This window comes from Pseudomonas sp. Snoq117.2, assembly GCF_900110545.1.
GTDB lineage: Bacteria > Pseudomonadota > Gammaproteobacteria > Pseudomonadales > Pseudomonadaceae > Chryseomonas > Chryseomonas benzopyrenica.
The window spans coordinates 277,219-334,889 of the sequence record NZ_FOED01000003.1 but is presented as its reverse complement, the minus strand read 5'-3'; the positions used below and the strand labels follow the sequence as shown (position 1 = coordinate 334,889).

Annotated in this window: 46 protein-coding genes (2 of these 46 only partly in view); 35 read left to right on the top strand and 11 right to left on the bottom strand. The window is 64.4% G+C overall.

All coding sequences use genetic code 11. From position 1 onward, the window contains the following. The 11 genes in view from BMZ43_RS10915 to BMZ43_RS10865 are tightly spaced (at most 58 nt apart) and all read left to right on the top strand, a layout consistent with a single transcriptional unit that may run on beyond the window. Positions 1-170, top strand: the 3' portion of a protein-coding gene (locus BMZ43_RS10915) for a hypothetical protein (RefSeq protein WP_064307776.1). It extends 1,210 nt beyond the left edge of the window; the window shows 170 of its 1,380 coding nt (coding positions 1,211-1,380); its start codon lies beyond the left edge, outside the window; the stop codon is at positions 168-170. 44 nt (positions 171-214) lie between these two features. Continuing rightward, positions 215-1,387, top strand: a complete 1,173-nt coding sequence (locus BMZ43_RS10910; protein WP_064307775.1) for a DegT/DnrJ/EryC1/StrS family aminotransferase — start codon at positions 215-217, stop codon at positions 1,385-1,387. A 19-nt stretch (positions 1,388-1,406) separates the two neighbouring features. After that, entirely contained in the window at positions 1,407-2,942 is a 1,536-nt protein-coding gene (locus BMZ43_RS10905) for an oligosaccharide flippase family protein (protein WP_026083658.1), read from the top strand. Between the two features lies 1 nt (position 2,943). After that, the gene (locus tag BMZ43_RS10900; protein ID WP_017639377.1) at positions 2,944-3,879 is read left to right on the top strand and encodes a glycosyltransferase family 2 protein; all 936 of its coding nucleotides are present in this window, start codon (positions 2,944-2,946) and stop codon (positions 3,877-3,879) included. 57 nt (positions 3,880-3,936) lie between these two features. Next, on the top strand, positions 3,937-6,150 hold the full coding sequence (locus BMZ43_RS10895; protein ID WP_017639376.1) for a polysaccharide biosynthesis tyrosine autokinase: 2,214 nt from the start codon (positions 3,937-3,939) through the stop codon (positions 6,148-6,150). 39 nt (positions 6,151-6,189) lie between these two features. Beyond that, positions 6,190-6,720 carry a transcription/translation regulatory transformer protein RfaH gene (gene rfaH, locus BMZ43_RS10890; protein ID WP_017639375.1) on the top strand — a complete coding sequence of 177 codons (531 nt, stop codon included), beginning with the start codon at positions 6,190-6,192 and terminating at the stop codon, positions 6,718-6,720. Positions 6,721-6,755: 35 nt separating this feature from the next. Next, on the top strand, positions 6,756-7,754 hold the full coding sequence (locus BMZ43_RS10885; RefSeq protein ID WP_064307774.1) for a glycosyltransferase: 999 nt from the start codon (positions 6,756-6,758) through the stop codon (positions 7,752-7,754). After that, positions 7,751-8,998, top strand: a complete 1,248-nt coding sequence (locus BMZ43_RS10880) for a glycosyltransferase family 4 protein (RefSeq protein ID WP_064307773.1) — start codon at positions 7,751-7,753, stop codon at positions 8,996-8,998. The genes BMZ43_RS10885 and BMZ43_RS10880 overlap by 4 nt, the downstream gene beginning before the upstream one ends. A 30-nt stretch (positions 8,999-9,028) precedes the next feature. Continuing rightward, positions 9,029-10,117 (top strand): glycosyltransferase family 4 protein, encoded by a 1,089-nt coding sequence (locus BMZ43_RS10875; protein WP_064307772.1) that lies wholly within the window; start codon positions 9,029-9,031, stop codon positions 10,115-10,117. A gap of 58 nt (positions 10,118-10,175) precedes the next feature. Beyond that, positions 10,176-10,469 carry a hypothetical protein gene (locus BMZ43_RS10870; RefSeq protein WP_143075257.1) on the top strand — a complete coding sequence of 98 codons (294 nt, stop codon included), beginning with the start codon at positions 10,176-10,178 and terminating at the stop codon, positions 10,467-10,469. Between the two features lie 45 nt (positions 10,470-10,514). After that, positions 10,515-11,714, top strand: a complete 1,200-nt coding sequence (locus BMZ43_RS10865) for a glycosyltransferase family 4 protein (protein WP_017639370.1) — start codon at positions 10,515-10,517, stop codon at positions 11,712-11,714. A gap of 3 nt (positions 11,715-11,717) precedes the next feature. Here BMZ43_RS10865 and BMZ43_RS10860 read toward each other — a convergent pair whose 3' ends face one another. Continuing rightward, positions 11,718-12,581: an isocitrate lyase/PEP mutase family protein gene (locus BMZ43_RS10860; RefSeq protein ID WP_017639369.1), complete on the bottom strand. Its 864-nt coding sequence runs from the start codon at positions 12,579-12,581 to the stop codon at positions 11,718-11,720. Positions 12,582-12,879: 298 nt separating this feature from the next. Here BMZ43_RS10860 and BMZ43_RS10855 point away from each other — a divergent pair, with 298 nt between their 5' ends. The 20 genes from BMZ43_RS10855 to BMZ43_RS10760 all read left to right on the top strand — a co-directional run bounded on the left by BMZ43_RS10855 (position 12,880) and on the right by BMZ43_RS10760 (position 40,859). Continuing rightward, a complete protein-coding gene (locus BMZ43_RS10855; protein ID WP_064307828.1) occupies positions 12,880-14,088 on the top strand; it encodes a methyltransferase in 1,209 nt (402 codons plus the stop codon). A 138-nt stretch (positions 14,089-14,226) separates the two neighbouring features. Then, on the top strand, positions 14,227-14,439 hold the full coding sequence (locus tag BMZ43_RS10850) for a hypothetical protein (protein ID WP_017639367.1): 213 nt from the start codon (positions 14,227-14,229) through the stop codon (positions 14,437-14,439). 470 nt (positions 14,440-14,909) lie between these two features. Next, the gene (locus BMZ43_RS10845) at positions 14,910-16,319 is read left to right on the top strand and encodes an undecaprenyl-phosphate glucose phosphotransferase (protein WP_017639366.1); all 1,410 of its coding nucleotides are present in this window, start codon (positions 14,910-14,912) and stop codon (positions 16,317-16,319) included. Between the two features lie 156 nt (positions 16,320-16,475). Then, positions 16,476-16,913 carry a low molecular weight protein-tyrosine-phosphatase gene (locus tag BMZ43_RS10840; RefSeq protein WP_017639365.1) on the top strand — a complete coding sequence of 146 codons (438 nt, stop codon included), beginning with the start codon at positions 16,476-16,478 and terminating at the stop codon, positions 16,911-16,913. 15 nt (positions 16,914-16,928) lie between these two features. Continuing rightward, positions 16,929-19,145, top strand: a complete 2,217-nt coding sequence (locus tag BMZ43_RS10835; protein ID WP_093253333.1) for a polysaccharide biosynthesis tyrosine autokinase — start codon at positions 16,929-16,931, stop codon at positions 19,143-19,145. Between the two features lie 201 nt (positions 19,146-19,346). Further along, positions 19,347-20,222 (top strand): glycosyltransferase family 2 protein, encoded by an 876-nt coding sequence (locus tag BMZ43_RS10830; RefSeq protein ID WP_017639363.1) that lies wholly within the window; start codon positions 19,347-19,349, stop codon positions 20,220-20,222. Further along, complete coding sequence (locus BMZ43_RS10825; protein ID WP_017639362.1) at positions 20,215-20,955, top strand: WecB/TagA/CpsF family glycosyltransferase; 741 nt, start codon at positions 20,215-20,217, stop codon at positions 20,953-20,955. Before BMZ43_RS10830 ends, BMZ43_RS10825 begins: the two co-directional genes overlap by 8 nt. Positions 20,956-21,040: 85 nt before the next feature. Next, positions 21,041-22,318, top strand: coding sequence for a hypothetical protein (locus BMZ43_RS10820; protein ID WP_064307771.1), 1,278 nt, complete (start codon positions 21,041-21,043; stop codon positions 22,316-22,318). Positions 22,319-22,373: 55 nt separating this feature from the next. Continuing rightward, positions 22,374-23,645, top strand: coding sequence for a flippase (locus BMZ43_RS10815; RefSeq protein WP_256562922.1), 1,272 nt, complete (start codon positions 22,374-22,376; stop codon positions 23,643-23,645). Between the two features lie 57 nt (positions 23,646-23,702). Next, positions 23,703-24,737, top strand: a complete 1,035-nt coding sequence (locus BMZ43_RS10810; protein ID WP_017639359.1) for a glycoside hydrolase family 5 protein — start codon at positions 23,703-23,705, stop codon at positions 24,735-24,737. A 285-nt stretch (positions 24,738-25,022) separates the two neighbouring features. Further along, a complete protein-coding gene (locus BMZ43_RS10805; RefSeq protein WP_093253324.1) occupies positions 25,023-26,135 on the top strand; it encodes a polysaccharide biosynthesis/export family protein in 1,113 nt (370 codons plus the stop codon). A gap of 363 nt (positions 26,136-26,498) precedes the next feature. Further along, positions 26,499-29,222 carry a bifunctional glycoside hydrolase/polysaccharide deacetylase family protein gene (locus BMZ43_RS10800; protein WP_093253760.1) on the top strand — a complete coding sequence of 908 codons (2,724 nt, stop codon included), beginning with the start codon at positions 26,499-26,501 and terminating at the stop codon, positions 29,220-29,222. Next, positions 29,203-32,799, top strand: coding sequence for a tetratricopeptide repeat protein (locus BMZ43_RS10795; RefSeq protein ID WP_093253319.1), 3,597 nt, complete (start codon positions 29,203-29,205; stop codon positions 32,797-32,799). The genes BMZ43_RS10800 and BMZ43_RS10795 overlap by 20 nt, the downstream gene beginning before the upstream one ends. Positions 32,800-32,821: 22 nt before the next feature. Next, complete coding sequence (locus tag BMZ43_RS10790; RefSeq protein WP_017639355.1) at positions 32,822-33,337, top strand: hypothetical protein; 516 nt, start codon at positions 32,822-32,824, stop codon at positions 33,335-33,337. Further along, positions 33,337-34,710 (top strand): PelD GGDEF domain-containing protein, encoded by a 1,374-nt coding sequence (locus BMZ43_RS10785; RefSeq protein WP_093253316.1) that lies wholly within the window; start codon positions 33,337-33,339, stop codon positions 34,708-34,710. The genes BMZ43_RS10790 and BMZ43_RS10785 overlap by 1 nt, the downstream gene beginning before the upstream one ends. Continuing rightward, positions 34,688-35,677, top strand: coding sequence for a tetratricopeptide repeat protein (locus BMZ43_RS10780; protein WP_093253312.1), 990 nt, complete (start codon positions 34,688-34,690; stop codon positions 35,675-35,677). Before BMZ43_RS10785 ends, BMZ43_RS10780 begins: the two co-directional genes overlap by 23 nt. Continuing rightward, positions 35,674-37,197, top strand: a complete 1,524-nt coding sequence (pelF, locus tag BMZ43_RS10775; RefSeq protein WP_093253307.1) for a GT4 family glycosyltransferase PelF — start codon at positions 35,674-35,676, stop codon at positions 37,195-37,197. Before BMZ43_RS10780 ends, pelF begins: the two co-directional genes overlap by 4 nt. A 1-nt stretch (position 37,198) precedes the next feature. Further along, positions 37,199-38,569, top strand: a complete 1,371-nt coding sequence (gene pelG, locus BMZ43_RS10770) for an exopolysaccharide Pel transporter PelG (protein WP_017639351.1) — start codon at positions 37,199-37,201, stop codon at positions 38,567-38,569. 81 nt (positions 38,570-38,650) lie between these two features. Continuing rightward, positions 38,651-39,262, top strand: coding sequence for a hypothetical protein (locus tag BMZ43_RS10765; RefSeq protein ID WP_017639350.1), 612 nt, complete (start codon positions 38,651-38,653; stop codon positions 39,260-39,262). A 103-nt stretch (positions 39,263-39,365) separates the two neighbouring features. Then, the gene (locus BMZ43_RS10760; protein WP_093253301.1) at positions 39,366-40,859 is read left to right on the top strand and encodes an aldehyde dehydrogenase; all 1,494 of its coding nucleotides are present in this window, start codon (positions 39,366-39,368) and stop codon (positions 40,857-40,859) included. Between the two features lie 195 nt (positions 40,860-41,054). On the opposite strand, the gene BMZ43_RS10755 is transcribed toward BMZ43_RS10760, so the two are convergent. The 3 genes from BMZ43_RS10755 to BMZ43_RS10745 form a co-directional block, all read right to left on the bottom strand. Continuing rightward, positions 41,055-42,698 (bottom strand): ATP-binding protein, encoded by a 1,644-nt coding sequence (locus BMZ43_RS10755; protein ID WP_082900406.1) that lies wholly within the window; start codon positions 42,696-42,698, stop codon positions 41,055-41,057. A 61-nt stretch (positions 42,699-42,759) separates the two neighbouring features. Then, the gene (gmk, locus tag BMZ43_RS10750) at positions 42,760-43,380 is read right to left on the bottom strand and encodes a guanylate kinase (protein ID WP_068384621.1); all 621 of its coding nucleotides are present in this window, start codon (positions 43,378-43,380) and stop codon (positions 42,760-42,762) included. A 10-nt stretch (positions 43,381-43,390) separates the two neighbouring features. Further along, entirely contained in the window at positions 43,391-44,251 is an 861-nt protein-coding gene (locus tag BMZ43_RS10745) for a YicC/YloC family endoribonuclease (protein ID WP_017639345.1), read from the bottom strand. Between the two features lie 172 nt (positions 44,252-44,423). Here BMZ43_RS10745 and rph point away from each other — a divergent pair, with 172 nt between their 5' ends. The 4 genes from rph (at position 44,424) to BMZ43_RS10725 (ending at position 49,082) form a co-directional block, all read left to right on the top strand. After that, complete coding sequence (gene rph / locus BMZ43_RS10740; protein WP_017639344.1) at positions 44,424-45,146, top strand: ribonuclease PH; 723 nt, start codon at positions 44,424-44,426, stop codon at positions 45,144-45,146. A 16-nt stretch (positions 45,147-45,162) separates the two neighbouring features. Next, positions 45,163-45,525 carry a DUF4870 domain-containing protein gene (locus BMZ43_RS10735; protein WP_017639343.1) on the top strand — a complete coding sequence of 121 codons (363 nt, stop codon included), beginning with the start codon at positions 45,163-45,165 and terminating at the stop codon, positions 45,523-45,525. 307 nt (positions 45,526-45,832) lie between these two features. Beyond that, complete coding sequence (locus BMZ43_RS10730) at positions 45,833-47,131, top strand: membrane protein (protein WP_017639342.1); 1,299 nt, start codon at positions 45,833-45,835, stop codon at positions 47,129-47,131. Between the two features lie 46 nt (positions 47,132-47,177). After that, a complete protein-coding gene (locus BMZ43_RS10725; protein WP_093253297.1) occupies positions 47,178-49,082 on the top strand; it encodes an acyltransferase family protein in 1,905 nt (634 codons plus the stop codon). Positions 49,083-49,145: 63 nt separating this feature from the next. Here the strand turns inward: BMZ43_RS10725 and garD are convergent, their stop codons facing one another. From garD to BMZ43_RS10695, 7 genes are all read right to left on the bottom strand, one after another. Continuing rightward, a complete protein-coding gene (garD, locus tag BMZ43_RS10720) occupies positions 49,146-50,702 on the bottom strand; it encodes a galactarate dehydratase (RefSeq protein WP_017639340.1) in 1,557 nt (518 codons plus the stop codon). Between the two features lie 21 nt (positions 50,703-50,723). Continuing rightward, positions 50,724-52,082 carry an MFS transporter gene (locus tag BMZ43_RS10715; protein ID WP_017639339.1) on the bottom strand — a complete coding sequence of 453 codons (1,359 nt, stop codon included), beginning with the start codon at positions 52,080-52,082 and terminating at the stop codon, positions 50,724-50,726. 166 nt (positions 52,083-52,248) lie between these two features. Further along, positions 52,249-53,286 (bottom strand): LacI family DNA-binding transcriptional regulator, encoded by a 1,038-nt coding sequence (locus BMZ43_RS10710; RefSeq protein WP_093253291.1) that lies wholly within the window; start codon positions 53,284-53,286, stop codon positions 52,249-52,251. A gap of 256 nt (positions 53,287-53,542) precedes the next feature. Then, on the bottom strand, positions 53,543-54,583 hold the full coding sequence (locus tag BMZ43_RS10705) for a threonine aldolase family protein (protein ID WP_093253286.1): 1,041 nt from the start codon (positions 54,581-54,583) through the stop codon (positions 53,543-53,545). Beyond that, a complete protein-coding gene (locus BMZ43_RS10700) occupies positions 54,580-56,391 on the bottom strand; it encodes an aminopeptidase P family protein (protein WP_068384610.1) in 1,812 nt (603 codons plus the stop codon). Before BMZ43_RS10700 ends, BMZ43_RS10705 begins: the two co-directional genes overlap by 4 nt. A gap of 120 nt (positions 56,392-56,511) precedes the next feature. After that, entirely contained in the window at positions 56,512-56,682 is a 171-nt protein-coding gene (locus BMZ43_RS26515) for a hypothetical protein (protein ID WP_017639335.1), read from the bottom strand. Positions 56,683-56,800: 118 nt separating this feature from the next. Next, on the bottom strand, positions 56,801-57,671 hold the 3' portion of the coding sequence (locus tag BMZ43_RS10695; protein ID WP_026083654.1) for a LysR family transcriptional regulator. 71 nt of this gene lie beyond the right edge of the window; the window shows 871 of its 942 coding nt (coding positions 72-942); the start codon falls outside the window, past its right edge — the gene reads right to left on this strand; the stop codon is at positions 56,801-56,803.

Here is a 57,671-nt window from a genome sequence, read left to right as displayed (position 1 = left end):
CGGTCGACCCCCGACTGGGCAGCGAAGCGTCCTTTTCCGGACGCATCTATGGGGTCTGGCAGTTCCACAACGATGCCAGTCGCGAGGCCCTCGAATCGGTTCTGGAGCGGCTGGACAAGCCCGGCGTCCCCTTCCGGCCGATGGCCAGCCCCGTCGCCGAACACGCTTGACCGAACCGACACGTATCAAGGACTCGATAAGCAGGTACCGGATCATGATCAATGTGACCAAGCCCTACCTGGGCGACAAGGAACGCTTCAAGGCGTATATCGACAAGATCTACGCCAACAACTGGATCACCAATCAAGGCCCTCTGCACGCTCAGCTCGAAGAGCGCCTGCGCGATTATCTGGGTGTCAGAAACATCATCCTGGTCAACAACGGTACCCTGGCCCTGCAGGTCGCCTATCGCGCTCTGGGCCTGTCCGGCAGCGCCATCACCACGCCGTTCAGCTTCGTCGCCACCACCAGCACCCTGCACTGGGAAGGGATCCGCCCGGTCTTCGCCGACATCCACCCGGAAACCTGGAACCTGGATCCGGCCAACGTCGAAGCCGCCATCGAGCCTGACACCTCGGCCATCGTCGCCACTCACGTGTTCGGCAATCCCTGCGATGTCCGTGGCCTGCAGCAGGTCGCCAACCGCCACGGCCTCAAGGTCGTCTACGACGGCGCCCATGCCTTCGGCACCCGCTTCGAAGGCCGCTCGGTGCTGCAGTGGGGCGACATCACCACCGTCAGCTTCCACGCCACCAAGCTGTTCCACACCATCGAAGGCGGCGCGATCATCACCGACGACGACGAGCTCGCCGAGCGCGTCCGCCGCATGATCAATTTCGGCATCGTCGATGCCGAGCGCATCGAAGGCGTGGGCATCAACGCCAAGCTCAACGAGGTATCCGCGGCCATGGGGCTGTGCATCCTCGACGAGCTGGAAGACATCCTGGCCCGCCGCGCCGTCATCGGTCAGCACTATGAGCGACGCCTGCAGGGCGCCTTCGACCTGCAGCGCCCCACCTACGGCAGCCAGCTGAACTACAGCTACTTCCCGGTGGGCCTGCGCGACGAGCCGAGTCTGCTGGACACCAAGAAGGCCCTGAACGCCGTCGGCATCAATCCGCGCCGCTACTTCTATCCGTCGCTGGAAACCCTGGACTACCTGCAGCCCCAGGCGATCAAGCCGGTCTCGCGCAAGCTGAGTCACCGCATCCTCTGCGTGCCGCTCTATCCGGACCTGCCGCAGGCGACCCAGGACCTGCTGATCGACACCCTGCTGTTGGCACAACAGAAAAAGACCAGCATGGAATCTCTGCGGGCACTCATCACCCCGGCACAGCTGCTGCCGAGCTGGGATTTTCCCGGCGACTCCTCTCCTGTTCTAACTTGATCCTGGCCCGCTATCTCCCATGACCAGTCCCGCGAAAGTGTCGGTGTTGCGCAACACCCTGATCAATTATGCCGGCCAAGCCTATGCGCTGCTGATCGGCATCTTGATCCAACCGATGTATCTCGGTCATCTGGGTGCCGAAACCTATGGTCTGATCGGCTTCTTCGCCGTGCTGCAGACCTGGCTGCAACTCCTCGACGTCGGCATTTCCGCCTCGCTGGTACGTGACGTCGCCCATGGCCGTGGCCAGACCGGCGCGGGGCGTACCCGTGGCCAGCTGCTGCGCTCGCTGGAATTCATCTTCATCCCCCTGGCGACCCTGGCCTTCGTCGCCATCGAGCTGAATTCGGAATGGATGGCGGGCCACTGGCTCAACGTCCAGGGCCTGCCCACGGAGACCGTGGCCCACTGCATCGGCCTGATGGGGCTGATGATCGCCTTCCGCCTGCTGTCGACGCTGTACAAGAGCGGCGTCCAGGGCGTCGAGCTGCACGGCTGGCTGAATCTGGTCAACGTACTGATCGCCACGGTGCGCTATTTCGGCGGTCTGATCCTGGTGATGTGGATTTCCCAGGAGCCGCTGGACTTCTTCGTGTTCCAGGCCTTCGTCGCCGTGTTCGAGATGCTGGTCTATGCGCTCAAGGCCTATCGCCTGCTGCCCAACCCCACCTGGTGGAGCGGCTTCGACTGGCAGCGGGTCAAGCCCATCGTGCCCTTCGCCCTGAGCATGTCCTTTACCTCGATCCTGTGGATCGCCCTGACCCAGCTCGACAAGCTGGTGCTGTCCAAGGCGCTGCCCCTGGCCGAGTACGGCTACTTCAGCCTGGTGGCGCTGATCTCCACCGGCATCGTGACCCTGACCAATCCACTGGTGCAGGCGCTGCTGCCGCGCATGACGGTGCTGGTGTCCCAGGACAAACCGCTCGAACTGGAACGCCTCTATCGCAACGCGGCGCGCTTCGCCTTCGCCATCCTACTGCCGCTGGCGGCCATGGTGGCCTTCCATGGCGAGGCACTGATCTTCGCCTGGACCGGCGACAAGGTCTCCGCCCACTGGAGCGAGCCGATCCTGTTCTGGTACGCCCTGGGCTCGGCGCTGCTGGCCCTCAGTCAGTTCCAGTTCTATCTGCAGTACGCCTACGGCAAGTTGCGCCTGCACGTCTGGTACAGCCTGGTGTCCGCAGCCATTTCGGTGCCCATCGTGATCCTGGTGGTCCTGCATTACGGCGCCTACGGCGCGGCGCTGGCCTGGTTCTTCATGCGCCTGATCCCCTTCGTGATCTGGCCGATGATCGTCCACGGCCGCTTCGCGCCGAATCTGCAGCGCTACTGGAACCAGGACCTGCTGGTGGCCGTGGTGGTGACCGCCATCGGCGTGGGCCTGAGCAAGCTGCTGTACCAAGAGATTCAACCGCAGGAGCGGTTTGCCATTCTCGCCACCCTCGCCCTGAGCGGTGGCCTGACCCTGGTGTTGATGGCGCTGAGCTATGTGCTCTGTTCTCCGAAACAGACCCGCTCGCGCCTGTTTTCCCAACTCTACAAAGCAGGTATCTGACATGGACGCTCGGACCGAAGCAGAGATCATGAAGAACTGGCCGACGGATTGCAGTCGGCCGGTCGCCAGCATCGTCTGCCTGACCTTCAACCATCGCGACTACATCGGCCAGGCCATCGATGGCTTTCTGCGCCAGCAGACCGATTTTCCCTTCGAGATCATCATCAACGATGACGCTTCGACCGATGGTACCCGGGAAATCCTCCAGGACTACGAGCGCCGCTATCCCCGGCTGATCCGCCTGATCCTGCAGAAGGAAAACCAGTATAGCCAGGGCAAGCCCTATGGCATGCCGGTGTTCCAGCACGCCCGCGGCGACTACATCGCCTATTGCGAAGGCGACGACTACTGGAACGACCCGCGCAAGTTGCAGCTGCAGGTGGATTTCCTGGAGCGCAATCGGGACTACGCCCTGACCTTCCACGCCTCCTATGCCTTCAACAGCAAGGGGATCGTCAATCCGCAGCGTTTCAGTGGCCAGGATCACTACGACCGCAGCGAAACCGAGCTGAAGAAGGCCCTGCCGCTGTCCACCCTGACCGCCTGCTTCCGCAATGTCCTGCGGGAACTGCCGCCGGAGCTGGAAACCGCTGCGCTCATGGACATCGTCTGGTGGTCGCTGCTGGGTGCCCACGGCAAGGGCAAGTTCATGGACGAGATCCGCCCCGCCGCCTACCGCGTGCACGAGAACGGGATCTTTTCCATGCGCGCCAGCCAGAAGCGCCTGCAGATGGATCTCCACACCCAGTACTGCCTCGCCAACTACTACTACCGGCTGGGCGAGCGTGACCTGCATGTCTTCTTCCTGCGCCAGGTCCTGAGTCTTTCGCTGTCCTCGATTCCGCCGACCCAGAAGGTCAAGGCGCTCTTGCGGGCGGTAAGCAACATCACCCTCAACATCGGCCGACGCTTCGCCCCCAAACGCGTCACCTACTGAACGTACACAGAGCAGTTTTCCGGCTGCGCTGTATCCAGCTAAAAGGAAGGGACCCCAATGACCGTCATGCAGCGCTCTTCGTTCGAACAACACGAAGAACAACACCTGGACCTCAAGACGATGGCCCTCACGCTTCTTGATCACAAGAAGCTGATCGCGGGTATCACCGCGGGCTTTCTCGCCGTGGGCATCACCTATGCCGTGCTGTCCACCCCGCAGTACATCGCCGGGGCGATGATCCAGATCGAACCCAAGAAGAATGCGCTCACGGCGGTCGCCGAGACCGTGGTGCGCCCCAACTCGGCCTCGCCGGCCGTGGCCGAGATCGAGCTGCTGAAATCCCGCGCGGTGCTGGCCAAGACCGTGGAGAACCTGCGCCTGGACATCGAGGCCAAGCCACGCTTCTTCCCGCTGATCGGCCACTACCTGTGGCGCACCTACGAAGCCGACAAGCCGGGTCAGCTGGCGGACAGCTGGCCGCAACTGCGCGGCTTCGCCTGGGGCGGCGAAAAGATCGACGTCTTCCAGTTCGATGTCCCGGACGACATGTACGGCGAGACCCTGACGGTGGTCGCCGGCAGCAACGGTCGCTATCGCCTGCTGGACAAGGACAAGCAGCCGCTGCTGGATGGCCAGGTCGGCCAGATGGCCAGCGGTAACGGCTACCGCATGCAGATCAAGACCCTGACCGCGCGCCCCGGCACCGAATTCAAGGTGACCCGCAACCGCGTCATCACCACCGCACAGCTCTATCAGAACCGCATCAAGACCAGCGAAGCGGGCAAGGAGTCGGGCATCATCTATCTGTCCCTGGCGGACGAGAATCCCGACCTGGCCAAGAGCGTGCTGTCCGAGATCAGCCGCCTGTACGTGCTGCAGAACGTCGAGCGTAGCTCGGCCGAAGCGGCCCAGCGCCTGGACTTCCTGCGTGGTCAGCTGCCGGCGGTGCGCAAGGACCTGGAAAGCGCCGAAGCGGCCCTGAACAGCTATCAGACCAACAGCCGCTCCGTGGACATCAGCCTGGAAACCAAGGCGGTCCTGGACAAGATCGTCACCCTCGACACCAACATCTCCCAGCTCAAGCTCAAGCAGGCCGAATACGATCGCCTCTATACCCGCGATCACCCCAGCTACAAGACCCTGCTGAACCAGCTCGCCCAGCTGGAAGTGGAAAAGCGCAGCCTGCAGCGCAAGGTGGAAGCCCTGCCCAGCACCCAGCAGGAACTGCTGCGCCTGAATCGCGACATGAAGGTCACCAACCAGACCTATCAGCTGCTGCTCAACCAGGCCCAGGAACAGGACATCATCCGCGCCGGCACCATCGGCAACGTGCGCCTGGTCGACAACGCCGACGTCAACCTCGACGAGCCGGCCACCAACCGCAAGATCGCGCTGATCCTGTCGCTGCTGCTGGGTCTGGTGACCTCCGTGGTGGTGGTCTTTGTCCGCCAGGCCTTCCAGAAGGGCATCGAGAATCCCGACACCGTCGAGCAGATCGGCCTGCCGGTCTATTCCACCCTGCCCTTCACCAAGGACCAGGAGCGCCTGAACCGTCGCCTGAAGAAAAAGACCCGTACCGGCGAACCCAATCTGCTGAGCGTGGTGCAGCCGGCCAACCTGGCGGTGGAGTCCCTGCGCAGCCTGAGATCCAGCCTGCACTTCGCCATGCTGGAAGCCAAGAACCGGGTAATCATGATTTCCAGCCCGACCCCGGGCGTCGGCAAATCCTTCGTCTCCAGCAACCTCGCCGCGGTGGTCGCCCAGTCGGGTCAGCGCGTGCTGCTGATCGACGCCGACATGCGCAAGGGCTATCTGCACCGCGTGTTCGGCCTGCAGCCGCAAGCCGGCCTGTCCGAGCTGCTGACCGGTCGCAGCAAGCTGCGTGAAGCCATCGTGCCGAGCGGTATCGCCCAACTGGACATCATCAGCTGTGGTCAGTCCGCGCCGAATCCTTCGGAGCTGCTGATGCACGCCAACTTCTCCCGTCTGCTGGACGAAGTGGGCGGCCTCTATGACCTGGTGATCATCGATACCCCGCCGATCCTGGCAGTGACCGATGCCGCCCTGGTGGGTCGTCTCGCCGGCACCACGCTGCTGGTCACCCGTTTCGGCCAGAGCACCCTCAAGGCGGTGGAGAACTCCCGCCGGCGCTTCGCCCAGAACGGCATCACCATCAAGGGCGCCATCCTCAACGGCGTGCAGCGCAAGGCCTCGACGTCCATGGAAGACGATGGCGTCTACGGCTACTACGAATACGGCCCCCGTACCTGATACGCCGCAACCGATCGCCCCTAGAGAAGGAACTCGCCCATGACGCTCGCCCCTCCCACCGGTCACTGGTATCTGGTGCAGACCAAGCCCAATCAGGAAGCCAGGGCCGAAGAAAACCTGAGCAGACAGGGCTATGTCTGCTTCCGGCCCCAGCGCGAGCGCAAGGCGTCCGGCAGAAGTCGTGCGGTTGGCAGCGAGTCGCTGTTCCCGGGGTATCTGTTCATTCAGCTCAATGACGTGAACGACAACTGGTACCCCATCCGCTCGACGCGCGGCGTCAATCGGATCGTCAGCTTCGGCACCCAGCCGACGGCGGTGAGCGAAGGCATCATCGACGACATCCGCCAGCGACTCGCCGCCCTGGCGGAACCTGCGCCTGCCCACCAGCCCGGCGCGACCGTGCGGGTGCAGTACAGCCAGGAGCTGGAGATGGACGCGGTGTTCCTGAGTGCCGATGGCAACGAGCGGGCCATCATCCTGCTGCGCATCCTGCAACGCGAACAACGGGTCAGCGTCGCTCTTGATCAATTGTCGGCAGCGGCTCCCGTCAACCAACGGCTGCGCGCCTGACCAAGAACTGTAAGACCCTTTGGAGGAGTCTATTCATGCAATGCAAGACCACGGTCGTGACCGTCACCTACGGCAATCGCCTCGGCTATCTGGAGCAGCTGGTCACCCGCGCCCTGGCCGAACGCACCATCCACCAGGTCGTCGTGGTGAGCAATGCGGCGACGGTATCGCTGGATAGCCTCGAAACCCGCTGGCCCGGTCAGGTCAAGGTGATCGCCCTGAGCGAGAACACCGGCTCCGCCAACGGTTACGCCGTGGCCCTGGAAGCCGCTCTGGCCAGCGACACCACCCATATCTGGATGATGGACGACGACAACGCCCCCCTGGGCGATGCTCTCGAGGTGCTGCACCGCCGCCTCGACGAACTCGGCGCCGTCCATGGCCGCGACAAGGTCGCCGTGCTCGGCTATCGGCCGACCCAGCAGGCCGACATCGCCCAGTGCATCCCGACCAAGATGATCACCCAGCCGCGTTCGAGCTACTTCGGCTTCCACGTGGCACGCATTCCCTACAAGATCTGGCGCCGCCTGCCCTGGGGCCGTCCGCGCGGTGGCCAGCCGGAAGCCCTGGTCGAGCTGCCCTTCGCCCCCTATGGCGGCATGCTCGCCCACCGCAGCCTCTATGAGCGCATCGGCCTGCCCCTGCGCGAGCTGGTGCTCTATTCCGACGACACCGAGTACACCTACCGCATCACCCAGGCTGGCGGAAAGCTGTTCATGGTCACCGAGGCGGAACTCGAAGAGCTGGAGCACTCCTGGAACATCAAGGAAGGCACCAGCAACGTCTACCAGAACTACCTGCAGGCCGGCTCGGACTTCCGCGCCTACTACGCCGCGCGCAACCAGGCCTGGTTCGACAAGAACGTCTGGGCCAGCTCGCGGCCGATGTACAACCTCAATCGCTACGTCTTCCACACCCTGCTCAAGTGGTTCGCCCGTGACGACAAGAGTCGCCAGCGCCTGGCGCTGATCCGGCAGGCGGTCCAGGACGGCGAAACCGGCGCGCTGGGGATAAACCGCAGCTATCCACTATGAAACTGCTCTTTCTCAACAGCTTCTATCCGCCCCATGTGGGCGGTGGTGCGGAGCTCATCCTGCAACGCAGCGTGGAAGGCTTCCAGCAGCGCGGCCACGACGTCGCCGTGCTGGTGACCGGTCCCGAGCAGGGTGTGCATGAGGAGACGGTGAACGACGTCCGCGTCTATCGCGCCGGGCTGAAGAACTTCTACTGGCCCCTGACCCAGCAGCGCCCCGGTCCGCTGGCGCGCTTCGGCTGGCACTTTCGCGACCAGTACAACAGCGCGATGCGGACACCCCTGCGCCAGGTCCTGCAACGGGAAAAGCCGGATCTGGTGGTGTGCCACAACCTGTCCGGCTGGTCGGTAGCGGCCTGGGACGAGATCCGCGCCAGCGGCGTCCCCATCGTGCAGGTGCTGCACGATATGTATCTGCTGTGCCCGAAGAACACCCTGTTCAAGAAGGGCCAGAGCTGCCAGAAACTCTGTGGCAGCTGCGCCGCCCTGCGCCGGCCCCACGCCGAGCAGTCCGCCAAGGTGGATGCCGTCGTCGGCGTCAGCCGCTATCTGCTGGACACCATCGTCAACAAGGGCTACTTCGGCGGCGTTCCGCGCCAGGTGATCCACAACGCCAGCCTGATCGCCGGCAGCAATGGTGAAACCTCGACACCCAGTCCCGAGGGCGTCGTCCGCTTCGGCTACATGGGCACCCTGTCGGAAAACAAGGGGGTGGGCTGGCTGATCGAGCAATTCCAACGGCTGTCGCTCAACGCGACCCTGACCATCGCCGGCAAGGGCCAGCTGGACTACGAAACCCAGCTCAAGGCCATGGCCGATCCGCACAAGGTCAGCTTCGTCGGCTATCAGAAGCCCGAGGACTTCTACCGGAACATCGACGTCTTCGTGGCGCCGTCGCTGTGGGCCGAGCCCTTCGGCATGGTCGCCGTCGAGGCCTGCGCCTTCCAGAAGCCGGTCATCGCCACCCGCATGGGCGGCCTGCCGGAGATCGTCCGGGATGGTGTCAACGGCCTGCTCTGCAACGCCGACGACCGCGACTCCCTGGGCCGCGCCCTGCAATGCCTGCATGACGATGCCGAGCTGCGCCAGCGGCTGAGTCTGCTGAGCCGCACCGCGGTGGCCGATCTGCTGAGCATGGACACCATGCTCGACCAGTACCAGGCGCTCTTCGAGGACGTGCTGGGCAAGGCGCAGCACGGCGCCACCAAGCAGCTTCACGTCCCTCACACACAGCTTTCCAACTGATCCACCCAGGTCACGGCAACGGACAGAATCATGATCATCGTCAATTCCCGCTTCATCACCCAGGATCTTCGCGGCGTCCAGCGCTTCGCGGAATGCATCTCGCTGGAGCTGGCGAAGCTGAGATCCGACCTGCGCTTCGTCGCGCCGCCCGGCGCCGTCAGGCCCGAGGTGGCCAAACGGCTGGGCATCGAAGTCATCGGCACCCGCCAGGGCCAGCGCTGGGAGCAATGGGACCTGCCGAACTGGCTGAAGAGCCAGGGCAGCCCGCTACTGCTGTCACTGTGCAGCACGGCGCCGCTGCTCTACAGCAACCAGATCGCCACCCACCACGACATCAACTACGTGCGCTTTCCCGAGAGTTACTCGTGGAAATTCCGCACCTCGTACCGCTGCCTGATTCCCATGCTGCTCAAGCGCTCGAACGCCCTGATCACCGTGAGTGAATTCTCCCGCGACGAGATTTCGCGCTTCTATCGCTACCCGAGCGACTCGATCACTGTCGTGCCCAACGCCGTGGCCGACGCCTTCACCCTGGCGCCGCGGATCGACAGCGTCGACACCCCCTATCTGCTGGCGGTGTCCTCGCCCAGCTACCACAAGAACTTCTCACGGATGCTGGAAGCCTTCGCCGCCCTGCCGCGGGACCTCAAGGTCGAATTGCGCATCGTCGGCGACAGCCACGCCGTGTTCGGCCAGAGCGATCTGGCGACCCTGGCGGCCAGGGATCCGCGGGTCAAGCTGCTCGGCCGCATCGACGATGGCGAACTGGCGCGCCAGTATCGCCAGGCCACCGCCTTCGTCTTTCCGTCGCTCTACGAGGGGTTCGGCATCCCGCCCCTGGAAGCCCAGGCCTGCGGCTGCCCGGTGATCTCGGCCAATACCGCCTCCATGCCGGAAGTGCTGCAGGACAGCGTCCTCTATTTCGACCCCTACGAGACGGCCAGCATCACCCAGGCGATGCGCACCATCCTGCAGGACGCACCGCTCAGGGAGGCGCTCCGCGCCAAGGGCCTGGCCAACATCCAGCGCTTCAACTGGCAGACCTCCGCGAGAAAGGTCTCCGACCTGCTGGACAGCGCCCTGGCGACCACCACGAAGTCCGCGGCCAGGGCCGCCTGAAACGACCCCACAACAACAATTCAGCGATCAAGAACTCATGGAAGAGACAAGCAAAGCCATGGCTGGCCAGCGCCGTTCCTCTGTACCCCTGACGCTCGACGAATCGAACGTGTCCGGGCGCGTCCTTCAGGTCGCTGATTGCCACCTTCTGCGCAGCAGCTCGGACGACACCGCGGCAGAGACCGCGGAGCGCCCAGAGAACGCTGAATGTTTCGAAACGCCTGCAACAGACGCCGTCTTTGCAAAAAGCCCAACCATCAAGTTGCACGAACTCGACAGCGCTTCGGACGACATCGAGATCACCCGGCTGCCCTGGGGATATGCAGTGACCAGAAAGACCCGCACTCCATGATTCAGCACCAGCACTTGATTTCATTTCACGCTTAAGGAAGACGACATGAAAATCGCCATCGTTCACGATTGGTTGGTAACCTTTGCTGGCGCCGAACGCGTGCTTGCTGAACTCCTCGATATCTGGCCGGAGGCGGACCTGTTCAGCGTGATCGACTTCCTTTCGGACGAAGATCGGGCGCAGCTGCAGGGCAAGCAGGCGACGACCACCTTCATCCAGCGCCTGCCGCAGGCCAAGAAGCGCTATCAGACCTATCTGCCGCTGATGCCGCACGCTATCGAGCAACTCGACCTGTCCGGCTACGACCTGATCATCTCCAGCAGCCATGCGGTGGCCAAGGGCGTCCTGACCGGTCCGGACCAGCTGCACATCAGCTATGTCCACTCGCCCATCCGCTACGCCTGGGACCTGCAGCACCAGTACCTCAAGGAAGCCGGGCTCGATCGCGGCCTGAAGGGCAAGCTGGCACGCGTCATCCTGCACTATGTGCGCATCTGGGATCAGCGCACCGCCGCCGGCGTGGATGCCTTCGTCGCCAACTCCCACTTCATCGCCCGGCGCATCAGCAAGGCCTATCGCCGCGAAGCCAAGGTCATCTATCCGCCGGTCGACATCAGTCGCTTCACGCCCAGCGGCGGCAAGGACGACTTCTACCTGACGGCCTCGCGCATGGTGCCCTACAAGCGAATGCCCATGATCGTCGAAGCCTTCAGCTCGATGCCCGACAAGAAACTGGTGGTGATCGGCGCCGGCCCCGAATTCGAGAAGGCCAAGGAGGTCGCCGGTCCCAACGTCACCCTGCTGGGTTACCAGGACTTCGACTGCCTGCTCGACCACATGCGCCGAGCGCGGGCCTTCGTCTTCGCCGCCGAGGAAGACTTCGGCATCACCCCCATCGAAGCCCAGGCCTGCGGGACCCCCGTCATCGCCTATGGCCGGGGTGGCGTGCTGGAAACCGTACGCGGCCTGGATGCGCCCCATCCCACCGGCGTCTTCTATCCGGAGCAGAGCGTCGCCTCGCTGTGCGCCGCCGTGCGCCAGTTCGAAGCCCTGGAAACGCCGATCAGCCAGCAGGCGTGCCGGCAGAATGCCGAGCGCTTCGCCACCAAGCGTTTCCGTCAGGAAATGCGTGCCTTCGTCGAAGCCCGGGTTGCCGCGCTGCATCTGCCCGCCGACCTGGATCTGGAGATCGTCACGCCCTTTCCCAGCAAGGGTCTGCAGCCGAGTTCGCTGAGCACCGCCTGATCGTTACTCCTTCACGTCCATGAATTCCCGCGCCCAGACTCGATACTCCTGCAGTGTCGAGTACTTGGTGGACAGCTCGGACGCGGACAGGTCGGACGCGGTGATGTCGCGCTGCTCTCTCAGGCAATCGTAGGTCGCCTTGATCGCCGCGAAGTAGGCGGCATGACCATTCACCACCACCCGCACCCCGGCCTTGGCCAGACGGGCGTTGTCGCGCAGCTGGGGATTGCCGTAGGTCACCAGCATCACCGGCACGCTCAGGTGCTGGGTGATCTCTTCCAGATGATCGAAGTCACGAATCCCGACCATGCAGATGCCGTCCGCGCCCGCCGCCTCATAGGCCTTGGTACGGGAGATGACCTCTGCGGTGCTCAGTTCGGTGGCGTTGGTGCGGGCAAAGATGCTCAGGGCTTCGTCGATACGGGCTTCCAGCGCCCCCTTGATCTTGCCGATGCCCTCCTCGACGCTCACCAGGTCGGTGGACTTGCGGCCATAGCCGGCCGGCAGCACGGTGTCCTCGATGGTCAGGGCAGCCACCCCGGCGCGCTCGAGCTCGGTGATGGTACGCATGACGTTCAGGGCATTGCCGTAGCCGTGATCGGCGTCGGCGATGATGGGCAGCCGGGCGACCCGGCCGATGCGCGTGGCCTGTTCGACGAATTCGCTCAGGGTGATCAGGGCGAAGTCCGGAGCGGCGAGCACCTGCAGGGAAGCCACCGACCCGCCGAGGATGCCCATTTCGAAACCGAGGTCGTTGGCGATGCGCGCCGACATGGGATCGAAGACGGACGCCGTGTGGTAGCAGCTGTCCGATTTCAGCAGGGCTCTGAACGCTAAGCGCAGCTTGTGCGGGGAGGTTGGCTTCATAGAATTTTCCTTCTGGGATAAACCGAACAGACAATGTTAGCGCGACAAGTAGTGGTCACACGACCAGATGTCCGGCTTTGAGATAAATCGATTCATCCAACTGACCCACGGTCGCCGTTCGGCCTCGCCGCTCAGGCGCCGCAAGCCACAGGTCGAAACTCGCGGAGAACGGATCAGCCCGGGTAACCCGCCGCTGGGCCAGACGCTGGAGATTTCGATACCCAAGCATGCCCGGGCAAAGTGACAATAGTGGCCAGGCTCAGCCTTTCTGCCAATCCCGTCATTGCCCAATGCCATCATGCTTGCTGCCGACTTTCTAGACCGCTTCACCGCCCTGGATCTTTTCCTGACCCGGCATCAGCACCTGTGGCGGCCCAGACCCTTCGTCGAGCGTGAGCTGCCCTGGGAGTCGAGCTGCCCGGAACTGGCCGATTGGTTGCGCGCCCGCAGCCTGGAAGCGGCGGAGGCGGCCCATAATACCCCTCAGCTCCTGGCTGCACCTGAACCCTTCCACTCCCTGGCCAAGACCTCGCTGGCGCTCACTCAGGTCCCCGAATACCAAGACGCTCCTGGCCGCAATCTGTCCGGCAGGCAAGACGTCGACGTACCAGGGCGCAAGTGGCTGCAGATCGAGGCCTTCAGCCGCAAGCTGGACTTCCAGCGACCGGTGCGGCGCTGGGTCGATTGGTGCGCGGGCAAGGGCCACCTGGCCAGGCACCTGACCTATCAGGGTGCACCAGCGATCTGCCTGGAGGTCGATGCGGCCCTCGTCGCGGAAGGCGCAAGGCTCAGCCACCGGGCCCGGGCCTCCGTGCACCATTATCAGGCCGATGTGCTCCAAAGGCTGGCAGGCGACCAGCTTGGCAGCCGCGACACACCCGTCGCCCTGCATGCCTGCGGCGACCTGCACACCCAGCTGCTCAGGGTGACGGCAGCGCGCGGCTGTCAGCAACTGGCCCTGGCGCCCTGTTGCTATGACCGCATCGCCGCCGAGGTGTATGGCCCCTTGTCCGCGCCGGCGAAGGCCTCGGCACTGCGGCTGGACCGGGAAGCCCTGCGTCTGGCCCTCTGTGAAACCATCACCGGCGGGCAACGGGTACGACGGGATAGAGACCTGTCCATGGCGCGACGGCTGGGCTTCGATCTGCTGCAACGCGAGGTCACGGGGCACGATGTCTATCTCAATACGCCGCCACTGCCCAGCCACTGGCTGCGCCAGCCCTTCGCCGCCTTCGGTGAAGAGCTGGCAAGACGCAAGGATCTGCTGCTGCCGAACGGAATCGACTGGCTGCTCTGGGAAAGGCGAGGCTTCCAGCGGCTGGCGGAAGTTCGTAATCTCGAGCTGTTGCGCGGCCTGTTCCGCCGTCCCCTGGAGCTCTGGCTGGTATTGGATCAGGCGCTGTTCCTACAGGAGCAAGGTTACAGAGTGACGCTGGGGACCTTCTGTCCAGCTCACCTGACACCGCGCAACCTGCTGCTGACGGCGGAAAAACCCCACTCGGCCTAGGCTCACAGCCGCTCTATCCTGCACGTTTGTCGGAATCTGCGCGACGGAATGTAAAAAATACCTTTTGGTGATGGACTTCTCACAAAGTCTGCACAATAGTTAGGTTGCAATCTCGCAAAAAAAGCAGGAATAACAAAAATGCGCTACTACCTGCCCGTTTGGACCGGCGTCGCCGGTTGCCTCGTCTTCGCCCAAGCCCAGCTGCCCTGGCTTGCGGTGGCCTCCCTCCTCGTCAGCTGGTCCTTCTTGCTGTTCTCGCACGACAACGCAAGGAATTCAGCCTGGCATTCCAAGATCTCCACCCTCCCCGTCAATTCCCCCTTGAGCTTTCAGTCCCATCATCGCCATTGAGGCGTGCTCCAGGCCAGGGACTGGCCTACACCCGACCTGACGGGTCTGGCTGTCTCATTGTTTGGTGAAGCAGCGCACAAATCCCGTATCCCGCATTAAAGTCCGACGGAACGTTTTCCTCCTTTCTGCTGCCCGGACAAACCGCTCATCGCACCCTGCGACGAGAGAAGTGTGCCGGCCGTCCGCCCGCACTGTGACGCACTCCCTCCTTCTTTACATCCCCTCTCCTGCCGCACCTCGTCTGGCGTGCTATTTGCCCTGATTTGGGCTTGCTCGACAGCGCCTCCCCGCCTTTCTACCGTGTGAACCTCTTAATCAGTGCCGAGTCCTAACGTCGCTACAGCCATCATGGCATTTAGCGATCGGTGGCCAGTCATCGGTCCTAGAGCGCCATAGTGAACATTTCAGACGCTGGTAGCTGCCTCGCCCAGTTGAAAGTTCGTGCACGGTATACGCACAAGGATGGAACCATGAATTTGAAAGAACGCGGCATTTTGCATACGAATTCCTCGGCAATCTCGCTCGCACACCGCCTGCTCGACCTCGCCGTGATCACGCTGAGCGCCTACGTGGCAGGTACCTGGGCGTCGGAAACCGGCATGCGTCCCGAGCATTGGGTCGTCATCTTCCTGTCCTTGCTGATCTTCCATTTCCTCACCGAGCTGAACCACGTCTATGGTTCCTGGCGCGGTGAACGCATCACCGATGAACTGCTCAAGATCGCCACCTACTGGGTGCTGACCTTCGCGACCGTGTTCATGGTCGATTACTTCTTCTTCGACCAGTCCTACCTCTCGCCTGGCGTGATGCAGGGCTGGCTGGGCCTGACGCTGGGTACGCTGTGCGGCTATCGCGTGCTGCTGCGCTCGATCATGCACTCCCTGCGCAAGGCCGGCATCAACACCCGCAATGTCGCCATCGCCGGCAACGGCATGGTCGCCCAGCGCCTGGCGCACACCATCAGCACCGCGCCCTGGATGGGCCTGCGCATCGCCGGGTTCTACAGCGACAACCAGGACACCGGTGAAGAAGGCGTGCCCAGCCCAGTGCTGAATGGCGGTCTCGACCGGCTCATGCAGGACGTCCGCTCCGGCCAGGTCGACAAGGTCTACATCACGCTCGGCATGGCCGATCAGAGCAAGATCAATTGGCTGGTCCAGGAGCTGAGCGACACCACGGCGTCCGTCTACATCATCCCGGACATCTTCATGTTCCACCTGCTGCATGCCCGCAGCGAAAGCCTCGATGGCCTGCCCAGCATCAGCATCTTCGATACCCCGATGGATGGCGCCAGCCACATCGTCAAGCGGATCGAGGACATCGTGCTGTCTTCCATCATCCTGGCCATGATCTCCCTGCCCATGCTGGCCATCGCCATCGGCATCAAGATCACCTCGCCCGGTCCGATCTTCTTCAAGCAGAAGCGCTACGGCATGGATGGCAAGCCGATCGAAGTGTGGAAATTCCGCAGCATGAAGGTCATGGAAAATGGCGCCAAGGTCACCCAGGCGACCAAGAATGACACCCGCATCACCCCGTTTGGTGCATTTTTACGACGTACGTCTCTCGATGAATTGCCTCAATTCATTAATGTACTCCGCGGCGAAATGTCCATCGTCGGTCCCCGCCCCCATGCCGTGGCTCACAACGAGCAATACCGCAAGCTGGTGCAGGGCTACATGCTCCGCCACAAGATGAAGCCCGGCATTACCGGTTGGGCTCAGGTCAATGGCTGGCGCGGCGAGACCGATACCCTGGACAAGATGCAGAAGCGGGTCGAGTTCGATCTGGACTATATCCACCACTGGTCTTTCTGGTGGGACGTCAAGATCATCTTCCTCACGCTGTTCAAAGGCTTCATCAATAAGAACGCATACTGAGACCGGCCGGGGCCATTGGCCCGCCCCTCAGCACGACGATCTGGAGCCTGGACTCCCGACCCTAATTACATCGGCAGCAAGCGATCCCTGGAGACAGGCATCGCTGGCTATCTGCCGTCGATACCTGTTGTCCGGACAACAGGAAGGTTTTGAAGAATGATCAAGTCGATATTGGTTGTATGCGAAGGGAACATCTGCCGCAGCCCGGTCGCAGAAGCACTACTGGCCAAGGCGCTGGAAGGCCGTGACGTCCAGGTCGGTTCCGCTGGCATCAGGGCACTGGTTGGCCATGGCATCGAGAAGAACGCACAAGAGGTACTACGGCAAAACGGCATAGATTTCACCACCCACCAAGCTCGCCAGGCGGATGCAGAGATGCTGCGCAAGGCGGATTTGATTTTGACCATGGAAGAGTTTCACTCACGCTCCGTCGAAAGTATTGCTCCTGAAGTCAGGGGTAAGGTTTTTCTGATCGGGAAATGGTTGAGCAATCAAGAAGTACCAGACCCTTATCGCCTTTCTAAAGAGATGTTTCAAAATGTCCACATACTTTTGACGCGCTGTGTAAACAGTTGGCTTCCATACATCAAATAGGGAAGAAGGAATTTCATGACCACGATGCCTCGCTTTACTCCCGAAGTTAAGAATGAGTCGGATATCAACTTTTCCGCACTCTTCGGTATGTTGATCGATTACAAATGGCAACTCCTGTCGGTAATCGGTATTTTCGCCGCGCTCGGTATTGGCTACGCCATCCTGGCCACGCCCATGTATTCGTCCAACGCCATGATCCAGATCGAAATGGAGAAGAAGGGCGTTACCCGACTGACCGATCAGACCAGCGGCATGCCGCCGCCCATGCCCGAGGCGGTGACCGAGATCGAGCTGCTCAAGTCGCGCTCCGTGATCGGCAAGGCGATCGAGAACCTCAAGCTGGATATCGAGGTCAAGCCGCGCTATTTCCCGCTGATTGGCAACTTCGTCGCGCGTCGTTTCGAGCCGCAGAATGAGACCGACGTGGCCTCGCCCCTGCTGGGTCTGAACAGCTTTGCCTGGGGCGGTGAGAAACTGGTCCTCGACCAGCTGGAAGTGCCTGACAGCAACCTCGACAAGCCGATGAAGCTGAAAGTCGAGGACAACCAGAATTTCACCGTCTTCAATGCCGATGACGAAGTGGTGCTGCACGGTGGCCTCGGCCAGCCGGTGAGCAATGCGGGCTACCAGATCAAGGTCGCCACGCTGCAGGCTCGCCCGGGCACCGAATTCACCATCATGAAGAAGCGTTTCTCCAAGACCATCCAGGAATACCAGGGTCGCATCGTCGCCGGTGAGCGCGGCAAGATGTCGGGCATCATCGGTGTCGGCCTGCAGGATCCGGATCCGCTGAAGGCCCAGGCCATCGTCCAGGAAGTCGCGGACATCTATGTTCAGCAGAACATCGATCGCAACGCCGCCGAGTCCACCCAGAGCCTGGAATTCCTGCGCGCCCAGATCCCGGTCGTGAAATCCGATCTGGAAAAGGCCCAGTCCGCGCTGAACTACTACCAGACCAACAAGAAGTCGGTCGATATCGACAGCGAGACCAAGGGCGTCCTGGAGCAGACCGTTGCGCTGGACAACCAGATCTCCGAGCTGAACCTCAAGCGCACCGAGATGGATCGCAAGTTCACTCGTCAGCACCCGGCCTACCAGGCGCTGATGAGCCAGCTGGGTCAGCTGCAAGCTGAGCGGGCCAAGCTGCAGAAGCGCGTCGAAGTACTGCCGGAAACCCAGCAGGAACTGCTGCGCCTGAACCGCGACATCGAAGTGACCGGCCAGACCTATGCGCTGATGCTGAACAAGGCTCAGGAGCTGGAAGTCATTCGCGCCGGTACCGTGGGTAGCGTGCGCATCATCGACAACGCCAACGCCAACGTCGATGACCCGTCCGCCCCCAACAAGCCGCTGATCATCGCCGTCGCCATCATCCTGGGCGGCATCGTCGGCCTGGCCATCGTCTACACCCGTCACACCCTGCGTCGCGGCGTCGAGACGCCGGAAGCCATCGAGCAGATCGGTCTGCCGGTCTACGCCTCGATCCCCTACAGCAAGAATCAGGCGGACACCACCAAGGTACTGGGCACTAAGCAGCCGGGCGAATCCTCGCTGACCGCTCTCACCCACCCGACCGATCTGAGCACCGAGGCGCTGCGCAGCCTGCGTACCAGCCTGCACTTCGCCATGATCGAGGCCAAGAACAACATTCTGATGATCTCCGGTCCCAGCCCGGGCGTCGGCAAGTCATTCGTGTCCTCGAACCTGGCCGCCGTGATCGCCGAGTCCGGCCAACGCGTGCTGCTGATCGACGGCGACATGCGCAAGGGCTATCTGCACAAGCTGATGAACACCAAGCAGCAGGACGGTCTGTCCGATCTGCTCAGTGGTCGTATCGCCCTGAACGATGCCATCAAGAAGACCGAAGTCGGCAGCCTGGATTTCGTCTCCTGCGGCCAGTTCCCGCCGAATCCGTCGGAACTGTTGATGAGCCTCCGCTTCACCACCGTGCTGAAGAAATTCAGCGAGCTGTACGACATCGTGATCATCGACACCCCGCCGATCCTGGCGGTGACTGAGGCCGGCATCATCGGCAGTCACGCCGGTACCAGCCTGATCGTCGCACGTTTCGGCGTGAACAGTGTCAAGGAGCTTGAGGCGACCAAGCGCCGCTTCGACCTCAACGGCATTCCGCTCAAGGGCGTGATCTTCAACGCCGTGGAGCGCAAGGCCAGTAACTACGGCTCCTATGGCAATTACCACTACTCCTACGAGCAGAACGCCAAGAGCTGATGCACTACCCCGGCTGGACGGTCTGATCGCCGTCCAGCCGATCCCTTCAGGGATCGCGGCAGTATTCGTACAGGCGCATCGAACAAGAAACTACCTCACACAGCGATTTCGAAGGGTTTCCTCCTGAACCCGGCCACGCTTGGCAGCCTTGCATCTCGACGCTGTACCGGATTGATGATTCTGAAGAATAGGAACACGCCAATGAACGTAGTCATGGTGCTCAACTACAAGGCCCCCAACGAAACCATCAGTTGCGTGGAGAGCATCCTCAAGCACTGCCCGTCCATCGATCACGCGGTGGTGGTGGACAACGATTCCCAGGACGGCTCCATCGACGTCCTGCAACGCTGGCAGGCCGACAACGCCCTGAGCCAGGTCACCGTGCTCGCCAGCCCGCGCAACGACGGCTATGCCGGCGGCAACAACTACGGCATGCGTTGGGCGCTAGACAATCTGGCGGTCAAGCATTTCTGGGTCGTCAACAACGACGCCTACGTCAAGGACGATGCCTTCGCCCCGCTGCTGGCCGAGCTGCAGCGCGCGCCCAAGACCATCGTCGGCTCGGTGATCCTGAGCTCCCAGACCGGGCGCCTGGAATGCTATGGCGGCGGCATCCTCTATCCACTGCTGGGCAAGTCCAAGCTGCTGGGCAAGGACATCGACGTCAGCGAGATTTCCCAGCTGGACCGTGAACCCGATTACATCATGGGTTGCAGCATGGCCTTCTGCGCCAGCCTGCTGACCGAGATCGGCTTCATGGACGAAGCCTACTTCATGTATTCCGAGGAAGTGGACTGGCAGCACCAGGCCAAACGCAAGGGCGTCGTGCTCAAGGTCTCACGCGAGAGCCAGCTCTATCACTACGGCTCCATGAGCTCGGGCGGTCGCAGCGCCTTCTATCACTACTTCCGTAATCGTGCGGCGACCCGCTTCAATCGTAAATTCCATGGCACTCCCTATGCACTGGTGTCCGCCGTGCTCCTGTCCGGCATCACCGTGCTCAAGGAATTCAAGAATCCGAAACTGGCCTGGTCCGGCGTCAAGGGTGCCTTCAAGGGAGCGACGATGCATGTCTAACCTAAGCAACCAAGCCTTCGGTATCGACTTCTTCACCGGTACCAAGGACGAGCTGATGAGCTCGATCAGCCAGGACATCCATCGTCCCTACAGCTACATCGTCACACCGAACATCGACCATGTCGTGCAGCTGCAGAGCAATCCGGACATGCGCGAGTCCTATCAGCGCGCCGGCAAACGCATCTGCGACAGCCGGATCCTGATGCCCATCCTCAAGTCGCTGGGCGTCGCCGTGCCCGAGGTCATCACCGGCAGCGATCTCACCCTGAGCATTCTGCGCAAGGCCAACGACGAGCGCCTGTCGGTGGTGCTGATCGGTTCGAGCGAGAATGACGTGGGCAAGCTGCGCCGGATGTATCCGCACATCCAGCTGGCGCACTACAACCCGCCGATGGGTTTCATCAACGATCCGCTGGAGACGCAGAAATGCGTCGACTTCGTGATGCAGAACCCTTCCGAGTTCATCCTCTATGCCGTCGGGGCGCCGCGCCAGGAAAAGCTCGCACGGCAGATCGACAGCAGCAAGCGTACCGGCGTCGGCCTGTGCATTGGCGCCTCCATCCTGTTCGCCGTCGGCACCGTCAAGCGTGCCCCGCGCTGGATGCAGAAGGCCAAGCTGGAATGGCTGCACCGGATGTGTTCGGAGCCCAAGCGGCTGGCCAAGCGTTACGTGCACGATGCCCTGAGCATCCTGCCCATCTATCTCAAGGAACGCAGCAGTCGCCGCACCTGAGGCGCTGCCCCCGCAGCATTCTCAGCCGCAAGGAAGATGACCATCGGACAAGCAGTCCGGTGGTCCCGTCTGGATGGGTAGGTCTATGAGCATTCTCCGTAAAAGTACCGTTTCCTTCGTTCTCCTGATCCCGTTGCTGATCCTGCACCTGGACGTGTTCGGCGAAAGCCCGCACAACCCGGTCGGCATCCTCTATCTAAACGAGTTGTATCTGGCCATCTGCATGGCCTTCACCTTCTTCTACCTGCTGACCAGCATTGGCACCCAGCAGCGCGAATTCAAGATCCTGATGACCTACGCCGTCTATTCGTCGGCGGTGTTCATCGGGTTGCCGGCGATCTTTTCCTTTCTGTTCTACGGTCAGCCGATCTTCTACGGCCTGATCGAAGAGCGGCGGATCCTGTTCAGCTTCGGTTTCGCCACCCTGATGTTCCTCGGGCGCAACATGAGCGCCTCGCAATTCGAGAAAGCCCTGCTGATCACGGCGCTGCTGGCAGCGGCCATGGCCTGGATGTTCAAGTTCGGCGCGCTGCCGGATCTGCGTGACAAGCAGTCCTCCTTCGACCGTCCGGACCGTTCTTCCATCGGCGCGCCGGCCCTGTGCCTGGCCTACTTCTACTGCATCCAAACCTGGAACAAGGGCATCTCGCCGATCGACGGCTCGGCGCGCAGCAAGACCGTGCACATCGTGCTGGCCATGTTCTTCCTGCTGACCCTGGTGTTCGGCACCCAGACCCGGCAGCTCATCGTGCTGGCACTCTGCTTCACCGTGTTCTGCCTGAAGAGCAAGTCGATCGTCTGGATCTGCGTCTCCGCCCTGCTGCTGTCGCCCTTCTTCATCTTCCCGGACCTGATGAAGGTGCTGGGGCTGAATCTGGATTTCTACGCTCAGTCGGTGGAAGACGGCCCCACCGATGGCGTGCGCGAGCAGACCATCGGTTACATCTTCTCCCACCTCAGCCAGAACCACTGGCTGCCCAGCGGCTCGCTGTCGCTGATGTGGAACAACGGCTTCATTCCCTACTTCGGCGAGTATTTCTTCCTGTCCGACGTAGGCGTGTTCGGCACCGTGTTCCGCTTTGGCTTCCTGGCCTTCATCATCATCCCGGTGTCGCTGTTCCTCTACTATCGCTGGGCGAAGATGCTGCACCCCGATACCGGTTTCGTGGTGACCGCCACCCTGGCCCAGCTGGTGATCTGGCCGCTGGCCGGTTTCTTCGAGTATCTCCAGGCCACCATCTGCTACCTGATGGTGATCCAGGCGCTGCGCGCCCTGCATCACTACAGCTCCGCACCCGTCCAGGAGACCTACGTCAGCAGCCCCTACCCGCGTCCGAGCAGCCAGCTGGCTCGTTCGGTCTGATCCCTCGTGCCGCCCGGCGTCCGCCGGGCGGCCCCAAGGAGTTTTCACCCCCACGATGTCGATGATCAAAAACAGCACCTGGAACATCCTGGGTGTCGTCATTCCCAGTGCCATCGCGCTGCCCACCATGGGCGTGCTGTCGCGTCTGCTCGGTGTCGAGCAGTTCGGCCTGTTCACCCTGGCCTTCGCCATCGTCGGCTATGCCACCCTGTTCGATGCCGGCCTGTCGCGTGCGGTGATCCGCGCCGTCGCCATGCACCACGGCGACAAGGGGCTCAATCGACTGGTCATGGGCACGGCCACCGGCGCCGTCATCGGTCTGAGCCTGCTGGCGACGCTGCTGCTGTGGTTCGGTGCGGGCAAGGTGGTGAGTCTGCTGCACGTCTCGCCCGAGCATTTCGACAATGCCGTGGCCGGCTTTCGCTGGCTGAGCCTGTGCGTACCACCCTTCCTGCTGGCGACGGTCTGGTTCGCCTACCTGGAGGGTAACGAGCGCTTTGGGGAATTCAACATCCTGCGGACCTTCTCCAACAGTCTGCTGGCGATCGCGCCGCTGATCGCGGTGCTGATCGAACCGAGCTTTTCCGCCACCGTGATCGGCCTGGTGCTGGCCCGGGTGGTGTCCATGGCGCTGGCCTACTGGCCGCTGCACAAGGACTTCCCGGAAGGCATCCGCACCTTCAAGGTGGAGGTGTTCAAGGAACTGCTGAAATTCGGCAGCTGGATGACGGTGAGCAACATCATCAGTCCGCTGATGGTCTATTTCGACCGCTTCGTGCTGTCGCACATGGTCGGCGCCAGCCGGGTGTCCTTCTACACCGCTCCTGCCGAGGCCGTGTCGCGGATGCTGATCATCCCCAATGCCGTGGCCCGGGTGGTGTTCCCACTCCTGAGCAAGAGCGGCGAAAACGCCGCGCGCCAAGCCAACAAGGCGTTCTGGGGTCTGCTGCTGATCAGCCTGGCGATGGTGTTGCCGATCCTGGTGCTGGCGCCCTGGATCATGACGGTGTGGATGGGTCCGGAGTACGGCGGCGATGCCGCGCAGATCCTGCGTATTCTGGTGGTAGGCTTCATCTTCAACGCCCTGGCGCAGATTCCCTTCGCCAAGATTCAGGCCCGGGGCCATTCGCGGACCACCGCGATGATCCATCTCGCCGAGCTGTTGCCCTATCTAGGCCTGCTGGTGGTGTGCATCCAGCATTTTTCCATCATGGGCGCCGCCATTGCCTGGACCATCCGGGTAACCGTGGACTACCTGGCGCTGGAATACTTCGCTCGGCGCACGCCGCCGCTGCAACCCACACCCGTCTATCAGCAGAGTTCCTGAGGGCGCTCTGCTTAGACGAACGTCCGCAATACACGAGAGGTGCTGTCCGTGTCACGAGTGAAACGTCGTATCGGTGGTGGCCTGCTGGCCACCGTATTACTGTCCGCGGCGCTTTATGGCCAGGCGCAGGCAGCGCCGGCGACAGCCAAGGTGGATCTGATCGGCATCAACATGTCGGCCGCCGGCTTCGCGGGTCAGGTCCTGCCGGGCGTGGAAGGCACCAACTACTTCTATCCCACCGAGGATTACTTCCGCCGCTACGCGGCCAAGGGCTTCCGCTTCATCCGCTTCCCCTTCCTCTGGGAACGGGTGCAGCCCCAGCTGGGCGGTGAGCTGGACCAGGCCCAGGTCGCCCTGCTGCAGCGCACCCTGGATTTCGCCGACAAGTACGGCATCCGGGTGATCCTGGACATGCACAACTACGCGCGCTATCGCGGTCAGCTGATCGGCTCGCCGCAGGTGCCCTATGCCAGCTATGCCGATGCCTGGAAGCGCCTGGCCACCACCTTCCAGAAGCATCCGGCGCTGTACGGCTACGACGTCATGAACGAACCCCATGACACCCAAGGCCTCTGGCCCCAGGCCGCGCAGACGGCGGTGGACAGCATCCGCAGCGTCGACATGAAGACGCCGATCTTCATCGCCGGTGACAGCTGGTCCAGCGCCCAGCGCTGGCCCCAGGCGAACGGCGATCTGCTGATCAAGGATCCGGCGGACAACCTGATCTACGAAGCCCACATCTACTTCGACGAGGACTCCAGCGGCAACTATGCCTCCGGCACCAAGGGTGTCCATCCCATGATCGGCGTGGAAAGAACCCGGCCCTTCATCGAGTGGCTGAAAAAGCACAATTTGCGCGGCTTCATTGGCGAATATGGGATACCTGCACACCCACAGTGGCTGGAAGCCATGGACAATCTGCTGAGCTATCTGGGCGAGCAGTGCGTACCTAGCGCCTATTGGGCGGCCGGTCCGGGCTGGGGCGACTATCCCCTGGCCATCGAACCGAAGAACGGCGTGGAAAAGCCCCAGACGGCGCTGCTGGAAAAACACCTGAACCGGCATGACTGCCAGGTCATAGGACCTCGTTGAGGGAGATGTGACAGATTTCGAACGGCGTCACCTTTTTCCGCTCCGGGGGCGCTGAACTCGATGGCTAAAGGCCAGTCCTAGACCAGCAGACTCAGGTGCTCGTACAACTAAAAGCTGAGACCTCGAGTTCTCTCGCACGCTGGGCAGGCTAGCCGCATGGAAACCGGTCCACTGTCGAGAAGTGCCTCGTCTCGCGAAGGAACACCATGAATAACCGGCTCGTTGCTTCTACCTTCCGATTTATTCCTCTTGCTCACACTCAATCAGCAATCAAGGACGAATGACATGAAAACCAAATTTACCGCTCTGGCCTTGCTGTCTGGCATCGTCCTGCAGGGTTGTGCCTACTCCCCGGGTCAGTACCTGGACCAGGACGACCTCAAGAGCGATCCAAGCATCCAGGGCACCAAGGTCCAGCTGATCCCGATCACCAGCTCGCTGCTGATGAGTCAGGATTCCGCGGCCCTGACCAAGGCTCCCGACCTCAAGCCCCTGCTGGACTACAAGCCGCAGGCTTACCGCGTCGGTGCGAGCGACCTGCTCTACATCACCGTCTGGGATCACCCCGAACTGACCGCTCCGTCCGGCGCCCAGCAGCAGCTGGAAGCCAACGGTCGCCTGGTCCGTCCGGACGGCACCCTCTTCTACCCCTACGTCGGCACCGTGCGCGCCGCCGGCAAGACCCTGGAAGAGATCCGTACCGACATCTCCCGCCGTCTGGCCACCTTCATCGACAATCCCCAGGTCGATGTCAGCGTGCTGAAGTTCGGTAGCCAGAAGATCACCATTTCCGGTGCCGTGAACAAGGGCGACGCCATCCCGCTGACCACCAAGCCCATCACCCTGGTGGAAGCCCTGGGCCAGGTTGGCGTGGCCAACACCGGCGGTGCCGACCTGACCGGCGTGACCCTGGTACGCGACGGCAAGGAATACCGCCTGGATACCGACAGCCTGAACCGCAAAGATTCCAAGCTGTACGGCATCTACCTCAAGGACGGCGACAGCATCCACCTGCCCTACAACGACGCCCGCAAGGTCTATGTGGTCGGTGAAGTCCGCACGCCGTCCGCGGTCAGCTACAAGATCACCAACCTGAACCTGATGGAAGCCCTGAGCCAGGCCGGTGGTATCCAGCAGGAAACCGCCAACGCCGATGCCGTCTACGTCATCCGTGGCCCGGAAGACCTGAAGGCGCCGGGTGCCACGGCCCAGGTCTTCCACCTGGCGGCCAAGAACCCCACCGCCTATGTGCTGGCGCAGAATTTCCATCTGCAGCCGCAGGACGTGGTCTTTGTCGGCCCGGCCGGTATCACCCGCTGGAACCGCTTCGTCAGCCAGTTGCTGGGCTCCACCAACATCCTTTCCACCAGCGCCAACCTGAACAGCAGCTTCAAGTAATAGCGCTCGCCTGCTGTCATGCCGGTTACCGCCGCGCATGACAGCAATTCTCCTGACATTCGGCTACATCCCCTCCTGCCTTCCTGCGCTACACCTCGCCCATCGCCACACTTGAAAGCCGCTACCTAGACGCGCTTGCCTGGTGGCCATCAATTATTTCGATACCTATTGACCTGGTAATTGCTGCCGCTCGGCTTGGCACGGGCAGTTTTTCGTCACGCTTTTGCGTAATGTAGCTAACCTGATACCGAAGTTGGGTACGTTTAAGGACTGGGTGTGGCGTCAGGCAAGGCAACAAAGGCAGGGTCCCGCTTCGGTGGGTGGCGCAAGCTGACGGTCTGGCTGCTGGGCTATCTGTCCTTCATGGGCACGGCCCTGGCCGTGCCCGCCAGCGTGGCCTTCTGGTACGCGGAAAAACCGCCAGTGGCCGAACTCGCCCAGTTCGACTGGGTGGTGCTCGAACCCGGCCATGCCAGTGCTGCCGATGTCCGCGCCCTGCGCGAGGGCGGTGCCCAGCCCTTCGCCTATCTGTCCATCGGCGAATTCGCCGGCGACGCGGCGGCGCTGGAGAAGGCCGGCCTCAGCGCGGGGGCCAGCCCGGTGGCCAACAAGGCCTGGGGCAGCCAGGTGATGAATCTGGCCACGCCGGTCTGGCGGGCCCATCTGCTCGAACGCGCCGCCCAGCTGGCCAAGGCCGGTTACACCGGACTGTTCCTCGATACCCTCGACAGCTTCCAGCTGGTGGCCGAAGACCAGCGCGAAAGCCAGCGCCTGGCGCTGAAGAGCCTGCTGGCCGAACTGCACCGTCGTCAGCCATCGCTCAAACTGTTTTTCAATCGCGGCTTCGAGGTGCAACCCGAGCTGCCCGGCGTGGCTGCCGCCATGGCGGTGGAGTCCATCTATGCGGGCTGGGATGCCGGCAAGAAAACCTATCGACCGGTCAGCGCCGGAGATCGCGAATGGCTGAAGCCGCGGATCGAGGCGGCGCGCAGTGCCGGCATCCCGGTCATCGCCATCGAATACCTGCCGCCAGAACAGCGTGACGAAGCCCGGCGCCTGGCCAAGCGGCTGCGCGACGAAGGCTATGTGCCCTATATCACCACGCCTGATCTCAATACCCTGGGTATCAGCTCGGTAGCCCTGCAACCACGACGGCTGGCGCTGCTCTACGATGGCCGCGAAGGCGCCCTGCGCCAGTCGGCGGTGCACCGCTTCCTGGGCAGCGCCCTCGAATACCAGGGCTATCGCCTGGACTATGTCGATGCCTCCAAGCCGCTGCCCGCGGTCTGGCCCAGTGCCCTCTACGCCGGGGTCGTGATGTGGATGACCAGTGGTCCGCCGCCCAATGCCCGGGCGTTCAACGACTGGATCGGTCAGCGCCTGGACGAAAAGACCCCCCTACTGATCCTCGGCGGCCTGCCGCTGGACAACGAGGCCCTGCTCAAGCGTCTGGGCCTTGGCGTCAATCGCAAGCCGCTGCCCGACAACCTGACCCTCAAGGTGCTGGAGCCTGCCCTCGCCGGTAACTTCGAGGCGCCGGTCAAGTTGCGGACCCGCGGCCTGCCCGCCGTGCAGACGCTGCCCGGGGGACCTGCGCCGGTGGTCAGCCTCGCGGGCCAGGGCGAGACCTTCGTGCCCATGGGCGTAGCCCCCTGGGGTGGCTTCGCCTTTGGTCCCTATGTCATGGAAGACGGCCCCGAAGCCAGTCGCTGGATCATCGACCCCTTCGCCTTTACCGCCAAGACGCTGCAACTGCCGCCCATGCCGGTGCCCGATCCGACCACGGAAAACGGTCGGCGCATCGCCACCGTGCACATCGACGGCGACGCCTTCGCCTCCAAGGCGGAGATTCCGGGTGCGCCCTTTTCCGGCCAGGTGGTGCTGGAGCAGTTCATCCAGCCGCATCCCTTTCTGACCTCGGCGTCGATCATCGAGGGCGAGGTCGGGCCCAAGGGCCGCTATCCGGAACTGACCGCGCAGCTGGAGCCCATCGCCCGCCGGCTGTTCGCCGATCCCAAGGTGGAGGTGGCTACCCATACCTTCAGCCATCCATTCTTCTGGCAACCGGCGGTGGCCGAGCAGAGCGAGAACTTCGAAGCCCAGTACGGCTACATGATGCAGATTCCCGGCTACGACAAGGTGGATTTCACCCGGGAGATCGTGGGTTCGACGCGCTATATCAATGAGCGCCTGACCACCCCGCAAAAGCCGGTGAAGATGGTGTTCTGGTCCGGTGACGCCCAGCCTGATGCGGCCACCCTCAAGCTCGCCTACGACAACGGCCTGCTCAACGTGAATGGCGGCAACTCCCATATCACCCGTTCACAACCCTCGGTGAGTGGCCTCTATCCCTTCATCCGCCCCACCCCCGGCGGCCTGCAGTTCTACGCGCCCATCATCAACGAGAACGTCTACACCAATCTCTGGCGCGGCCCTTACTACGGCTTTCGCGACCTGCTCTATACCTTCGAGCGGACCGAGCACCCGCGGCGGCTGCGTGGCCTGCACCTCTATTACCACTTCTACTCGGGCACCAAGCAGGCGTCGCTCAAGGTCATGGAAGAGATTTACCAGGGCATGGCCGCCGAACATCCCATTTCGCTGTGGATGAGCGACTACCTGAGTCGACTGCGCGGCTTCTATACCGCCAGTCTCGCCCGGGAAGACGACGGCAGCTGGTCGATCAAGGCCCTCGATGGCTTGCGCACCCTGCGCCTGGATCCGCGCCTGGGCTGGCCGGATCTGCAGCGCTCCAAGGGCATCGCCGGGGTGCGTGACCTGCCGCAGGGGCGTTATGTCCACCTGGCCGGCGAGAGCGCCCAGCTGGTGCTGCGCGACAGTCGCGATCCCACCCCCGCCCTCGAAGAGGCCAACATTCCGCTGCAGCAATGGGAGTACCTGTCGCCGACCCGTATCCGTTTCGCCTTCGCCGGGCAGTTTCCGCTGGAGCTGACCCTGCGCGCGTCCTCGGCCTGCGAGGTGCGGGTCGGGCGCGAGCGCTACAAGGGCCAGCCGGGACAGGCCGGACTCTGGACGTTCAAACTTCCGCTAACACAAGTGAGTGACGGTGAGATCGTCTGCGGCTAAGAAAACCCGGCTCCTGAGTGGTTGGACGCTGCTGGGGGTCGCGCTCCTCACCGCCCTGGTGCTGGTGCTGACCTTTCACGGCAAGCAGGTGTTCCTGCCGGGCGAAGAGCCGGCCGACCAGGTGTCCATCAGCTACGCCCAGGTGCTGCTCAAGGCGACCCCGGACGATACCGGGCTGCGCATGAAGCTGATCGACCAGCTGATCGCTCTGGGGCGCATCGACGAGGCGCGGCGGCAGTTGCAACTACTGCCGAAACCGCTGGCATCGACGCCCTTCTATGCCCTGGAGCTGGACATCCTGCAGGCGGAAGCCCAGCCGCAAGGCCTGGCCGACGCCGACCGCGAGCGCCTGGCACAGCAGCTGAGCGCCCTGGACGTGGCGACCCTGAGCACGCCCCAGCTGCAAAGGGTGGCCGAGCGCGCCCTGCAGCTGGCCGATCCAGCCACTGCGGCAGAGCGTTTCGTCGAACTGGCCCGTCGCGATCCGCCCCGGCGCCAGCAATGGCTGGAACAGGCGGCGCGTTGGAGCCTGGCCGGCGGGCGTCAGCAGGAGGCCGCGCGCCTCTATCTGCGCCTGGCCGATCTCGCCGACTCGGCCGAACAGCGTCAGGGCTACCGGCACCAGGCCTTCGATGCCTGGCTCGCCGCCGGCCAGGGCGCCGAAGCCGCCGCCCTGCTGGAACAGGAGCTGCCCCGGCTCCAGCACGATGCCCGTGGTCTGGCCTGGCTGCAGGCCGGGGTGGCCGCGGCCCAGGGCAGCGGACGCCTGGATCTGGCCCAGCGCCTGATCGAGCGCTGGCGCGAGTGGCAACCGGACGATCCGGCCGCCCTGGAGGCCGCCTACCGGCTGGCCCTGGCGCGCGGTGACACCGAACGCGCCTGGGAGGAAGGTCATCAACTGCTGGCGCTGCGTCCTGACGATGAGCCACTGCTCGCGGAGCTCGCCCAGCTGGGTGAATGGACCGGACGGGTGGACGAGGCACTCGACCTCTGGCTGCGCCTGCTCGCCCGCCAGGATGACCCCGCCCGGCGCGATCATGCCTGGAAGCTGGCCGCCCGGGCCTTTCGCTTCGATGCCGTGGTCGAATTGCTCGGTCGGGTGTCCCACGAGCGCCAGCTGGACAAGACCGAACTGGATGCCCTGATCTTCGCCTACGAGTCCCTGGGTGATCCCGAGGCGGAAGAACGCTGGCTGCGCGGCTACATCAAGCGCCAACCGAAGCAGCGCCTGGTGTGGGAGCGGTTGCAACAGTTGCTGGCCCGCACCGAACAGGGCGAGGCCGAAGCCGAAGGCTGGGCCGCCTTTGGCAAGCGCTTCCCGCTGACCACCGAGGAGTACCTGGCCTGGGCCGACACCCTGTGGACCCTGTTCAAGCCCGAAGAGGCCTGGGCGGTACTCGAACGGGTCCCGGCCAAGCAGCGCCAGCGCGACGACTACTGGCGGCAGCGCGCGGAACTGGCCTGGGAACTGGAGCGCGACGCGGACGCCCAGGTGGCCTTCGAACGCCTGGCCACCAGCAGCAAGGGGCTGATGGCCAACGACGAGGATCGGCTGCTGGAGTTGTACCGCCGCACGGCGCCGCGCAAGGCGCTGGCGCTGCTGGAACAGAGCTGGGAGAAGCGCAAGGACCAGCGGCGCCTGACCGAAGCCCTGCAATGGGCCGAGCAACTCAAGGATGCCACCGCGCTGGAGCGGCTGCTGGCCAGCGCCGCCCGCGAACCGGCGTCGGCCGACAATCCCGCCGTCTGGCTGGCGCGGTCGGGTCTCGACTTCCAACGCGGGCGCATCGCCCAGGCCGAAGAAGGCTATCGCCGGGCCCTGCAGCGCTTCCCGGACGACGACCGCTTCCGCGAGCGCCTGCTGTGGCTGCTCATCGACCAGAATCGCCAGACCGAACTGGCCACCCTGTTGCGCGACTGGAAGGGCCGGGCCCGCGACAGCGACGTACTCTGGCTGCCCTTCGGCAGTGGCCTGGTGCTGCTGGGCCAGGCGGAAGAGGCGCTGGGCTGGTATCGCCGCTATCTGGACGCCCATGCCCAGGATTGGCTGGTCCAGGCCGCTTATGCCGACGCCCTGGACGCGGCCGGCCATCAGGACGCGGCATTGCGGTTACGCAAGGCGGTGACGCCGCACCTTGCCAACGACGAGGTGCCCGCCACCCCCGAGCGCTATGCCACCTATCTGCGGCTGCTCTCCAGCCTGCGCGGTCCCCAGGCAGCCCTGGCCCAGGCGCGCGCTTGGCAGGACGGCTCACCAAGCATGCTGCAGCTCTGGTTCGACCAGTGGCTCGACGCCCTCAGTCAGAACAACGACGAAGGCCTCAAGAGCGAATGGCTGGCCTGGGCCAAGAGCCGTGGCCTGAAGGTGCGCCAGTACGAGCAGTTGCAGGAGGTCCTGCGCCGGCAGAATCGCGGCGAGCTGGAGAAGTTGCTGGCGGCCGGCGATCTGGATCCGGCCCAGCGCGTCGAGGTGCTGCAGCGCCTCGGCCATGCCGGTGACGCCCAGGCCGCAGCCCTGACGGCGGCCGGCGACGAGCCGCCGGAGGTCATCCAGCGACAGTTGCTGCGCCAGGCCACCGAGCAGGCCGAACGCACCCCCAACGGCGTCCAGGCCGGCTGGGAGCGCCGCGACTATGGCGGTCTGATCGAGCAGGGCATCGAGGTGCGCGCCGCCCGGCGACTCAGCGATGACGTCTACGCCGATGTCCAGTTCAAGCAGAATCGCGTGGAAAGCGACGGCCTCAAGTCCGATGCCCTGGGCAACGAGCACCAGATGCTGCTCAAGGTGCTGAAGAATCTGGCCGACGGCGGTCTGGAAACCACCGTGGACGCCAGTCAGCGGTCGGACAGCAATCGCCTGGGCCTGGGCGTCGCCCGCACCTGGCGTATCGATGGCAACACCGAGATCGAAGCGGCCCTGGACTGGCACCGGCAACCCGACGAAAGCGGCTATCTGCGCGCCCTGGGCCGGCGCGATAGTGTCAGCCTGGCCGGTCGCCACAACCTCACGCCACGCGACCAGCTGAGCTGGCGGGCGGCGCACAATCGCTATTCCAGTCGCGACGGCGATGCCCTGGGCAGCGGCTTCGCCTTCAACCTGGAGCTGAGCCATATGATCTTCTTCGAAGGCCCGACTTGGCAGGTGCGCAGTGGCATCACCTATCAGCAGAACAAGGCGCGCAGCACCCTGCCCGCCAGCGTCACCCGTTATCTGCAGCCCCTGGCCGGCAGTGGCGAGAACGGCGAGGTCACCGTGGCCGACCTGGAGGCCCTGGGCGGCACCCAGCTCTTGCAGGATCGCTATGGCCAGCTCTATGTCGGCAGCAGCTGGCGACGTGGCATTCCCGGTTCGCTCAACCGCACCCATCCCCAGTACAGCTGGTTGGTGGACACCCTGGTCGGCTGGCAGTGGACCGAGCGCGAATTCAACTACGGTTTGAATGTCGGCCTGGGCATGGCAGTGCTCGGCGACGACGAACTGGCGTTCACCGCCGGCTACCAGTCCGCGCCCCAGGGCAGCGGCGGTCAGGCCGGCAGCACCCTGGGCATTCAATACAGCAATCGAATCGGTCGCTAGGCCGCTTCAAGGGAGAGACCTCATGAACATCACGCGTCTGCTCGTCGCCAGTGTCGCCACCGTGCTCCTGGCCGGCTGCTCGAGCTTTACCCGTCCCAGCGGCGAGGCCCTGCCCAAGGATGCCCGCTGGGGCCTGGTGCCCCTGGCCAACTATGCCCAGGCGCCCATGGCCGGCGATCGCGCGGCGCAGATCCTGGTCAGCGTGCTCGGCGAGCGCGGCATCCGCCCGCAGGTCTACGACGACAGCCAGGGCGGCAACCCCACCGACGACGAGAAGGCCCGCCAGCGCGCGGCCCTTGACTGGGCGCGCCAGCAGAATCTGCAATACGTGCTCACCGGCAGCGTGGACGAGTGGCAGTACAAGAACGGTCTGGACGGCGAACCGGCGGTGGGCGTGACCCTGCAGGTGGTCGAGCCGGCCAGCGGCCGGGTGGTCTGGAGCAACAGCGGCGCCCGTTCCGGCTGGTCGCGCGAGAGCCTGGCGGCCACCGCGCAAAAGGTCCTGCGCGGCACCGCGCAAGAGCTGCAGTTGCGCTGATGGCCCTGCAATCCGTCCACAAGGACTACACCCTGGCGCCCCGCGCCAGTGGCCGCCTGTCCTGGCTGGAGACCCTGCTGGTCACGGCGGCCGCCCTGGGCCTGGGCTTCTGGCTGGTGCCGGAAGACCCCCTGATGGTCGGTCTGGCCTTTCCCTGGGTGGTGTTCGCGCCCATTCTCATGGGGGTGCGCTATGGCTTCATGCGCGGCCTGGTGAGTGCCGGCCTGCTGGTGGTGGCGCTGCTCTATCTGCATCGCCAGGGCTATCCGGCCTACGAAGAGATCCCGCCGTCCTTTATCGTCGGCGTGCTGCTCAGCGCCATGCTGGTGGGCGAATTCCGCGATCTCTGGGATCGCCGCCTGGAACGCCTGGACCTGGCCAACGACTATCGCCAGCTGCGTCTGGACGAATTCACCCGCGCCCACCACCTCCTGCGCATCTCCCACGATCGCCTGGAACAGCGCGTCGCCGGCAACGACCTCAGCCTGCGCAGCTCGCTGCTGGACCTACGTCGCCAGCTGCGCGAGGTGCCCCGCGAGCAGGATGTCCTGCAGGCCCTGGCCGAGCCCATCGTCGGCCTGTTGACCCAGTACGGTTCGCTGCGCGTGGCGGGCCTCTACCGGGTCGACGGCAATGGTCGGGTGGATCGTCGCGCCCTCGCCAGCCAGGGCGAGATGCCCGGCATCGATCCCGACGACCTGCTGGTGCGCCTGACCCTGGAGCGCGGCGAGACCCTGAGCATCCGCCAGGCGCTGCTGGAGCGCGGCGAGACCCAGCATTCGGCGCTGCAGGCCTGCGTGCCGCTGCTGGATACCGAGGAGCGCCTGCTGGCGGTGCTGGCCATCGAGCAGATGCCGTTCTTTTCCTTCAACGAGCGCACCCTCAATCTGCTGACCATCCTCGCCGGCCACATCGCCGACCTGTTGGGCAGCGATCCCCAGGCGCTGGCCCTGGCCGACGACGACGCCCAGCAATTCTCCCAGCACCTCAAGCGCTCGCTGCGCGATGCCCAGCAGCACGCCCTGCCCGCCTGCCTGTTCTGCTTCGAGATGACCGAGGCCGACGGTGGCGAGCGCGCCCTGGCGCTGCTGGAAGGCAGCCGCCGCGGTCTCGACCTGCAACTGCGCCTGACCAATCAGGCCGGCCACCCCTGCCTGCTGGTGCTCTTGCCGCTGACCTCCTCCGACGGCCTGGAAGGCTATCGCCGCCGGCTGCGTCAGCTGCTGGCCGAGCGCCATGGCCAGGACAGCACCCTGGAAAGCCTGGGCGTGCGCAGCCACGAGCACGAGCTGCTGCCCAAGACCCGCGCCCAGGAGCTGCGCGTCTTCCTGTTCAACGAGTGTGGTCTGCATGAACAGCAAGTGGCTGTTTAGCGGCGCCTTCGCCTTCGAGGCCAGCAGCTGGGCGCTGCTGTTCGCCAATCTGCCGGTGGCGGCGGCGGCCCTGGCCTTCGCCACCGCCCATGCCGCCGGCAGCGCCCTGCTGGCGGGCGGTGCCTGGCTGTTGCTGCCGCGACGCTACCAGCGGCCGCTGCCCTGGAGTCCGCTGTTTCTCTTTGCCCTGGCCTTCTTCATTCCGCTGCTGGGCGCAGTCGGGGTGATCGCCGCAGTGTTTCCGGCACTCTATCTGCCGCGCAAGCACCGCGAGATCGCCTGGGAGGCGCGTAGCGTGCCCAATCTGCCGTTCCGCCCACTGGAGCGGCGCGAGGAGATGCTGTTCAGCGATGGCGGCCTGCAGGACGTATTGCGCCATGCGCCCAGCACCGACAAGCGCCTGACCGCGCTCTTCGCCACCCGGCGCATGCCCGGACGCGATGCCATCCCCATCCTCAAGCTGGCCCTGCGCGATCCGGCCGACGACGTCCGGCTGCTCGCCTATTCGATGCTCGACCAGCAGGAAAGCCAGATCAACCAGCGCATCGAGACCCAGCTCGGCGAACTGGCCAGCACGCCTGCGGAACGCCAGCCAGCGCTGCACGGTACCCTGGCCCGCGGCTACTGGGAGCTGGCCTATCTGGGCCTGGCCCAGGGCAGCGTCCTGCGCCACGTGCTGGGTCAGGCGCGGGAACACATCGAGCTGGCCCTGGCCGGTGAAGAAAACGAAGAACTGCGCATCCTGGCCGGGCGCATCGCCCTGGAACAGGGCGAGCCGGAACAGGCCCTGGAATTCTTCCAGGCCGCCGAAGCGGCGGGCGTACCCCTGGCCCAGCTGGCGCCCTTCCGCGCCGAAATCGCCTTTTTGCGCCGCGATTACGCGGTCATCCCGGCACTGCTCGACAGCCTGCCGGCGGATCTGAAGAAGCGGCCGCCGTTCGCCGCCCTGGTGAAGTACTGGTTATGAAAGACGCCACCGCCGCGACCGTGACACCCGATGTCTGCCTGCTGCTGGAGGGCACCTGGCCCTATGTGCGCGGCGGGGTGTCGAGCTGGGTCAACCAGCTGATCCTCGGCCTGCCGGAGCTGACCTTCTCGGTGTTCTTCATCGGTGGCCAGCGCGAGAACTACGAGAAGCGCCACTACGCCATCCCGCCCAACGTGGTGCACATCGAGGAGCACTTCCTCGCCGGCTCCTGGGTGCCCAAGGCAGCGCCCATCAGCCCGCGGCGCCAGGCGCCGGTGCAGCTGCTGCGCGATCTGCACGCCTTCCTGCACCACCCCGACGAACCCAGCGCCGCCCAGGGTGATGCCCTGGTAGATGCCTTCGCCCAGGGCAGCGTGACCCTGGACGACTTCATGTACAGCCGCGCCAGCTGGGAAGCCATCACCGAGGGCTACGAGCGCTATTGCACCGACCCCTCCTTCGTCGACTACCTCTGGACCCTGCGCGCCATGCAGGCGCCGCTGCTGATGCTGGCCGAGGCCGCGCGGCGCCTGCCGCGACCGCGGATGATCCACTCCATCTCCACCGGCTATGCCGGCATGCTCGGCGCCATCCTGCAGCGCCGTTGGGGCTGCAACTTCCTACTCAGCGAGCACGGCATCTACACCAAGGAGCGCAAGATCGACCTGGCCCAGGCCAAGTGGATCGCCGAAGGCCCGGACGAGGCCCTGCGTACCGGGCTGGACGTGGACGTCAGCTATATCCGCCGGCTGTGGATCCGCTTCTTCGAACGCATCGGCCTGCTCACCTACAAGGCCGCCGATCCGATCATCTCGCTCTACGATGGCAACCGCCGCCGGCAGATCCAGGACGGTGCCGATCCCGCGCGCTGCCGGGTGATCCCCAATGGCATCAGCCTCACCCAGTGGCAGGACGCCCTGGAGCGTCGCCCCGAAGGCGTGCCGCCGGTGGTGGGGCTGCTGGGTCGGGTGGTGCCGATCAAGGACGTCAAGACCTTCATCCGTGCCATGCGCGGGGTGATCAGCGCCATGCCCGAGGCCGAGGCCTGGGTGGTCGGTCCCGAAGACGAAGACGAGGAATACGCCGCCGAATGCCACAGCCTGGTCACCAGCCTGGGCCTGGAGGGCAAGGTGAAATTCCTTGGCTTCCAGAAGATCGGTGACATCCTGCCCAAGCTCGGCCTCATGGTGCTGACCTCCATCAGCGAGGCCCAGCCGCTGGTGATCCTCGAAGGCTGGGCCGCCGGCGTGCCGGTGGTGAGCAGCGACGTGGGTTCCTGCCGCGAGCTGATCGAGGGTTCGCTCCCCGAGGACCGCGCCCTGGGCACCGGCGGCAGCGTGGTCGCCATCGCCGATCCCCAGGCCACCGCCCGCGCCATCCTCGCCCTGCTGCGCAATCCCGGTCGCTGGCAGGCCGCGCAGCGCACCGGGCTGGCCCGGGTCAATCGCTACTACACCGAGCCGCTGATGCTGGAACGCTATCGCGAGCTCTACCAGGACGCCATCGGGAGGGTCGTCTGACATGGCCGGCATCGGCTTCGAACTGCGCAAGATCCTCGCGCGCGACTCCTACACCGCCACCCTGCGCGCCTATGTCTACGCCGGCCTGATCAGTTCGGGCCCCTGGGTACTGTCGATCATCAGCGTCATGCTGATCGGCGTGCTGGCCACCGGCATCGTCACCCCCAGCGTGCTGATCCGCCAGTTCCTGGTCACGGTGACCTACCTCATGGCCAGTTCGCTGATCCTCACTGGCGGTCTGCAGCTGTATTTCACCCGCTTCGTCTCGGATCGACTGTTCGAAGAGAAGCAGACCAGCATCCTGCCCAACCTGGTGGGCATCCTGCTGCTGGTGACCCTGGTGGCCGGCGGCCTGGGCTTCCTGCTGCTGGCCACCCTGTTCGACCAGCCCTTCGCCTACCGGCTGCTGGTGCTGGCCAACTTCGTCACCCTCTGCGACCTCTGGCTGGTGATCATCTTCCTGTCCGGGATGAAGGCCTACAACCGCATCCTGGTGGTGATGACGCTGGGCTACGCCATCATGATCGCCGCCGCCTTCGTGCTGCGCTTCCTGGGCATGGACGGCCTGCTGATGGCCCTGCTGCTGGGTCACGCCGCGCTGCTGTTCATGTTTCTCTACGACATCATCCGCGAGTACCCGGCTGATCGCCTGGTGGCCTTCGACTTTCTCGACCGCAAGCAGATCTTCGTCAGCCTGCTGGTCACCGGGCTGTTCTACAACCTGGGCATCTGGGTCGACAAATTCGTCTTCTGGTTCAATCCGCTGACCTCCGATGCCGTCATCGGCCCCCTGCGCGCCTCCATCCTCTACGACCTGCCGATCTTTCTCGCCTACCTCGCCATCATCCCCGGCATGGCGGTGTTCCTGGTGCGCATCGAGACCGACTTCGCCGAGTGGTACGAGCGGGTGTTCAACGCCGTGCGCGGCGGCGAGACCCTGCAGCACATCAGTCAGCTCAAGGAGCAGATGATCCTGGCCATCCGCCAGGGCCTGCTGGAGATCTGCAAGGTCCAGGGTCTGACCCTGGTGCTGGTGTTCCTGCTGGCGCCGCAGTTGCTGGCCTGGCTCGGCATGTCGCACTACTACCTGCCGCTGTTCTACATCGACGTGGTGGGGGTGAGCATCCAGGTGGTGTTCATGGCGCTGCTCAACGTCTTCTTCTACCTGGACCGGCGCGACACCGTGCTGATGCTCTGCACCCTGTTTCTCGGCCTCAACCTGGCGCTGACCCTGCTCAGCATCGAGCTGGGCCCGAGCTTCTTCGGCTATGGCTTCACCGTCTCCCTGGCATGCTGCGTGCTGCTCGGCCTGCACCGCCTGGACCGGGTGCTGGACGACCTGGAATACGACACCTTCATGCTCCGGCACTGAGGTGCCGCTGGCACCGGACGAACGGTGTGACCCGCTCCTGCTGCAGACGTCCAACACAGCTCACCCCTGCAGGACCCTGCCATGAATACCGCCGCCTTGCGCCTCGTGATCCAGACCACCCAGGTGCGCGCTCGGGACAGTGGCGAGGCCAGCCGTACCTTCGCCGACCAGGCGGCGCGCACTGCCAGCGCCGATGCCACTCGCGGTCCGGCCCTGGAGCGCTTCGCCAGCGCCTATGTCGACAAGGTGCCCGACGCCCTGGAAGCCCTGCTGCTGCAGGCGCGGGCGGTGGCCTTCGAGGCGCCCCTGGCCGGAGTGCTGGAACGCGCCCTGGCCGGTTTCGCCCCGGCGGCCCTGGCCCAGGCGCCGTCCGCCAGCCTGGCGCTGCTGGCCGCGGCCTATCGCCTCCATCGCCTGCTCGAAGGCCTCCAGGAGCGCCTCGCCGCCTGGTGGGGTGCCGCCCGCGAACCGGCCGCGCCCAGCCTGGGCAATCTCATCGCCCATCAGGTGCTGGGGCAGCTCACCGTCGCTGCCCTGGAAGACGCCGTGGACGGCTGGCTCGACGATCTGGACGCCAGTGTCGCGGCGCCGCTCACCCAGCAGTGCTTTCAGCCACGGCAACGGCGCGGCGCCCTGGCCACGGCGCGACCCGCCCTGACCTTGAGTCGGCAACGCCAGCGTAGCGTTCGATAAAACGCACGTTTCGGCGCCTTTGGCGGCCGACTGTCAAATATATTGATAACCCTCCCGGGCCGGTTTAGGGTGGCTGCTCACCGCCAACCGCGAGGAGTTACCCATGAGCTTGCCCAGCCGCGCCGAGTGGGAGCAGCGCTTCCAAGGTCTCACCCTGGAAGGTCGCGCCTTCATCGACGGCGCCTATGTCGATGCCGCCGCCGGCGCCACCTTCGATTGCCTGAGTCCGGTGGACGGACGCTTCCTCGCTAAGGTCGCCCGCTGTGACGCCGCCGATGCCGACCTGGCCGTGGCCGCCGCCCGCGCCGCCTTCCAGAAAGGCACCTGGGCGCACCTGGCGCCCGCCCAGCGCAAGCGGGTGCTGATCCGCTTCGCCGACCTGCTGCTGGCCAATGCCGAAGAGCTGGCGCTGCTGGAAACCCTGGACATGGGCAAGCCCATCGCCGACGCCTTCGGCATCGACGTACCCGGCTCGGCCAATGCCATCCGCTGGAGCGCCGAGGCCATCGACAAGCTCTACGACGAGGTCGCCCCGACGCCCCATGACCAGCTCGGTCTGGTCACCCGCGAAGCCGTGGGCGTGGTCGCCGCCGTGGTGCCCTGGAACTTCCCGCTGATGATGGCCTGCTGGAAGCTCGGCCCGGCGCTGGCCACCGGTAACTCGGTGGTGCTCAAGCCCTCGGAGAAGTCGTCGCTGACCGCCATCCGCGTCGCCCAGCTGGCCCAGCAGGCAGGTATCCCCGCCGGCGTGTTCAACGTGCTGCCGGGCTACGGCCATGAGGTCGGCAAGGCCCTGGGCCTGCACCCGGACGTCGACACCATCGTCTTCACCGGCTCCACCCGGGTCGCCAAGCAGCTGCTGGCCTACTCCGGCGAATCGAACATGAAGCGCGTCTGGCTGGAGGCCGGCGGCAAGAGCCCCAACATCGTCTTCGCCGATGCGCCCGATCTCAAGGACGCCGCCGCGGCCGCCGCCAGCGGCATCGCCTTCAACCAGGGCGAGGTCTGCACCGCCGGTTCGCGCCTGCTGGTGGAGCGTTCCATCAAGGAAGAATTCCTGCCGCTGGTGATCGAGGCCCTCAAGGGCTGGAAGCCCGGCCATGCGCTGGATCCGGAGACCAATGTCGGGGCCCTGGTGGACACCACCCAGCTGGAAACCGTACTGCGCTACATCGAGGCCGGCCATGCCGAAGGCGCCACCCTGGTGGCCGGTGGCAAGCGCACCCTGGAAGAGACCGGCGGCGTCTATGTCGAGCCGACCATCTTCGATGGCGTGAGCAATGCCATGCAGATCGCCCGGGAAGAGATCTTCGGCCCGGTGCTCTCGGTGATCACCTTCGATACCGCCGAGGAAGCCGTGCAGATCGCCAACGATACCCAATACGGTCTGGCCGCCGCGGTCTGGACCCGCGACATCTCCAAGGCCCACAAGACCGCCCGCGCCCTGCGCGCCGGCAGTGTCTGGGTCAACCAGTACGACGGCGGCGACATGACCGCCCCCTTCGGTGGCTTCAAGCAGTCCGGTAACGGTCGCGACAAGTCCCTGCACGCCTTCGACAAGTACACCGAGCTCAAGGCGACCTGGATCAAGCTGTAGGAACAGAGCACTGGGCAAACCAAGGCTCGTAGTCAGGCCCAGGTCTGGCTACGAGCAGGGCCTGGGCCGACTATCGGACAGGCCGCGATGCAAGTGACTCGCTGTCCTTTATCAAAACCAGGTAAATCGGGGTGTGGTACAAGATCCTAAGAGACAGCTGCCAAATCCAACGCTCCATTCCCAGACATTTGTCCTTTAGGACGACTCACCTAGCCAGTATCGACGCCAGCGACGCTCGCCTTCGAAACGCACCTGTGACTGCTGGATAAGCTCATCAAGCGCTCGCTTGACTGTCCGATCAGAGATTTCAACGCCAATACGCTGATTGATTTCAGAGGACGAAGAGCCCGGATATCGTCCGAGATCCTCAATGATGAGCGCTCTCAATCGATGGGGTTCTATACGAGTCAGAGTAGTAACACCCTCTAGACCGCTACCGCGCAGCCAGGTAGGCGACACATAATAGCGTTTCGCTTTTGTCCGCCCCGTCTCCTCAACAAGTCCCAAGTCTCGCAGACGGCCTATCCAAGGCTTTAGTTCATCTGTCGCTGACAATTCGAGAGAAGCCGCTAATTCGGTAGAGGTAAGCCCTTCATGTTGCGCCAATAGTCCGAGAGTGATGCGCTCGCGTCTCGTCAGCATAAAGCGCTCGTCAAGCGTTTTTAGCAAACCTATCATTTCCGGACGAACAATACGGCGTCGTATGATTACACAAACAGCATCTACCCTTTCATACAGCTCAGGTGCCGGACGACCATTGGACAACTGCACATCGTAAATAAGATCAAACCCCGTACCCTCTTTTTCCATCAATTGCAAGTCATGGAAAAGCACTGCCATCCGATCATTACGACGCCTGCTGGCATGAAGGATGTTAGCAGGTGTAACACCTAGAGGTAGACGCCCTGGATTAACCACCTCCAGCCTGTCCGGATAGAGATTCAAATATAGATCGCCACGCTGTGTATAAGGTCTATGGACCAAGGCATTAACGAGCAGTTCGCGAACGACTCGCTCATCGAAGGCAGGCACATGCTGACGATAGAGACCATCGGGCAGCTCATAGCTCTCTCGGAAATCAGGCACTTCTCGCCAAATAGCTTCTACCAGCTCTATTGGATTAGAGTGATAATCGGACCAGTGCCATTTATTAATCTTATTTCCCAGCTCGTCGTACTTGAGCACTTGCACGAGAGGCGCGCTACCCAATTTTGCTCGATCTCGTGCATGCCCTAAAAACAACACACCCAAGTTGGTCAGGTAGTCCCCATCGACCAGTCCGTAGTGTTCCAACAGTTCACTGTCGGATTTTTCCTTAAGCCCTGACTTCACTCGATCAGAACGGCGTAGACCACCGACTATGAAAGCGACCTGCAGTGGATCAATCTCTCTTCTAGAAACCCTCAAATGCGTCAGGGTTTCCCAAGGCAGCGTAGGCCTATCATTGAGCAGTTGCAGTACCTGGTCTCCCACAATGGGAACACAGGAATCACCCACCCGCATGAAATAGCGCCCATCGGTCGTCGACGCGATACCAAAGGATCTGGCGATATTGAGTTCGATGTACTCACTCTGGTTTTCTGCCACAACCAGCCGCGGAACCACAGCTACGTTCACCGTCAGCTCTTGGATGCGTTTTCTAATTTGATCGAGTAAGACCGGAGCTATGCGTTGCTCGGCTGGCGGCAGATCACAAGAGTCCTCTATCCCAATGAGGAGACGACCACCTGCGCTATTGGCAAAGGCAACGCAATCGACCGCGACTTCGGTCCAAGCAGCTTGTTTACCCTGAACCTTACGCAGGGACTTTCGATCAAACTCTTCATTCTCGACGACCATCTGATGAGTACTCGGTCAGGCGCCTGGTCGGGTTCGGTATCTCACAACTTCATCCTCGCACTCAGCCCAGCAGATCCACCAGCAGGTCGTCATGCCGACGCTGCTGGCGATCCAGGCGCAGCTGGCGGGTGCGGAAGATCGACTTGAGGTCTTCCAGGGCACTGGCGAAGTCATCGTTGATGATCAGGTAGTCGTACTCGACATAGTGGCTCATCTCGCTGACCGCCTCGCGCATGCGCCGCTCGATGATCTCGGCGCTGTCCTGGCCGCGATTGTCCAGGCGTTGGCGCAGCGCCGCCTGGCTGGGCGGCAGGATGAAGATCGACTGGGCGTGGGGCAGCTTGCGACGGACCTGCTGGGCGCCCTGCCAGTCGATCTCCAGGATCAGGTCGTGACCCTCGGCGAGGTCACGCTCCAGGGCGGCCTGGGAGGTGCCGTAATAGTTGCCGAACACCTCGGCGTGTTCGAGGAAATCGCCGTGCTCGAGCAGGTTGGTAAAGGTCGCGCAATCGACGAAGTGGTAGTTCACGCCGTCGGCTTCACCCGGGCGCATGGCACGGGTGGTATGGGAGACCGACACGCGGATGTCGGGCAGAGCGTCCAGCAGGGCCTTGACCAGGCTGGTCTTGCCGGCGCCGGAGGGCGCGGAAACGATATAGAGGGTGCCGGGAAGGGCTGTCATGGAGGTTCGCCTATTCGATGTTCTGCACTTGCTCACGCATCTGTTCGATGAGCACCTTGAGATTGATGGCCGCCTGGGAGGCGCGGGCGTCGATGGCCTTGGAGCCCAGGGTGTTGGCCTCGCGATTGAGTTCCTGCATGAGGAAATCCAGCCGCCGACCAGCCGCGCCACTGCCCGCCAGGACCCGCCGTACCTCGGCCACATGGGTCTCCAGGCGATCCAGCTCCTCGGCCACGTCGCTCTTTTGCGCCAGCAGCACCAGTTCCTGCTCCAGCCGTGCCGGTTCGAATTCGACGCCTGCCTCGGCGCAGCGCTCGAGGATACGCCGGCGCTGCAGGGCCAGCAGCTCGGGCAGCAGCGTCCTGAGCGTCGTCACCTCCGCCAGCACCTGGACCAGCCGCTCCTCGATCAGGCGCGCCAGTTCGCGTCCCTCGCGCTGCCGGCCTTCGAGCAATTCATCCAGGGCCGCCTCGAACAGCGCCAGGGTCTGGGCCCCGAGTTCGGCGTCATCCACCTCGGCGCCTGCCAGCACCCCCGGCCAGGCCAGCACGGCCAGGGGATCGAGCTTGGCCGGCCGGGCGATCAGCGCCGCGACATCTTCAGCGGCCGCCACCAGTTGCGCGGCCCGGCGGGCGTCTACGCGCAGGACCGCGTCTTCGTCGCGCGCCTCGCGCAACACGCACTCCACCTTGCCCCGCGACAACCGCCGGCGCAGCGCCTCGCGCACACCGGATTCGAGCTCGCGAAAGGTCTCCGGCAGCCGCAGGTGCGGCTCCAGGTAGCGGTGATTGACCGAGCGCAGCTCCCAGCTCAGGGTGCCCTGGGGCCCCGGCCGCTCGACCCGGGCGAACGCCGTCATGCTGTGCACCATGGCAGGATCCTCGTCTGACGATGCGTGGATCTGGGGCGATCCAGAGCGCCCACGCATGTAAAACGCACGATTCTAGCGCACCTGATCGGAGCGACCCAATGCATCCGTGTCGCATGAGCCGGACGCTCTCTATACTATGGACCTGATACCCATGCCTTACAGGAAGCCCGCAATGAAGCGTCCCAGTGGCCGCGCCGCCGATCAGCTGCGCCCCATCCGCATCACCCGTCAGTACACCAAGCACGCCGAGGGTTCGGTTCTGGTGGAATTCGGCGATACCAAGGTGATCTGCACCGCCAGCGTCGAGGCCGGGGTGCCGCGCTTTCTCAAGGGCAAGGGCCAGGGCTGGCTCACCGCCGAATACGGCATGCTGCCCCGCGCCACCGGCGAGCGGAATCAGCGTGAAGCCGCCAAGGGCAAGCAGGGTGGTCGCACCCTGGAAATCCAGCGGCTGATCGGTCGTTCGCTGCGCGCCGCCGTGGACCTGTCCAAGCTGGGCGAGAACACCATCTACATCGACTGCGACGTCATCCAGGCCGATGGCGGCACCCGCACCGCCTCGGTGACCGGCGCCTGCGTGGCCCTGGTCGATGCCCTGGGCGCGCTCAAGCGCCGCGGCAACCTCAAGGGCAATCCGCTCAAGCAGATGGTGGCCGCTATCTCCGTGGGCATCTACCAGGGCACCCCGGTGCTCGACCTGGACTACCTGGAAGACTCCGCCGCCGAGACCGATCTCAACGTGATCATGACCGATGCCGGCGGTTTCATCGAAGTCCAGGGCACCGCCGAGGGCGCGCCCTTCCAGCCGGCCGAACTCAACGCCATGCTCGAACTGGCCCAGGGCGGTCTGCGCGACCTGTTCGAGCTCCAGCAAGCCGCCCTGCGCGGCGAGTAACGAAAAGGGTCAAGCCATGCACGATCTCGTCCCCGCCCCCAGCGCCGAAGCCCGGCGCTGGGCCATGCTCTGCCACTACGCCGCCTTCCTAGGCTTCGTGGTGCCCTTCATCGGTAACGTCATAGGTCCGCTGGTGGTCTGGCAGTTCAAGCGCGAGGACGATCCCTTCATCGACCGCCAGGGCAAGGAGGCGCTGAACTTCCAGCTCACCGTCACCCTGCTGCACATGATCTGCTGGCTGCTGGTGTGGGTGCTGATCGGCTTTCCGCTGATGCTGCTGGTGGCCTGCGTGGCCTTCGTGCTGACGGTGATCGCCGGCATCAAGGCCAATCAGGGCCGCGACTACCGCTACCCCCTGACCTGGCGGATGGTCAATTAGCGGGCTTTTTGTGGCCTGCTTCTGATATCCGCGTTGAGGATTTCCGGTCGGTCTGTCGTCGTTTGACAGGCGCCGGAAGCCCTCCGCTATCATCCCCCGCGTCTTGCTTTCTTTACCTGTCGTCCGTGGCCGTTCCTGACCGCCATGGGCGGTAGCGTGTCTGCCTTTCGCTGGCAGACCTCATCCAGCCCAGGGACCACGCCAAGGTGGCGAACCCTCGTGCTGGTTACCCCTTTCGCGCTTTTCACGTCAGCGCAGCGGGCCACCCATGGCCGGCTGTTTCGGCATCAACACAGGGATGATGATCATGTCGGCCGTAGTCGCCCCCCCGCAATCGGCGTTCCAGCAGGCTTTGTCCTGGCGCTACTCGACCCTCGCGGTCTGGACCGCCATCTCGCTGCTGTTCGTCGAGACCTTTTCCGGCGCCCTGCGCTATTACCTCGACATGGCCGGCGCCTCGGCGCTGATCTACCTCCCCAAGATCGCCTGCCTGGCGCTCTTCGCCCTGCAACTGGCCACCGCCAAGCTGCCGCGCATCCTCTGGGTGGCCCTGCTCAGCATCCCGGCCTATGCGGCCCTGGCCCTGCTGCACGGCGCCAGTATCAACAACGTCTTCTTCTCGCTGTTCGTCTACAGCCCGCTGCTGTTCGGCCTGCTCTGCGGCCGTGAGTTGCTGGAACAGCGGCGCCTGCTCGGCCGGGTGGTCCTGGGCCTGCTGATCGCCTCGCTCATCGGCATCCTGCTGGACAAGTACACCTCGGTCCCCTGGAAGGGCTACAGCTACACCCTGGGTGGCAACGACATCGCCGGCAACACCAACTGGATGGCGGGCGAGGCCGACCGGATCGCCGGCTTCGCCCGCGTGTCCAACGTGCTGGCAGCCCTGATCGCCGTCTACTGCCTCTATCTCTCCTACTTCGCGCGCTCCTACACGCTCTGGCTGCTGATGGCCCTGACCGGTCTCTTCGGCATCCTGCTGACCACCAGCAAGGCCCCCGCCGCCGCCTTCGCCTTCACCCTGGTGCTGATGCTGGGCCGTCGCTTCCAGTGGTCCACCTACCTGCTGCTGCTGCTCGGCGTGGTCGGTGGCCTGCTGCTGCCGATCCTCAGCCTGATCCGCGACTTCGATCCCCACGTGGTCACCAGCGACAGCGGCCTGGCCTCCTTCTACGACCGTCTGGTCAACACCTGGCCCAACGTCGTGGAGGTCATGAGCGAGCCCGGCTGGACCCTGACCGGCGCCGGCTTCGGCATGTTCGGCAGCACCATGGCCGCCTTTCCCGTGCCGGGCATGGACCTGATGGTCAACTGCGACAGCAGCGTGGTCTATCTCTGGTGCGTGTTCGGCGTGGTCGGCATCGCCCTCTACTGCCTGCAACTGCCGCTGTTCATCCGCCTGCACCTGAGCCGCGATCGCGAAAGCCACACCCTGCTGGCCATCGCCTTCTGCCTCTGCCTGATCGGCTGGACCACCGACCTCTTCGAGATCGGCGTGGCCAACCTCTTCATCGGTATCACCCTGGGCTATCTGCTGCTCAAGCCCAAGACCGATCCCGGCCTGCACCTGGTCCGCCCGGCACCGGAAACCCTGGCCCCCCACGCCTAGCCCGACGCCCCTCTCCCGCCTTCCCCTTGCCGCCCGGATGCCGCTCATGGACTTCAGGAAAGACATCAATGGGCTGCGCGCGATCGCCGTGATCGCCGTCGTCCTCTTCCACTTCAATGCCGACTGGCTACCGGGCGGTTTCGCCGGGGTCGACGTCTTCTTCGTCATCTCCGGCTTCCTGATCACCGGGATCATCTTTCGCGCCCTCGAACAGCAGCGCTTCCGCCTGTCCGCCTTCTATCTGTCCCGCGTCCGCCGCATCGTGCCGGCGCTGGCGGTGCTCTGCGCCGTACTGCTGATCGCCGGCTGGTTCTTCCTGCTGCCCAACGCCTATGGCGAACTGGGCAAGCACGTGGCGAGCAGCCTGGGCTTCGTCTCCAATCTGGTCTACTGGAAGGAAGCCGGCTACTTCACCGCGGCCGCCCATGAGAAGTGGCTGCTGCACACCTGGTCGCTGTCGGTGGAATGGCAGTTCTACCTGATCTATCCGCTGGTGCTGGTGCTGCTGTCCAAGCTGGTATCGCTCAAGACCCTGCGGGTGCTGATCCTGCTCGCCACCGCGGTCGGCTTCGCCTTCGCCGTCACTGCCTCGCTGCTTTGGCCGGAAGCGGCCTTCTATCTGCTGCCGACCCGCGCCTGGGAGCTGATGGTGGGCGGCGCCGCCTATCTCTTCCCGCTGCAGCTCGCCGCCCGCTCGCGCCGGCTGCTGGAAGGCGCGGGGCTGATCGCCCTGGCGGTGGGTTTCCTGACGCTCGCCGAAGGCGATGTCTGGCCAGGCTACTTGGCGCTGATCCCGGTGCTCGGCACCGCCGCCATCATCCTGGCCGCACGCCAGGATTCGCTGGTCACCGGCAACGGCTTCTCTCAATGGACCGGCACCCTCTCCTATTCGCTCTACCTCTGGCACTGGCCGGTGGTGGTGTTCATGAGCTATGCCGGCCTGCTCGACCAGACGCCGCACCTGCTGCTGGGCATCGCCGCCTCCTTCGCGCTGGGCTGGGCCTCCTATACCCTGGTAGAAACCCGCGCCTCGCGCCGGAAGGGCCAGAGCGGTGCGGCCCTGGCCACCGGCACCGGCCTGCTCGCCACCCTGTTCCTCAGTGCGGGCGCGGTGAACGCCACCGACGGTGCCATCACCCCACTGCGCAGCATCAGCCAGTCGGATCGCGCGCAATTCGTGCAGGAGTACCTGGATCGCCAGAAGAATCTCCACGATCTCTACTGGCTCAAGTGCGACGCCTATTCGGCCTTTACCCAGCGTCATCAGGACGCCATCGACCCCAGCTGCACCCATGCCCAGGGCAAGGGCGGCCTCTTCGTCTGGGGCGACTCCCATGCCCAGGCGCTGTCCTTTGGCTTGCGCAGCCTGCTGCCGGCCGGCCTGCCCTACTACCAGGTGGCCTCGGCGAGCTGCAAACCACGCCTTACCGACGACCTGGGTCGGCAGACCGAGACGCGGGTGACCTGCAACTACTCCAATCGCACCGCCCTGGAAGCCATCCAGCGCCTGCGCCCGGACGTGGTGGTCATGGCACAGAAGGCCGATCATGAAAAGACCGACTGGAAGGCCATCACCGAGCGCCTGCACAGCTATGGCGTCAAGCGCATCGTGCTGCTCGGCCCCGTTCCCCAGTGGAGTCCATCACTGCCCAGCGTCATCGCCATCCGCCATTGGGGCTCCACCGATGACCACATCGCCGACTCCGCCCTGGATCGCCATGTCCTCGCCACCGACCAGGCCATGCGCCAGGCCAAGCTCCCGGCGGGGCTGGAGTACATCTCCCTGGTGCAACACCTCTGCGTCGAGGATGCCTGCCGGGTACGGGCCGCGGATGGCCGTACCCTGCTGCAGATCGACGATGGCCACCTGAGCGACAAGGGCTCACTGTTCATCGTCGGTCACTATCTGCTGCCGAGCCTGCAACTGACGCCGGCCACCGCCCAGCGCTAGTTTCCAGGCTCCACGAAAAAGGGCCGATCCCAGGGGGATCGGCCTTTTTTATTGCCCTGTGGCTCAGGTCACCGGAGCGGGATTGAACAGCGCCAGGTCGTTGTGCAGGCGATGGCGCTCCGCCCAGGTCTGGCGGCGACCGCTGGCCACGTCCAGGTAGCACTGGAAGATCTCCCAGCCCATCTCCTCCAGCGACAACCGCCCACTCACCACGCGCCCGGCATCAATATCGATCAGATCCGGCCAGCGCTCGGCCAGCTGGGTGCGGGTCGAGACCTTGATCACCGGCACCATGGACAGGCCATAGGGGGTGCCGCGACCGGTGGTGAAGATGTGCAGGTTCATGCCCGCGGCCAATTGCAGGGTGCCACAGATGAAGTCGCTGGCCGGGGTGGCGGCGAAGTACAGGCCCTTGCCTCTGATCTTCTCGCCCGGAGCGATGACCCCGGCGATGGGGCTGGTACCCGACTTGGCGATCGACCCCATGGCCTTTTCGACGATGTTGTTCAGGCCGCCTTTCTTGTTACCAGGGGTGGTATTGGCACTGCGATCGGCCATGCCCCGCTCCAGATAGCGGTCGTACCAGTCCATCTCGCGGATAAGCGCATCGGCCACCTCGGGGGTGGCGGCGCGCGGGGTCAGCAGATGGATGCCGTCGCGCACCTCGGTGTTCTCGGAGAACATCACGGTGGCACCGGCGCGCACCAGCAGATCGGCGGCCACGCCCAGGGCCGGATTGGCGGTGATGCCGGAGAAGGCATCGCTGCCGCCGCACTGCATGCCCACCACCAGTTCGGCGGCCGGCACCGTCTCGCGGCGGCGCTGGTCGAGCACCTCCAGGCGCGCCTCGATCAGGCCCATGATCTGCTCGACCATGCCGGCGAAGCCGTTGGCCGAATCCTGCAGGCGAAACAGCCAGTCCTCTTCGTTCTGCCCGGCGGTGAGGTCGTCGCCCGGCATCAGCTGGCTGGCCTGCAGCTTCTCGCAACCCAGGCCGATGACCAGCGCCTGGCCGCCGAAGTTGGGATTGCGGCTGATGTTGTGCAGGGTGCGGATCGGGATCACCGCATCAGGGGCATTGATGGCCACGCCGCAGCCATAGCTGTGGGACAGCGGCACCACGTCGTCGACATGGGGATAGCGCGGCAGGATCTCCTTGCGCACCCGCTCCACGCAGTGATCCAGCACCCCCACCACGCACTGCACGGTGGTGGTCACCGCCAGGATGTTGCGGGTGCCGACGCTGCCGTCCGGATTGCGGAAACCCTCGAAGGTGTAGCCCTCCAGGGGTTCGCCGATCTGGCCGGGCGCGGTGGCCTTGGGCAGGTTGTCCAAGGCGGGCGGCTCCGGCATGCGCAGCAGGGCTTCGGTGATCCAGCTGCCGGCCGGGATGTCCTGCAGGGCGTAGCCGATGACCTCGCCATAGCGCACCACCTCGGCGCCTTGCTTGAGGTCCACCAGGGAGACCTTGTGGCTCTGGGGAATGGCCTCGACGGTGGTCAGGCCGTCGGCGAAGGCGGTGCCGGCGGCCACGCCGGGTTCGTTGACCACCACCCCGACGTTGTCCTGGGGGTGGAGCTTGATGTAGCGCGGCGAATCACGGTGATCGATCAGGTGCATTTTCTTATCCTCTGCCGGGGCTCAGGCCCGGACCGGGTCAGGCTGGGTCGCGCCCAGGATCTCGCCGTCGGCGGTACGCAGCTCGACGCGCTGGATGCGACCGACGATGAACAGGTAGCTGAACACCGCCACCAGGGCATTGGCGCCGACGTAGACCAGCGCCCACTTGAAGGAACCGGTGGCGGCGATGATGTAGCCGATGACGATGGGGGTGGTGATGGAGGCCAGGTTGCCGAAGGTGTTGAACAGGCCGCCGGACAGCCCGGCGATCTGCTTGGGCGAGGTGTCGGCCACCACCGCCCAGCCCAGGGCACCGATGCCCTTGCCGAAGAAGGCCAGGGTCATGAAGCCCACCACCATCCAGTCGGCATCGACGTAGTTGCAGAAGATCATGCTGGTGGAGAGCAGCAGGCCGCAGACGATGGGCAGCTTGCGAGCGAAGGTCAGGGAGTGACCGCGGCGCAGCAGGTAGTCGGAGATCACCCCGCCGAGCACCCCGCCGATGAAGCCGCAGATCGCCGGCAGCGAGGCGATGAAGCCGGCCTTGAGGATGGTCATGCCGCGCTCCTGCACCAGGTACACCGGGAACCAGGTCAGGAAGAAATAGGTGATGGCATTGATGCAGTACTGGCCGAGGTAGACGCCCAGCATCATGCGGTTGGTCAGCAGTTGGGTGATGTAGTGCCACTTGGGACCGCCGCCCTGCTGGCGGGCGCCGTTGTCCATGTCCACCAGACCACCGTTGTCGCGGATGTGCGCCAGCTCCGCAGCATTGATGCGCGGATGCTCCTTGGGATTGTGGATGTACTTCAGCCAGACCCCGGAGAAGAGGATGCCCAGGGCGCCCATGATGACGAAGACGTGCTCCCAGCCGAAGTGGAAGACGATGCCGCCCATGATCGGCGCGAACAGCGCGGTGGCGAAATACTGCGCCGAGTTGAAGATCGCCGAGGCGGTGCCGCGTTCGGCGGTAGGGAACCAGGCGGCGACGATGCGTGCATTGCCCGGGAAGGACGGCGCCTCGGCCAAGCCGACCAGGAATCTCAGCATGAACAGGGTGGTCACCGCCCAGGCCACCGGCAGGCCGCCGACTAGGCCCTGCAGTAGGGTGAACAACGACCAGAAGAAGATGCTGCCGGCATAGACCTTCTTCGAACCGAAGCGATCCAGCAGCCAGCCGCCGGGAATCTGCCCGGCCACATAGGCCCAGCCGAAGGCGGAGAAGATATAGCCGAGGGTGACGGCGCTGATGCCGAGGTCTTTCTGCAGGCTGGAGCCGGCGATGGCGATGGTGGCGCGATCGGCATAGTTGATGGTGGTCACCACGAACAGCATCAACAGGATCAGGTAACGCACCCGGGTGGGTCTTGTGGCATCCATGGGGATCCCTCTTGCGTGATTGTTTTTATTGAAGGCGCGGAATGCTGGATGATTGCGCAATCATGCCTTGATGCGACAACCTGACTCAGCCCCGGCGTTTGTCCAAGACTAAGCCATGATTGCGCAACCATACAAGTATGACGTCTAACGACTTCGACGCCGGTGGTCAGGTCGTGGCGCGGTCGATGATGTGGAAGCCGGTGTCGATGCGCACCGCGTCCCGGGCCCGCTCGCCCTGGTTGAACCGTTGCAGCAGCGCCTCTGCCGCCAGGGTGCCCATGCGATCGCCTTCGACGCTCACCGACGACAGCGCCGGGTGCATCTGGGCAGCGCTGGAGAGATTGCCGAAGCCGAGCACCGCCAGATCCTCGGGCAGGCGCAGCCCGCGACTCGCGGCTTCCGCCATCACTCCCTGGGCGACGGTGTCGGAGCTGCAGACCACCACGTCGAAGCCCTCGTCGCGGGCCAGCAACTGGCGCAACCCCGCCCGCCCGGATTCCACCAGGGCTGGCGCCGGCAGAATTTCCAGCGGCGGTTCCGCCAAGCCCAACTCGGCCAGCCGGGCGACTAGGCTGCGACAGCGGCGCAAGGCGCGGGGGTCGTCCACCGAGACCACGGCGAAGCGCCGATAACCGCGGGCGTGCAGGTGCTCGGCCTGGGCCCGGCCCACCGCTTCGTGGGAGAAGCCCACCTGCATGTCCAGCGGGTCTTCGCCCAGGTCCCAGGACTCCACCACCGGGATGCCGGCCTGGGCCAGGCGCTGGCGACTGGCCGCGGTGTGCAGGGTACCGGTGAGCACGATGCCATCGGGTTTGCGCCCCAGCACCGCGGCCAAGAGTTGCTCCTCCTGTTCGGCGCTGTAGCCGGTCAGGCCCAGCAGGGTCTGGTAGCCCGCCTGGGACAACCGCGCCATCAACGCCTGAACGGTCTCGGCGAAGATGGAGTGGACGATGGTCGGCACGAACAGCGCCACCAGGCGACTGCGATTGGAGGCCAGGCCACCGGCCAGCAGATTGGGTACGTAGCCGGTGACCCGCACGGCTGCCAGCACCTTCTCCCGCGCCGCCTCGCTGACGATCTCCGGTCGATTCAGCGCCCGCGAGACGGTGATCGGCGACACCCCGGCGACCCGGGCCACGTCGATGAGCGTGGGGGCAGCGGGATTGACCGCGGCAGTGAGGGCTTTGCTGGACTTCTTGGCCATGGATCGCTGGAGACGGGAAAGAGATCGGCCATGGTAACGGTTGGGGCGGGCGGCGTCCCTGGTGAACACCGTAGCGTGGAAAACCACGCAGCGTTTTCCGTATGGGAATGGGTACCGATGGATGAGAAAGCAGCGAATCCCGTAGGAGCGGCCCATGGCCGCGATACACCCTATGCCAGGTTTGATCGCGGCTATGGGCCGCTCCTACAGAATCGAGTACGCGTTAGCAGCGGCCGCCTCGCCATGGCGGTACAACCTAACCCCCCATCGCCAGGCGAATATCCGCGGCCAGCTCCAGCACGCGAGCCTCTTCGGTGTCCCAGGAGCACATGAAACGCGCACCCCCGCTGCCGATGAAGGTGTAGAAGCGCCAGCCACGACCGCGCAGGAATTCCAGCGCCGGCTCGGACAGCTGCAGGAACACCGAGTTGGCTTCCACCGGGAACATGAAGTCCACCCCGGGCACGTCGCGCACGCGCTCGGCCAGCAGCTGGGCCATGGCGTTGGCATGGCGGGCGTGGCGCAGCCAGGTGTCGTTTTCCAGCACGCCCAGCCAGGGCGCGGAGAGGAATCTCATCTTCGAAGCCAGCTGGCCGGCCTGCTTGCAGCGGTACTCGAAGTCCTCGGCCAGGTCGCGGTTGAAGAAGAGGATGGCCTCCCCCACCGCCATGCCGCTCTTGGTGCCGCCAAAGCAGAGCACGTCGACGCCAGCCTTCCAGGTCACCTCGGCCGGGGTGCAGCCCAGGCCGGCCACGGCGTTGGAAAAGCGCGAGCCGTCCATGTGCAGGTGCAGGCCGAGGTCGCGGCAGGTGGCGCTGATGGCCTGCAGTTCGTTGAGGCCATAGAGGGTGCCCACCTCGGTGGCCTGGGTGACGGTCACCGCGCGCGGCTTGGGAAAGTGGATGTCGGCGCGCTTGGTGGCGATCTGCTGGATGGCACCCGGGGTCAGCTTGCCCTGGTGGGCCGGCGCCAGCAGCAGCTTGGAGCCGTTGGAAAAGAATTCCGGCGCCCCGCATTCGTCGGTCTCGACGTGGGCGGTGTCGGAGCAGATCACGCTGTGGTAGCTCTGGCACAGCGCCGCCAGGGCCAGGGAGTTGGCCGCGGTGCCGTTGAAGGCGAAGAACACCTCGCAATCGGTCTCGAACAGCTGGCGGAAGCGATCGGCGGCGCGCGCCGTCCAGGTGTCGTTGCCATAGGCGGTCTCGTGACCGACGTTGGCCGCCGCCATGGCCGCCCAGGCCTCCGGGCAGATGCCGGAATAGTTGTCACTGGCGAATTGCTGGGCGTTGCTGCTCATGCGTCAGTCCTCGCGACGGGTTCGGTACGCGCCAGCAGCCAGTCACGGGCGGCGCCTTCCACTAGCGGCAGCACGCGGCGGCGGACCTCGGCGTGATAGCCATCCAGCCAGTCCAGCTCGTCGGCGCGCAACAAGGCAAGATCCAGGCAGCGGGTATCCAGCGGACAGAGGGTAAGGGTCTCGAATGCCAGGAAGTCGCCGAATTCGGTGGTCTCGGCGCGGGTGCACAGGAGCAGGTTCTCCAGCCGCACGCCCCACTGGCCGGGACGATAGATGCCCGGTTCGTTGGAGGTGATCATGCCCTCGCGCAGGACATGGTGCGGGGTGACCGTGGCATAGAAGGAAATCGACTGCGGTCCCTCGTGCACATTGAGGAAGTAGCCCACGCCGTGGCCGGTACCATGGCCGTAGTCGATGCCGGCGGCCCAGATCGGCTCGCGCGCCAGGGCGTCGAGCATGGGCGCGGCGACCCCGGCCGGAAAGCGCGCCCGCGACAGCGCCAGCATGCCCTTGAGCACCAGGGTGAAGTCGCGCTTCTGGGCGGCGCTGGGGGTGCCGATGGGCACCACCCGGGTGATGTCGGTGGTGCCGCCCAGGTACTGGCCGCCGCTGTCGATCAGCAGCAGGCCGTCACCCTGGAGTTCGGCATGGGCTTCTTCGGTGGCCCGATAGTGCGGCAGGGCGCCACCAGCGTTGAAGCCGGCGATGGTGGCGAAGCTCAGGGAGACGAAGTGGGGCCGGGCAGCGCGGGCTTCGCTCAGCCAGTCGTCCACGGTCAGCTCGGTGAGGCGCTCGCCGCGGGCCAGGGCGGCCTCGAAACGGGCGAAGAAGACACACAGGGCCGCACCGTCCTCCTCCATGGCGGTGCGTACCTGGGCCACTTCCTCAGCGGTCTTGCAGGCCTTGAGCAGGGTCGAGGGATTGATCTGTTCCAGGCGCTTGACGCTCGTCGGTGCGGCCTCGGCGAGGCCCAGGGTGACCCGCGCCGGGTCCACCAGCAGGGTGCTGTCCGCTGGCAGCAGGCCCAGCTCGGTGGCGGCCTGGGCGTAGTCGGCCAGCGCCACGCCATCCGCTGCCAGGGCCGCGCGGATCTCCGCCGGCACCTTGGCCGGGTCGATGAACAGCTGGCAGCTGTCCCTACCCAGCAGCAGATGGGCGAGGAACACCGGGTTGTAGGGCACGTCGGCGCCACGCAGGTTGAGCAGCCAGGCGATGTCGTCCAGCGAAGAGATGAAATGCCAGTCGGCCTTTGCCTCCGCCAGCGCCTGGCGCACCTGGGCGAGCTTGGCGCTGCGCGGCTGGGGCGCATGGGGCGCGGCATGGGCATAGAGCGGCGCGGCCGGTAACGCGGGGCGATCGCTCCAGATCGCCGCCAGGGGATCGAGGTCGGTACGCAACTGGATGCCCTTGGGCTCCAGTGCCCGGCGAAGGGCGGCGGCGGAGCCCAGGGACAGCACCTGGCCGTCCACTAGCACCGTGCCACCTTCGGGCACCTGGTCGGCCAGCCACTGCAGGTGGGCCTGGGGCTGGCTGGCGACCTGCTTCATCAGGTCGATGCCGCTGCCCGCCAGCTCCTGGGTGGCCTGCTCCCAGTAGCGACTGTCGGTCCAGACGCCGGCGGCCTGGCGGGTCACCAGCAGCAGCCCAGCGGAGCCGGTGAAACCAGATAGCCAGGCCCGTCCCTGCCAGTGTTCGGGCAGGTACTCGGACAGGTGGGGATCGGCGCTGGGGATCAGGCAGGCATCGGCGCCCTGCTCGGCCAGGAAGGCGCGCAGGTGGGCGAGTCGTTGAGCGGGGGTGGCGGTCATGAGCACCTCGACAAGGTCAGAAGCTCAGTGTGCCGCAGATATAAAAAAGCCGCACCCAAAGGGTGCGGCGGAGAAAGACCAAAGGAGCAAAGAGGGGTGGTCTTTCGAAAACGGAGCGGCTCAGCGACGCAGGTTGGCGGCGGGAGCGGCCTGATCGCCGTAGTGCTGCATGGCGGCATGATTCTGATCGACCAGCTTGTATCTCAGGCTGGGATTGTCGTCGGCAGCAGCGAATTGGGCGGCGGTCAGGGTGGCAAGGGTCAGCAACAGGGCGGACAGAGAACGTTTCATGGCGAACTCCTAAAAGGTCGTGTTCATCGGGGTACGGGACCATTCTAGGTAATGAATGCAGCCTAATAAATAGCATGCTAACTAACTCACTATTACAAAACCTGCAACAAGCCATGGCTTAGTCCTTAGCCCAGTAGCGTTGGTCTTCCAGCACCAGATTTTCTACCTGCAGGCGCTCGGGAAGTTCTTCCTTGAGGAAGTCGATCCAGGTCTTGATCTTGGCGTCGAGAAAGCGCCGCGAGGGATAGAGCGCATGGATGGTGCGCTCGCGTAGGCGGAAGTTGGGCAGTAGCCGTACCAGACTGCCATCGCGCAAGTAGTTGACCGCGATGTAGCTGGGCAGCAGACAGATGCCCATGCCCTGCCGCGCCACGCTGGCCAGGGCCTCGGCGACGTTGACCTGGAAGACGTAGCGCGGCGCCACCTGCAGCTCGCCTTCGGGGCCAGCGAAGACCCAACGCTCGGAGAAGTTAGGATCCAGCAGCCGCAGGCAGTCGTGCTCGGCGAGATCGGCCGGTACCTTGGGCGCCGGACGCTGCGCCAGGTAGCTGGGCGCCGCGCAGACCACGCTATAGACGCCACCGAGACGCTGGGCGACGAAATCCGAATCGGCCAGCTCAGTGTCCAGGGTGATGGCGATGTCATGCCCATCCTCCAGCAGTGCCGGATGGTTCTGCGAGAGCGTCATGACGATCTCGACGTGGGGATAGCGGGCGCAGAAGCGCGACACCAGTGGTGCCAGCAGCTGGGTGCCCAGGCCGGTCATGGAATGCAGGCGCAGATGGCCATGGGGCTTGAGATGAGCACCGCTGGCTTCGGCTTCGGCCTCGCCGACATCCTGCAGGATGCGCCGGCAGCGTTCGAGATAGCGCTCACCCGCCTCGGTCAGTGCGAGCCGCCGGGTGGTGCGGTGCAACAGACGGGTCTGCAGGTGGCTTTCCAGTTCCGCCAGCAGGCGCGACACCTGGGCGGTGGACAGGGCGAGGGTG

Excerpts from the sequence above, each read along its gene's own strand:
- BMZ43_RS10910 (WP_064307775.1), top strand. The coding sequence starts at position 215 with ATGATCAATGTGACCAAGCCCTACCTGGGCGACAAGGAACGCTTCAAG.
- BMZ43_RS10905 (WP_026083658.1), top strand. The coding sequence starts at position 1,407 with ATGACCAGTCCCGCGAAAGTGTCGGTGTTGCGCAACACCCTGATCAAT.
- BMZ43_RS10900 (WP_017639377.1), top strand. The coding sequence starts at position 2,944 with ATGGACGCTCGGACCGAAGCAGAGATCATGAAGAACTGGCCGACGGAT.
- BMZ43_RS10895 (WP_017639376.1), top strand. The coding sequence starts at position 3,937 with ATGACCGTCATGCAGCGCTCTTCGTTCGAACAACACGAAGAACAACAC.
- rfaH (WP_017639375.1), top strand. The coding sequence starts at position 6,190 with ATGACGCTCGCCCCTCCCACCGGTCACTGGTATCTGGTGCAGACCAAG.
- BMZ43_RS10885 (WP_064307774.1), top strand. The coding sequence starts at position 6,756 with ATGCAATGCAAGACCACGGTCGTGACCGTCACCTACGGCAATCGCCTC.
- BMZ43_RS10880 (WP_064307773.1), top strand. The coding sequence starts at position 7,751 with ATGAAACTGCTCTTTCTCAACAGCTTCTATCCGCCCCATGTGGGCGGT.
- BMZ43_RS10875 (WP_064307772.1), top strand. The coding sequence starts at position 9,029 with ATGATCATCGTCAATTCCCGCTTCATCACCCAGGATCTTCGCGGCGTC.
- BMZ43_RS10870 (WP_143075257.1), top strand. The coding sequence starts at position 10,176 with ATGGCTGGCCAGCGCCGTTCCTCTGTACCCCTGACGCTCGACGAATCG.
- BMZ43_RS10865 (WP_017639370.1), top strand. The coding sequence starts at position 10,515 with ATGAAAATCGCCATCGTTCACGATTGGTTGGTAACCTTTGCTGGCGCC.
- BMZ43_RS10860 (WP_017639369.1), bottom strand. The coding sequence starts at position 12,581 with ATGAAGCCAACCTCCCCGCACAAGCTGCGCTTAGCGTTCAGAGCCCTG.
- BMZ43_RS10855 (WP_064307828.1), top strand. The coding sequence starts at position 12,880 with ATGCTTGCTGCCGACTTTCTAGACCGCTTCACCGCCCTGGATCTTTTC.
- BMZ43_RS10850 (WP_017639367.1), top strand. The coding sequence starts at position 14,227 with ATGCGCTACTACCTGCCCGTTTGGACCGGCGTCGCCGGTTGCCTCGTC.
- BMZ43_RS10845 (WP_017639366.1), top strand. The coding sequence starts at position 14,910 with ATGAATTTGAAAGAACGCGGCATTTTGCATACGAATTCCTCGGCAATC.
- BMZ43_RS10840 (WP_017639365.1), top strand. The coding sequence starts at position 16,476 with ATGATCAAGTCGATATTGGTTGTATGCGAAGGGAACATCTGCCGCAGC.
- BMZ43_RS10835 (WP_093253333.1), top strand. The coding sequence starts at position 16,929 with ATGACCACGATGCCTCGCTTTACTCCCGAAGTTAAGAATGAGTCGGAT.
- BMZ43_RS10830 (WP_017639363.1), top strand. The coding sequence starts at position 19,347 with ATGAACGTAGTCATGGTGCTCAACTACAAGGCCCCCAACGAAACCATC.
- BMZ43_RS10825 (WP_017639362.1), top strand. The coding sequence starts at position 20,215 with ATGTCTAACCTAAGCAACCAAGCCTTCGGTATCGACTTCTTCACCGGT.
- BMZ43_RS10820 (WP_064307771.1), top strand. The coding sequence starts at position 21,041 with ATGAGCATTCTCCGTAAAAGTACCGTTTCCTTCGTTCTCCTGATCCCG.
- BMZ43_RS10815 (WP_256562922.1), top strand. The coding sequence starts at position 22,374 with ATGTCGATGATCAAAAACAGCACCTGGAACATCCTGGGTGTCGTCATT.
- BMZ43_RS10805 (WP_093253324.1), top strand. The coding sequence starts at position 25,023 with ATGAAAACCAAATTTACCGCTCTGGCCTTGCTGTCTGGCATCGTCCTG.
- BMZ43_RS10800 (WP_093253760.1), top strand. The coding sequence starts at position 26,499 with ATGGGCACGGCCCTGGCCGTGCCCGCCAGCGTGGCCTTCTGGTACGCG.
- BMZ43_RS10790 (WP_017639355.1), top strand. The coding sequence starts at position 32,822 with ATGAACATCACGCGTCTGCTCGTCGCCAGTGTCGCCACCGTGCTCCTG.
- BMZ43_RS10785 (WP_093253316.1), top strand. The coding sequence starts at position 33,337 with ATGGCCCTGCAATCCGTCCACAAGGACTACACCCTGGCGCCCCGCGCC.
- BMZ43_RS10780 (WP_093253312.1), top strand. The coding sequence starts at position 34,688 with ATGAACAGCAAGTGGCTGTTTAGCGGCGCCTTCGCCTTCGAGGCCAGC.
- pelF (WP_093253307.1), top strand. The coding sequence starts at position 35,674 with ATGAAAGACGCCACCGCCGCGACCGTGACACCCGATGTCTGCCTGCTG.
- pelG (WP_017639351.1), top strand. The coding sequence starts at position 37,199 with ATGGCCGGCATCGGCTTCGAACTGCGCAAGATCCTCGCGCGCGACTCC.
- BMZ43_RS10765 (WP_017639350.1), top strand. The coding sequence starts at position 38,651 with ATGAATACCGCCGCCTTGCGCCTCGTGATCCAGACCACCCAGGTGCGC.
- BMZ43_RS10760 (WP_093253301.1), top strand. The coding sequence starts at position 39,366 with ATGAGCTTGCCCAGCCGCGCCGAGTGGGAGCAGCGCTTCCAAGGTCTC.
- BMZ43_RS10755 (WP_082900406.1), bottom strand. The coding sequence starts at position 42,698 with ATGGTCGTCGAGAATGAAGAGTTTGATCGAAAGTCCCTGCGTAAGGTT.
- gmk (WP_068384621.1), bottom strand. The coding sequence starts at position 43,380 with ATGACAGCCCTTCCCGGCACCCTCTATATCGTTTCCGCGCCCTCCGGC.
- BMZ43_RS10745 (WP_017639345.1), bottom strand. The coding sequence starts at position 44,251 with ATGGTGCACAGCATGACGGCGTTCGCCCGGGTCGAGCGGCCGGGGCCC.
- rph (WP_017639344.1), top strand. The coding sequence starts at position 44,424 with ATGAAGCGTCCCAGTGGCCGCGCCGCCGATCAGCTGCGCCCCATCCGC.
- BMZ43_RS10735 (WP_017639343.1), top strand. The coding sequence starts at position 45,163 with ATGCACGATCTCGTCCCCGCCCCCAGCGCCGAAGCCCGGCGCTGGGCC.
- BMZ43_RS10730 (WP_017639342.1), top strand. The coding sequence starts at position 45,833 with ATGTCGGCCGTAGTCGCCCCCCCGCAATCGGCGTTCCAGCAGGCTTTG.
- BMZ43_RS10725 (WP_093253297.1), top strand. The coding sequence starts at position 47,178 with ATGGACTTCAGGAAAGACATCAATGGGCTGCGCGCGATCGCCGTGATC.
- garD (WP_017639340.1), bottom strand. The coding sequence starts at position 50,702 with ATGCACCTGATCGATCACCGTGATTCGCCGCGCTACATCAAGCTCCAC.
- BMZ43_RS10715 (WP_017639339.1), bottom strand. The coding sequence starts at position 52,082 with ATGGATGCCACAAGACCCACCCGGGTGCGTTACCTGATCCTGTTGATG.
- BMZ43_RS10710 (WP_093253291.1), bottom strand. The coding sequence starts at position 53,286 with ATGGCCAAGAAGTCCAGCAAAGCCCTCACTGCCGCGGTCAATCCCGCT.
- BMZ43_RS10705 (WP_093253286.1), bottom strand. The coding sequence starts at position 54,583 with ATGAGCAGCAACGCCCAGCAATTCGCCAGTGACAACTATTCCGGCATC.
- BMZ43_RS10700 (WP_068384610.1), bottom strand. The coding sequence starts at position 56,391 with ATGACCGCCACCCCCGCTCAACGACTCGCCCACCTGCGCGCCTTCCTG.
- BMZ43_RS26515 (WP_017639335.1), bottom strand. The coding sequence starts at position 56,682 with ATGAAACGTTCTCTGTCCGCCCTGTTGCTGACCCTTGCCACCCTGACC.